At 37.6% G+C, this 57,671-nt stretch carries 58 protein-coding genes and 2 pseudogenes (1 of these 60 cut by a window edge); 47 read left to right on the top strand and 13 right to left on the bottom strand.

The annotated features are described in order from the left end of the window. On the bottom strand, nt 1-254 hold the beginning of the coding sequence (locus tag STRINF_RS09325; protein WP_006532881.1) for an ABC transporter ATP-binding protein. Its footprint begins 532 nt before the window's first position; the window shows 254 of its 786 coding nt (coding positions 1-254); it begins with the start codon at nt 252-254; its stop codon lies beyond the left edge, outside the window. A 194-nt stretch (nt 255-448) separates the two neighbouring features. Here STRINF_RS09325 and STRINF_RS09320 point away from each other — a divergent pair, with 194 nt between their 5' ends. From STRINF_RS09320 to STRINF_RS09290, 7 genes are all read left to right on the top strand, one after another. Further along, nucleotides 449-2,371 carry a PTS sugar transporter subunit IIA gene (locus STRINF_RS09320; protein ID WP_006532880.1) on the top strand — a complete coding sequence of 641 codons (1,923 nt, stop codon included), beginning with the start codon at nt 449-451 and terminating at the stop codon, nt 2,369-2,371. Between the two features lie 180 nt (nt 2,372-2,551). Further along, the gene (locus STRINF_RS09315) at nt 2,552-3,883 is read left to right on the top strand and encodes a hemolysin family protein (protein ID WP_006532879.1); all 1,332 of its coding nucleotides are present in this window, start codon (nt 2,552-2,554) and stop codon (nt 3,881-3,883) included. 165 nt (nt 3,884-4,048) lie between these two features. Further along, the gene (gene pflA, locus STRINF_RS09310) at nt 4,049-4,837 is read left to right on the top strand and encodes a pyruvate formate-lyase-activating protein (protein ID WP_006532878.1); all 789 of its coding nucleotides are present in this window, start codon (nt 4,049-4,051) and stop codon (nt 4,835-4,837) included. 60 nt (nt 4,838-4,897) lie between these two features. Continuing rightward, nucleotides 4,898-5,539 carry a hypothetical protein gene (locus STRINF_RS09305; protein ID WP_006532877.1) on the top strand — a complete coding sequence of 214 codons (642 nt, stop codon included), beginning with the start codon at nt 4,898-4,900 and terminating at the stop codon, nt 5,537-5,539. Nucleotides 5,540-5,688: 149 nt separating this feature from the next. Next, a complete protein-coding gene (locus STRINF_RS09300; RefSeq protein WP_006532876.1) occupies nt 5,689-6,621 on the top strand; it encodes a manganese-dependent inorganic pyrophosphatase in 933 nt (310 codons plus the stop codon). A 290-nt stretch (nt 6,622-6,911) separates the two neighbouring features. Beyond that, nucleotides 6,912-7,892 (top strand): DUF6287 domain-containing protein, encoded by a 981-nt coding sequence (locus STRINF_RS09295; RefSeq protein ID WP_006532875.1) that lies wholly within the window; start codon nt 6,912-6,914, stop codon nt 7,890-7,892. Nucleotides 7,893-7,956: 64 nt separating this feature from the next. Continuing rightward, nucleotides 7,957-8,859 (top strand): DUF6287 domain-containing protein, encoded by a 903-nt coding sequence (locus STRINF_RS09290; RefSeq protein WP_006532874.1) that lies wholly within the window; start codon nt 7,957-7,959, stop codon nt 8,857-8,859. 37 nt (nt 8,860-8,896) lie between these two features. Here STRINF_RS09290 and yaaA read toward each other — a convergent pair whose 3' ends face one another. Beyond that, nucleotides 8,897-9,628 (bottom strand): peroxide stress protein YaaA, encoded by a 732-nt coding sequence (yaaA, locus tag STRINF_RS09285; protein WP_006532873.1) that lies wholly within the window; start codon nt 9,626-9,628, stop codon nt 8,897-8,899. A gap of 100 nt (nt 9,629-9,728) precedes the next feature. On the opposite strand from yaaA, the pseudogene STRINF_RS09280 reads away from it, so the two are divergent. Together STRINF_RS09280 and STRINF_RS09275 are read left to right on the top strand one after the other, a co-directional pair. Further along, nucleotides 9,729-10,244 (top strand): annotated as a pseudogene (locus STRINF_RS09280) (YiiX/YebB-like N1pC/P60 family cysteine hydrolase). After that, nucleotides 10,237-10,890 carry a DUF1803 domain-containing protein gene (locus tag STRINF_RS09275; protein WP_006532871.1) on the top strand — a complete coding sequence of 218 codons (654 nt, stop codon included), beginning with the start codon at nt 10,237-10,239 and terminating at the stop codon, nt 10,888-10,890. Before STRINF_RS09280 ends, STRINF_RS09275 begins: the two are co-directional and overlap by 8 nt. Nucleotides 10,891-10,919: 29 nt before the next feature. Here the strand turns inward: STRINF_RS09275 and STRINF_RS09270 are convergent, their stop codons facing one another. The 5 genes from STRINF_RS09270 to STRINF_RS09250 form a co-directional block, all read right to left on the bottom strand. Next, nucleotides 10,920-11,924: a FecCD family ABC transporter permease gene (locus STRINF_RS09270; RefSeq protein ID WP_006532870.1), complete on the bottom strand. Its 1,005-nt coding sequence runs from the start codon at nt 11,922-11,924 to the stop codon at nt 10,920-10,922. After that, nucleotides 11,921-12,943, bottom strand: coding sequence for a FecCD family ABC transporter permease (locus tag STRINF_RS09265; protein WP_043878453.1), 1,023 nt, complete (start codon nt 12,941-12,943; stop codon nt 11,921-11,923). Before STRINF_RS09265 ends, STRINF_RS09270 begins: the two co-directional genes overlap by 4 nt. Before the next feature lie 35 nt (nt 12,944-12,978). Next, nucleotides 12,979-13,911, bottom strand: a complete 933-nt coding sequence (locus STRINF_RS09260) for an ABC transporter substrate-binding protein (RefSeq protein WP_006532868.1) — start codon at nt 13,909-13,911, stop codon at nt 12,979-12,981. A gap of 19 nt (nt 13,912-13,930) precedes the next feature. Beyond that, nucleotides 13,931-14,713, bottom strand: coding sequence for an ABC transporter ATP-binding protein (locus tag STRINF_RS09255; RefSeq protein WP_006532867.1), 783 nt, complete (start codon nt 14,711-14,713; stop codon nt 13,931-13,933). Between the two features lie 177 nt (nt 14,714-14,890). Continuing rightward, nucleotides 14,891-16,342: a UDP-N-acetylmuramoyl-L-alanyl-D-glutamate--L-lysine ligase gene (locus tag STRINF_RS09250; RefSeq protein WP_006532866.1), complete on the bottom strand. Its 1,452-nt coding sequence runs from the start codon at nt 16,340-16,342 to the stop codon at nt 14,891-14,893. A gap of 96 nt (nt 16,343-16,438) precedes the next feature. Between STRINF_RS09250 and STRINF_RS09245 the strand changes: the two genes are divergently transcribed. From STRINF_RS09245 to upp, 4 genes are all read left to right on the top strand, one after another. Further along, nucleotides 16,439-18,073 carry a putative polysaccharide biosynthesis protein gene (locus STRINF_RS09245; RefSeq protein ID WP_006532865.1) on the top strand — a complete coding sequence of 545 codons (1,635 nt, stop codon included), beginning with the start codon at nt 16,439-16,441 and terminating at the stop codon, nt 18,071-18,073. Between the two features lie 317 nt (nt 18,074-18,390). Continuing rightward, nucleotides 18,391-19,485, top strand: a complete 1,095-nt coding sequence (locus tag STRINF_RS09240) for a cystathionine gamma-synthase (RefSeq protein ID WP_043878452.1) — start codon at nt 18,391-18,393, stop codon at nt 19,483-19,485. Between the two features lies 1 nt (nt 19,486). Then, nucleotides 19,487-20,650: a MalY/PatB family protein gene (locus tag STRINF_RS09235; protein WP_006532861.1), complete on the top strand. Its 1,164-nt coding sequence runs from the start codon at nt 19,487-19,489 to the stop codon at nt 20,648-20,650. 149 nt (nt 20,651-20,799) lie between these two features. Continuing rightward, on the top strand, nt 20,800-21,429 hold the full coding sequence (gene upp / locus STRINF_RS09230) for a uracil phosphoribosyltransferase (protein WP_006532860.1): 630 nt from the start codon (nt 20,800-20,802) through the stop codon (nt 21,427-21,429). A gap of 70 nt (nt 21,430-21,499) precedes the next feature. Here the strand turns inward: upp and STRINF_RS09225 are convergent, their stop codons facing one another. After that, entirely contained in the window at nt 21,500-22,369 is an 870-nt protein-coding gene (locus STRINF_RS09225; protein ID WP_006532859.1) for a LysR family transcriptional regulator, read from the bottom strand. 113 nt (nt 22,370-22,482) lie between these two features. On the opposite strand from STRINF_RS09225, the gene STRINF_RS09220 reads away from it, so the two are divergent. The 17 genes from STRINF_RS09220 to STRINF_RS09140 all read left to right on the top strand — a co-directional run bounded on the left by STRINF_RS09220 (nt 22,483) and on the right by STRINF_RS09140 (nt 35,951). Continuing rightward, nucleotides 22,483-23,376: a DMT family transporter gene (locus STRINF_RS09220; protein WP_006532858.1), complete on the top strand. Its 894-nt coding sequence runs from the start codon at nt 22,483-22,485 to the stop codon at nt 23,374-23,376. 129 nt (nt 23,377-23,505) lie between these two features. Then, nucleotides 23,506-24,096 carry an ATP-dependent Clp protease proteolytic subunit gene (locus tag STRINF_RS09215; protein ID WP_006532857.1) on the top strand — a complete coding sequence of 197 codons (591 nt, stop codon included), beginning with the start codon at nt 23,506-23,508 and terminating at the stop codon, nt 24,094-24,096. A 102-nt stretch (nt 24,097-24,198) separates the two neighbouring features. Next, nucleotides 24,199-24,639 (top strand): YlbF/YmcA family competence regulator, encoded by a 441-nt coding sequence (locus STRINF_RS09210; RefSeq protein ID WP_006532856.1) that lies wholly within the window; start codon nt 24,199-24,201, stop codon nt 24,637-24,639. Next, nucleotides 24,632-24,883, top strand: a complete 252-nt coding sequence (locus STRINF_RS09205) for a DUF2129 domain-containing protein (RefSeq protein WP_006532855.1) — start codon at nt 24,632-24,634, stop codon at nt 24,881-24,883. Before STRINF_RS09210 ends, STRINF_RS09205 begins: the two co-directional genes overlap by 8 nt. Nucleotides 24,884-24,994: 111 nt before the next feature. Beyond that, a complete protein-coding gene (locus STRINF_RS09200) occupies nt 24,995-26,176 on the top strand; it encodes an ABC transporter substrate-binding protein (protein WP_006532854.1) in 1,182 nt (393 codons plus the stop codon). Between the two features lie 52 nt (nt 26,177-26,228). Further along, on the top strand, nt 26,229-27,113 hold the full coding sequence (locus STRINF_RS09195; RefSeq protein ID WP_006532853.1) for a branched-chain amino acid ABC transporter permease: 885 nt from the start codon (nt 26,229-26,231) through the stop codon (nt 27,111-27,113). Between the two features lie 3 nt (nt 27,114-27,116). Next, complete coding sequence (locus STRINF_RS09190) at nt 27,117-28,070, top strand: branched-chain amino acid ABC transporter permease (protein WP_006532852.1); 954 nt, start codon at nt 27,117-27,119, stop codon at nt 28,068-28,070. Next, nucleotides 28,070-28,834, top strand: a complete 765-nt coding sequence (locus tag STRINF_RS09185) for an ABC transporter ATP-binding protein (protein ID WP_006532851.1) — start codon at nt 28,070-28,072, stop codon at nt 28,832-28,834. Before STRINF_RS09190 ends, STRINF_RS09185 begins: the two co-directional genes overlap by 1 nt. Next, nucleotides 28,834-29,544, top strand: coding sequence for an ABC transporter ATP-binding protein (locus STRINF_RS09180; RefSeq protein WP_006532850.1), 711 nt, complete (start codon nt 28,834-28,836; stop codon nt 29,542-29,544). Before STRINF_RS09185 ends, STRINF_RS09180 begins: the two co-directional genes overlap by 1 nt. 133 nt (nt 29,545-29,677) lie before the next feature. Then, complete coding sequence (locus STRINF_RS09175; RefSeq protein WP_006532849.1) at nt 29,678-30,337, top strand: CBS domain-containing protein; 660 nt, start codon at nt 29,678-29,680, stop codon at nt 30,335-30,337. A 92-nt stretch (nt 30,338-30,429) separates the two neighbouring features. Next, a complete protein-coding gene (tmk, locus tag STRINF_RS09170) occupies nt 30,430-31,056 on the top strand; it encodes a dTMP kinase (protein ID WP_006532848.1) in 627 nt (208 codons plus the stop codon). Between the two features lie 19 nt (nt 31,057-31,075). Continuing rightward, complete coding sequence (locus STRINF_RS09165) at nt 31,076-31,951, top strand: DNA polymerase III subunit delta' (protein WP_006532847.1); 876 nt, start codon at nt 31,076-31,078, stop codon at nt 31,949-31,951. Then, a complete protein-coding gene (locus STRINF_RS09160; RefSeq protein ID WP_006532846.1) occupies nt 31,948-32,748 on the top strand; it encodes a PSP1 domain-containing protein in 801 nt (266 codons plus the stop codon). The genes STRINF_RS09165 and STRINF_RS09160 overlap by 4 nt, the downstream gene beginning before the upstream one ends. Then, nucleotides 32,741-33,061 carry a DNA replication initiation control protein YabA gene (yabA, locus tag STRINF_RS09155; protein WP_006532845.1) on the top strand — a complete coding sequence of 107 codons (321 nt, stop codon included), beginning with the start codon at nt 32,741-32,743 and terminating at the stop codon, nt 33,059-33,061. The genes STRINF_RS09160 and yabA overlap by 8 nt, the downstream gene beginning before the upstream one ends. Nucleotides 33,062-33,070: 9 nt before the next feature. Then, entirely contained in the window at nt 33,071-33,937 is an 867-nt protein-coding gene (rsmI, locus tag STRINF_RS09150) for a 16S rRNA (cytidine(1402)-2'-O)-methyltransferase (RefSeq protein ID WP_006532844.1), read from the top strand. 356 nt (nt 33,938-34,293) lie between these two features. Next, complete coding sequence (locus STRINF_RS09145) at nt 34,294-35,529, top strand: ammonium transporter (RefSeq protein ID WP_006532843.1); 1,236 nt, start codon at nt 34,294-34,296, stop codon at nt 35,527-35,529. 80 nt (nt 35,530-35,609) lie between these two features. Then, nucleotides 35,610-35,951 carry a P-II family nitrogen regulator gene (locus tag STRINF_RS09140; RefSeq protein WP_006532842.1) on the top strand — a complete coding sequence of 114 codons (342 nt, stop codon included), beginning with the start codon at nt 35,610-35,612 and terminating at the stop codon, nt 35,949-35,951. A 113-nt stretch (nt 35,952-36,064) separates the two neighbouring features. Here the strand turns inward: STRINF_RS09140 and STRINF_RS09135 are convergent, their stop codons facing one another. Further along, nucleotides 36,065-36,694, bottom strand: a complete 630-nt coding sequence (locus STRINF_RS09135) for a copper homeostasis protein CutC (RefSeq protein WP_006532841.1) — start codon at nt 36,692-36,694, stop codon at nt 36,065-36,067. Nucleotides 36,695-36,828: 134 nt separating this feature from the next. Here STRINF_RS09135 and serC point away from each other — a divergent pair, with 134 nt between their 5' ends. From serC to STRINF_RS09120, 3 genes are all read left to right on the top strand, one after another. Continuing rightward, nucleotides 36,829-37,920 (top strand): 3-phosphoserine/phosphohydroxythreonine transaminase, encoded by a 1,092-nt coding sequence (serC, locus tag STRINF_RS09130; RefSeq protein WP_006532840.1) that lies wholly within the window; start codon nt 36,829-36,831, stop codon nt 37,918-37,920. A gap of 111 nt (nt 37,921-38,031) precedes the next feature. Then, nucleotides 38,032-39,210, top strand: a complete 1,179-nt coding sequence (locus STRINF_RS09125; protein ID WP_006532839.1) for a phosphoglycerate dehydrogenase — start codon at nt 38,032-38,034, stop codon at nt 39,208-39,210. An 89-nt stretch (nt 39,211-39,299) separates the two neighbouring features. Next, nucleotides 39,300-39,656: an arsenate reductase family protein gene (locus tag STRINF_RS09120; protein WP_006532838.1), complete on the top strand. Its 357-nt coding sequence runs from the start codon at nt 39,300-39,302 to the stop codon at nt 39,654-39,656. A 40-nt stretch (nt 39,657-39,696) separates the two neighbouring features. On the opposite strand, the pseudogene STRINF_RS09115 reads toward STRINF_RS09120, so the two are convergent. After that, nucleotides 39,697-40,525: pseudogene (locus STRINF_RS09115) on the bottom strand (exodeoxyribonuclease III). 191 nt (nt 40,526-40,716) lie between these two features. Here STRINF_RS09115 and STRINF_RS09110 point away from each other — a divergent pair. From STRINF_RS09110 to STRINF_RS09050, 13 genes are all read left to right on the top strand, one after another. Continuing rightward, a complete protein-coding gene (locus STRINF_RS09110; protein ID WP_006532835.1) occupies nt 40,717-40,998 on the top strand; it encodes an autorepressor SdpR family transcription factor in 282 nt (93 codons plus the stop codon). Continuing rightward, nucleotides 40,991-41,617 (top strand): SdpI family protein, encoded by a 627-nt coding sequence (locus STRINF_RS09105; RefSeq protein WP_014335154.1) that lies wholly within the window; start codon nt 40,991-40,993, stop codon nt 41,615-41,617. Before STRINF_RS09110 ends, STRINF_RS09105 begins: the two co-directional genes overlap by 8 nt. Nucleotides 41,618-41,698: 81 nt before the next feature. Next, nucleotides 41,699-43,351, top strand: coding sequence for a hypothetical protein (locus STRINF_RS09100; RefSeq protein WP_006532833.1), 1,653 nt, complete (start codon nt 41,699-41,701; stop codon nt 43,349-43,351). Between the two features lie 161 nt (nt 43,352-43,512). Continuing rightward, nucleotides 43,513-45,516, top strand: coding sequence for a methionine--tRNA ligase (gene metG, locus STRINF_RS09095; RefSeq protein ID WP_006532832.1), 2,004 nt, complete (start codon nt 43,513-43,515; stop codon nt 45,514-45,516). Between the two features lie 196 nt (nt 45,517-45,712). Further along, complete coding sequence (locus STRINF_RS09090) at nt 45,713-46,945, top strand: aminoacyltransferase (protein WP_006532831.1); 1,233 nt, start codon at nt 45,713-45,715, stop codon at nt 46,943-46,945. A gap of 64 nt (nt 46,946-47,009) precedes the next feature. Continuing rightward, nucleotides 47,010-47,246, top strand: a complete 237-nt coding sequence (locus tag STRINF_RS09085; protein ID WP_014335150.1) for a DUF2829 domain-containing protein — start codon at nt 47,010-47,012, stop codon at nt 47,244-47,246. After that, a complete protein-coding gene (locus STRINF_RS09080; RefSeq protein ID WP_006532829.1) occupies nt 47,239-47,937 on the top strand; it encodes a 3-oxoacyl-ACP reductase in 699 nt (232 codons plus the stop codon). The genes STRINF_RS09085 and STRINF_RS09080 overlap by 8 nt, the downstream gene beginning before the upstream one ends. Nucleotides 47,938-48,042: 105 nt before the next feature. Further along, nucleotides 48,043-48,486, top strand: coding sequence for an ASCH domain-containing protein (locus tag STRINF_RS09075; RefSeq protein ID WP_006532828.1), 444 nt, complete (start codon nt 48,043-48,045; stop codon nt 48,484-48,486). Nucleotides 48,487-48,568: 82 nt separating this feature from the next. Continuing rightward, nucleotides 48,569-49,531 carry a Gfo/Idh/MocA family protein gene (locus STRINF_RS09070; RefSeq protein ID WP_006532827.1) on the top strand — a complete coding sequence of 321 codons (963 nt, stop codon included), beginning with the start codon at nt 48,569-48,571 and terminating at the stop codon, nt 49,529-49,531. Nucleotides 49,532-49,654: 123 nt separating this feature from the next. Further along, the gene (glmU, locus tag STRINF_RS09065; protein ID WP_006532826.1) at nt 49,655-51,037 is read left to right on the top strand and encodes a bifunctional UDP-N-acetylglucosamine diphosphorylase/glucosamine-1-phosphate N-acetyltransferase GlmU; all 1,383 of its coding nucleotides are present in this window, start codon (nt 49,655-49,657) and stop codon (nt 51,035-51,037) included. Nucleotides 51,038-51,220: 183 nt separating this feature from the next. Next, the gene (locus STRINF_RS09060) at nt 51,221-51,769 is read left to right on the top strand and encodes an NUDIX hydrolase (RefSeq protein WP_006532825.1); all 549 of its coding nucleotides are present in this window, start codon (nt 51,221-51,223) and stop codon (nt 51,767-51,769) included. Between the two features lie 3 nt (nt 51,770-51,772). Next, nucleotides 51,773-52,108, top strand: coding sequence for a cell wall synthase accessory phosphoprotein MacP (gene macP, locus STRINF_RS09055; protein WP_006532824.1), 336 nt, complete (start codon nt 51,773-51,775; stop codon nt 52,106-52,108). A gap of 68 nt (nt 52,109-52,176) precedes the next feature. Continuing rightward, entirely contained in the window at nt 52,177-52,869 is a 693-nt protein-coding gene (locus tag STRINF_RS09050) for a 5'-methylthioadenosine/adenosylhomocysteine nucleosidase (protein WP_006532823.1), read from the top strand. A 47-nt stretch (nt 52,870-52,916) separates the two neighbouring features. Here STRINF_RS09050 and STRINF_RS09045 read toward each other — a convergent pair whose 3' ends face one another. Beyond that, nucleotides 52,917-53,567, bottom strand: a complete 651-nt coding sequence (locus STRINF_RS09045) for a metal-dependent transcriptional regulator (protein ID WP_006532822.1) — start codon at nt 53,565-53,567, stop codon at nt 52,917-52,919. A gap of 134 nt (nt 53,568-53,701) precedes the next feature. After that, nucleotides 53,702-54,526: a peptidylprolyl isomerase gene (locus STRINF_RS09040; RefSeq protein WP_043878450.1), complete on the bottom strand. Its 825-nt coding sequence runs from the start codon at nt 54,524-54,526 to the stop codon at nt 53,702-53,704. A gap of 149 nt (nt 54,527-54,675) precedes the next feature. On the opposite strand from STRINF_RS09040, the gene STRINF_RS09035 reads away from it, so the two are divergent. Further along, nucleotides 54,676-57,081, top strand: a complete 2,406-nt coding sequence (locus STRINF_RS09035; protein ID WP_006532820.1) for a DNA translocase FtsK — start codon at nt 54,676-54,678, stop codon at nt 57,079-57,081. Nucleotides 57,082-57,113: 32 nt separating this feature from the next. On the opposite strand, the gene STRINF_RS09030 is transcribed toward STRINF_RS09035, so the two are convergent. Next, nucleotides 57,114-57,467, bottom strand: a complete 354-nt coding sequence (locus tag STRINF_RS09030) for a DUF3397 domain-containing protein (protein WP_043878449.1) — start codon at nt 57,465-57,467, stop codon at nt 57,114-57,116. Between the last annotated feature and the right edge of the window lie 204 nt (nt 57,468-57,671).

Genomic DNA, 57,671 nt, shown 5'->3' with positions numbered 1-57,671 from the left:
AAAGAGCCAACGATACCAATTTTGGTACGCATATTGCTGATATCTGTGCCGCCAAATTGATTTCCGAGAACTTCCACGCTACCCTGACTAGTCCAATATTCAGCGGTGATGAGTTTTAGAAGGGATGTTTTGCCAGAACCGTTAAGCCCAAGAATTGCCCAGTGTTCGCCCTTGTTGACTTGCCAAGTGACATTATTTAAGAGTTTTTTATTCTGTCGTTCTAGACTAACATTGGTTAAAGAAAGTTGAATCATAGGAGAACCTCCGTCAAGTATTTGATAGTTATTATATCATTTTTCAGAAAATTTAGATATTTTTTTCTGGAATAGTTTGATAAATAAAACTAAAAATTAGTAAAACTTTACTAAAACTTGTTGACTTTATTTAGGAAAGCGCTTACTATAAACATGTAATCAAAAAACAAAGTTGTTAGAAGAAGGAGAGTTCTATGAATCAAATGACTCATGCAAGCAAAGATTTGAAAAAATCTGTAGCTACTTCACGCATTTCATATGCTTTTGGGGCATTTGGTCACGATATTTTTTATGCGACCTTGTCAACATACTTCATCACTTTTATTACCTCACACTTATTTAATACTGGTGATGCAGCACAAAATAATCGCATGGTTTTGTATATCACTCAGATTATCGCAGGTTTGCGTATTGTTGAATTGATTATTGACACTTTTATTGGAAATATGATTGACAATACAAAGACACGCTGGGGAAAATTCAAACCATGGGTAGTAGCTGGTGGTACAATCAGCTCACTTGCTTTATTGATTTTATTTACTGATATGGGTGGACTTAACAAGACAAATCCAGTGCTTTACTTGATTATCTTTGCTTTCATCTATATCACGATGGATATTTTTTATTCTTTTAAAGATATTGGTTTTTGGTCAATGGTTCCAGCACTATCATTTAGCTCTGAAGAACGTGAAAAAACAGCAACTTTTGCTCGTATTGGTTCAACTATTGGTGCTAATATTGTTAGTGTTGTGATTATGCCAATCGTTCTTTTCTTCTCACTTCATCGTAATGGCGGTGCTGGTGATAATCGTGGTTGGTTCTGGTTTGCCTTTATTGTGGCTTTGTTGGGTGTGTTAACTGTTTTGGCTGTAGCCTTTGGTACACATGAAATTGAGTCCGACCTTCGTAAAAATACTGAAAAAACAGGCTTCAAAGATGTTCTTAAAGTTTTAACTAAAAACGACCAATTAATGGCGATTGCTTTGTCATATGTCTTGTATACAACTGGTATTAGCATCTTAAATGCTTCTGAATTGTATTACTTCACTTACATCATGGGACACGCAGCTCAATTTTCAATCTTAGGTACGATTAATACAGTTGTCGGTTTGCTTTCAGTTTCTCTTTTCCCACAATTAGCTGGAAAATTGAATCGTCGTAATTTGTTCTTTGCTTGTATCGCTGTAATGCTTTGCGGTATTGGTCTCTTTTCAGTAGCTGGAACATCACTAGCTCTTGTTTTACTTGCTGCTGAATTATTCTTTATTCCCCAACCTCTTGTTTTCCTTGTGGTCTTGATGATTATCACAGACTGTGTGGAATATGGTCAATGGAAACTTGGTCACCGTGATGAAGCTTTGACCTTGTCAGTTCGTCCTTTGTTGGATAAATTTGGTGGTGCTATTTCAAATCTTGTCATTGGTGCAGCAGCGGTTGCTGCTGGGATGACAACAGGTGCGACAGCTGATTCCATTACAAAAGCAGGAATCATTTCTTTCAAACTTCATGTCTTTGCTTTACCATTTGCTTTGATTATTTTAAGTAGTTTGGTTTTCTTCTTCCGTGTTAAATTAACTGAAGAAAAACACGCTGAAATTGTTGAAGAACTTGAACGTACTTGGGGACACGAATACATCGAAGATGAGGTCGAAACAGATGGTGGTCTGAACATCTCAGCTCCAATTTCAGGTCAACTGATTGCCTTGTCAGATGTAGATGACCCAATCTTTGCAAAAGAAGGACTTGGTAAAGGATTTGCCATTAAACCAAGCGATGGTTGTGTTTATGCGCCGTTTGATGCAATGGTTCGTCAAGTCTTTACCACTCGCCACGCTGTTGGTTTGGTTTCTGAAGATGGTATTGTCTTGTTGATTCACATTGGTATTGGAACCGTGAAACTAAAAGGAACAGGATTTGTTTCTTATGTGGTTGAAGGAGAGCATGTTAAAAAAGGTGATAAATTGATTGAATTCTGGGATCCAGCAATCAAAAAAGCTGGACTTGATGATACGGTTATTGTCACTGTCACAAATTCACATGTCTTTAATGACTTTGTGATGAAAGCTCCTGCTGGTACAAACGTACAAGCTGGTGATGATGTGTTGACCTTGAACTAAGGAAATATGAAAAGGACTCAGTTTATGTAACTGGGTCTTTTATGTAGAAGAAAGATAGTCGATGCTTGCAGTATTTGTTTGGCACTTTAATTCGAAAATATGCTATAATGTAGTCACTGTATTAAGAATAGAATATAGGTGATTGAAACCTATTTGAGATAGAAGAGGAGTAAGATTTATATGGAAGACCCGAGTCAGAATTTAGTATTGCAATTTGTTTTATTGTTAATTTTGACCTTATTAAATGCCTTTTTCTCAGCTTCTGAGATGGCTTTAGTGTCTTTAAATCGTTCACGTGTTGAACAAAAAGCAGAAGAAGGAAATAAAAAATATATCCGTCTTTTGTCTGTCCTAGAAAAACCAAATAACTTTTTATCAACGATTCAAGTTGGGATTACTTTTATCGGACTTTTACAAGGGGCTAGTTTGTCTGCTTCACTTGGTGGTGTGATTTCCTCTTGGTTTGGAAATTATGTCTGGGCAAAAACAGCTGGTAGCGTGATTTCACTTGTCTTTTTGACTTATATTTCAATCGTTCTTGGAGAACTTTATCCAAAACGTATTGCCATGAACCTTAAGGAAAACTTGGCGGTTATTTCAGCTCCAGTCATTATCCTTATTGGGAAATTGGTTAGCCCATTTGTCTGGTTATTATCAGCTTCAACTAATCTTTTGTCACGCATCACACCAATGACATTTGACGATGCCGATGAAAAAATGACACGTGATGAAATTGAATATATGCTGACAAATAGCGAAGAGACTTTGGATACAGAGGAGATTGAAATGCTTCAAGGTGTCTTCTCACTTGATGAATTGATGGCGCGTGAAGTCATGGTACCACGTACAGATGCTTTCATGATTAACATCAATGATGACACGCAAGAAAACATTCAAGAAATTCTGAAAAGACACTTTTCACGTATTCCCGTCTATGATGATGACAAGGATAAGATTATTGGTGTCCTTCACACTAAACGTTTGTTAGCTGCTGGTTTCAACGAAGGTTTTGATAATATTGTTTTGCGTAAAATCTTGCAAGAACCTTTGTTTGTTCCTGAAACGATTTTTGTTGATGATTTGTTGCGTCAATTGCGAAACACTCAAAATCAAATGGCAATCTTGCTTGATGAATACGGTGGTGTTGCAGGAATTGTAACCCTTGAAGATTTGCTTGAAGAAATTGTCGGTGAAATTGATGACGAAACCGATAAAGCAGAACAATATGTTCGTGAAATTGGTGAAGATACTTATATTGTCCTTGGTACAATGACTTTGAATGATTTCAATGATTACTTTGACCTTGATTTAGATAGTGATGATGTCGATACTATTGCTGGATTCTATTTGACAGGGGTTGGTAGCATTCCAAGTCAGGATAGTCGTGAAAGCTTTGAAGTTGATTCAAAAGAAAAACACCTTGTTTTAACAAATGATAAAGTAAAAGATGGTCGTGTGACGAAATTGAAAGTTGTGATTTCTGATATAGAACAGACCCCTGAGGAAGATTAAGCTAAAAGCTTAGTCTTTTTTAGTGGGTTGACGTGATGGCTAAAAGCCTTGATTGACTTAAAAACTGATATATAAGAGCTGTTTTACTGGCTTTTTTATCACCATCCTTTCTCTGGAAAATGATATAATGAAAATTAGAAAAACGGTTACAAAGGATGTTAGAAAATGACTGAAATAGATTACGGAAAAGTGACAGGAATGATTCATTCAACAGAAAGTTTTGGTTCTGTGGATGGTCCTGGTGTTCGCTTCGTCATTTTTATGCAAGGCTGCAAGATGCGTTGCCAATATTGTCACAATCCAGATACTTGGGCATTAGAGACAAATAATTCTCGTGAACGCACTGTTGATGATGTTTTAGCAGAAGCCTTGCGTTATCGACATTTCTGGGGTGAAAATGGTGGGATTACCGTTTCAGGTGGTGAAGCCATGTTGCAAATTGAGTTTGTAACAGCCCTTTTTACCAAGGCTAAAGAATTAGGAATTCATTGCACGCTTGATACGTGTGGTTTTACGTTCCGAGATACGCCTGAATATCACAAAATTGTGGATAAGTTACTAGCTGTGACGGATTTAGTTCTTTTAGATTTAAAAGAAATTAATCCTAAACAACACATTGTTGTAACACGTCAACCCAATACTAATATTCTAGCTTTTGCTCGTTATTTGTCTGATAAGGGTGTTCCAGTCTGGATTCGTCATGTCTTGGTTCCAGGATTGACCGATTTTGATGAAGACTTAATTGAGCTAGGGAAATTTGTTGAAACGTTAAAAAACGTGGATAAATTTGAAATTTTGCCTTATCATACCTTGGGTGAATTCAAGTGGCGTGAATTGGGAATTCCTTACACCCTTGAAGGGGTTAAACCACCAACTAGAGAACGTGTCCAAAATGCTAAAAACCTTATGCATACAGAGTCTTACACAGACTACATGAAACGCATTCATCACTAGACAGGTTGACTATTGACATTGAGATGAATCTTTGATAAGCTCTATCACAAGGTGGACACTATGAACAGTTACAAAGTTTTAAAATTTGACGATCACTTCGTTTATTTGACGCAAGAGGGCAAGATTAAAAAATTAGCGCGTGACTTATTTGATTTTGATATCGCACTAGGGGATAGAGTTGATTATATCCAAGATGGTGATATTGTCTTAGTGATGCCGAGCCAAGGAGAAATGGAAATAAGCAGTGATAAATCTGTTAAGTCTGGGCTTTTACAAGGCATTCTTAATCTTTTCTTGGAAACTTTATCCATTCATAATAACGACTTAGGAAATCTAAAGAAGATTTTTTCACAACTTTTGGTCACACTTTTTATGGCATGGAGTTTACTTGGTGTGGTTGTGATTGAATTATTACTTTTACTAGAATCCTTGATTTCCGTTATCTGGCGCTTACTAGTTAAAGGCATTAAGAATTTGCACATTGTGGATAATAGCCGAAAATATATGGCTTACCGCAAACGCCAAGAAGCTATTCGCAATCAAGAAAATCGTGAGGAAGAAGAACGTCTTTTACGTCTTGCTTTAGAACAGGAAAAGTTAGACAAAAAAGATCATATTTCTGAAAAAGCATCAGAAACTTTTACGACAGTTTCAGAAAAATCTCAGGAAGATTCTGTAAAAGAAACGAAAGAAATAGACTAAAAATGAAAGCATTTTTATCATTAACTACTAGAGCCTGTTGATAAAGGTGCTTTTTTGTTGGAATAATGGCTTAAAAGAGCCTGCTAGCTTTGCTATCTCCTTTAAATTTTGCTAAAATAAGAATAAATAATTATTATGAGGTAAAAAACATGTCTAAAATTTTAGTTTTTGGTCACCAAAATCCAGACTCTGATGCGCTTGGTTCATCAATCGCATACGCATACTTGAAACGTGAACTTGGTGTAGATGCTGAAGCTGTTGCTCTTGGAACTCCAAATGAAGAAACAACTTTTGCATTGAACTACTTTGGTGTAGAAGCACCACGCGTTGTTGAATCAGCAAAAGCTGAAGGTGCTGACCAAGTTATTTTGACAGACCACAATGAATTCCAACAATCAATCTCAGATATTCGTGACGTTGAAGTTGTTGAAGTGATTGACCACCACCGTGTTTCTAACTTTGAAACTGCTAACCCACTTTACATGCGTTTAGAACCAGTTGGTTCAGCTTCATCAATCGTTTACCGTCTCTACAAAGAAAATGGTGTTGCTATTCCTAAAGAAATGGCCGGTTTGCTTTTGTCTGGTTTGATTTCAGATACACTTCTTCTTAAATCACCAACAACTCACGCAACTGACCCAGCTGTTGCTGCTGACTTGGCAGAAATCGCAGGTGTTAACCTTGAAGAATACGGTTTGGCATTGCTTAAAGCTGGTACAAATTTGGCAACAAAATCTGCTGAAGAATTGATTGATATCGATGCAAAATCATTTGAACTTAACGGAAACCAAGTTCGTGTTGCACAAGTTAACACAGTTGACATCAACGAAGTTCTTGAACGTCAATCAGAAATCGAAGCTGCAATGACTGCTGCTATCTCTGCTAACGGATACTCTGACTTTGTTCTTATGATTACTGATATCCTTAACTCAAACTCAGAAATTTTGGCACTTGGTGCTAATATGGATAAAGTTGAAGCTGCCTTCAACTTCAAACTTGAAAACAACCACGCATTCCTTGCTGGCGCTGTTTCACGTAAAAAACAAGTTGTCCCACAATTGACTGAAAGCTTCAACGTTTAACTAATGTCGATAATGATAACACAAAAGGCGATGCAAGTCGCCTTTTTGTATGCTTTGTATATTGAGGAGATAAAAAATTAAAGATATTGATATGAAAAAAATTAATCTTTTTATTTTGTTGTTTTATTTTAGTTGGATGTCATCAGCAATCAAATGGTAGTAAAGTAAAAACAAGCCATGGCACAAGAGAAGTTGTCGAGTCTAAGAATGTAACAAAAGAGAAAAAAGATTATTCTGATTGGTTTTTAAATTATCGTTATTATTATGTTGCATCAAATACTTCAACCTTGATGACATGTGGGATAAGCTTAAATAATGATGGTACTGCAACTTTATGTAGAGCTGGCGCAGAATTGATGGCATTCAATGCTGGAAATCCTTTAAAAGGACAGTACACAATTGAAGATTATGAGGATTCTAATACTGTACAAACTTATGTTACATCAGGTAATATGACTGTAAATGGAGAAGAACCTAGTCGAGTAGAACTTGTTCCAAGTGTTAAAATCACGATAGATATTCCTGAGCAAGAACTTCAACGTGTTAATGGCAACGTTAATTCTGTAAAAGATGAAACCAAGGTAGTGCTTTATGGTTATACTAATGATGATGGTAATAAAGTATTAACAACAGGTGAAGAGGTAAAATCAGCATTACAAGTTTATTTTCATGCTAAACCTGAAAAAGCTAACTACGTTGTTAGTGTAGATGTATTGAATTTACGTTTAAAACCAAGCTTATCAGCTGATGTTGTTACTAAAAAACAAAAGGGTGATATTCTTCAAGTATTAGATTATGTTAGTGGAGAATCAGTTGATAATAACTCAACTTGGTGGGAAGTTAATATTGATGGTCAGAAATGTTATGCTTGGTCTGGTGCTCTTAAAACACAATTAGCTTATGATGCCGAACTAGAATCAGCCAATGATATTAATTTGGAAGAGATAAAGGATGAAAACTACGAATCGCTTGCCGGAACATGGCGTAACGGAAAAGGTGATACTCTTGTTATTCGAGTTGATGGATCTGTTACTAGTACAGTAAGTGGGAACACAGGTGAAGAAAGTTTGCAAGGTGCTTTTAGATATGAAAATGATGGCATTCCTTATATAGGAATGGGGAATGGTTTCACTGGTGGTTTATTGGCGTTATTTAAAGTTGGGTTTGAAAACCCATCGGGAGATAAGTCTGATATTTCTAAACCCCGAATTGTACCAACACAGAATGGTGTTTATCATTTATCTAATGATTACTATTATTATCGTCAATAACATGGAAGGAAATTGTAAATGAAAAAGAGAATTCTATTAATTGTTATTACTTTATTAGTTTTAGGTGCATGTTCTAAAGAAAAATAGTAATCAGAAAGTATCAGGAAATTGGTATACTAGCTCATCTTCATCTACTTCGGCATCTGATAAAAAAGAAGCTAGTGATAATAGTATTTATGATATCGTTTTAGAAAAACTTAGAACTGATACAAGTGATACGCCAGCAACGCATTATGCTTATTATGATATTGATGGTAATGGTCAAGATGAGTTATTTTCTGGTCGCTATTGGGAGTCTACGGGAACAATTGAATTTGCTGCTCTTTATTATGATAATAACGGTGTAGCGGATTTTCTGGCTCAAAGTTATGTCGCGACAGCTGGCGGGTATAGAGAAGCTGCAAATATCTATACAGATGGAACGATTATTACAGCTAAGTGGACGTCAACAGGAACAGAAATGGAAGATACCCAGTATCAATTGAGAGCAGATAATAGTGGTATTGATACTATAAAAAGTGCTACTGTACCGATTGGTAAAGATGTAGAATTAACGGATTACTTTGATGTAAAAGGAAAAAAAGAGTTTGATTTCAGTGTTTTAGATTGGCAACCATTAGTATCTGAACAAGCAAATTCTGATGATTTAGATGTTAATCAGATACTTAATGGAGATTATACATCATTAGCTGGAACATGGGAAAATGGTAGAGGGCAAACTTTTCAATTTAGTGATGAAGGAATGCTTGAAGGAATGAATATTAGTTCGCCACGAGAAAGTTCTTATGGAACAGTTACCTTAGCATGTGGTGCAGCTAACGGTGCCCCCGGTGGATTTGCTATTGAAGTTTACCCTACTGGTGTCAAAAATCCCAAAGAAGATCATTCGGATTCTTCCCAACCAAGGTTGGTTGCAGGACAACAATTTACTGATTTTCCTGCAGAAGCGTATTATTATAGAAAATAGCAAAACAAAAAGCAAACAAGTTTTCTTGTTTGCTTTTTTATTCTCCATCTCGGATAAAGGTGATTATCTTATCATCTGAATGCTCTAATGAAAATGAGAATCCGTCGAAAGCTAATGTCTTTATGTCCTCAAGTGTTTCAATTTGTTTTTCAGCCATGAGTGAGACTAGGCGACCACGTCCTTTTTTAGAAATAGTTGAATGGATTTTAAGTTTACCAGCTCGATTTTCCATAAAGATGATTTTAATCATGCGTTTACGGACATCTGGTGAAAAGACTTGCTCGAATTCTGAGGAAAGTAGTGAAATGATAAGATCATCATTTTGAACGACTTTATCATAGTCTTTTCGCCAGAATTGCTTCAAAGAAGTTTTTCCGATTTTTAAGTTTCCTTGAAAATCAAGGCGGTGCGGCGCAATCAGCTCTGTCGGTTTGATTAGACCGTAAAAAGCTGTTGCGATACGAAGGTGCTCATCGAGGTAGTCTTGTTCAGCTTGGCTGACTTGCTGACGATTCATATAGCGATACATCAGCCCATCATATAAGAGCCAAGCAGGGTAGCTTTTTGCTTCTTTGTCTGATAAGCGGTGCCAGCGCAGCCACTCTTGGTCAGCTTTGCTAGAATTGATTTTATAAAAGTTTGTCAAATCTTTAACAGAAAAATCCGTCAAAATATCAAGTATCGTTTGTGGCTTTTGAGAAAGTTCCTGATAAGAAAAGGCATCTTGATTGGTATTTAATTCTTTGGCGTTAGGGATTAATAGTTTCATACTGGCATTATAGCATACGATAAATCTTAGCTACAATTGATTAGCATTTTAAGATTGTCTTCTTCTAGCAGTCGCTTATGTTTTTTGTTACAATTAACATATGAAACTACGTGAATTGCAGGCTGGAGACTTACTTTTTATGTATGATGTCTCAGAAATGTCACAAGCCATAAAGGATTCGACGGGACAGTAAAGTCACGTTGGTATCTTTTTTGAGCAGATGATTTATCATGCAATGAGAAATCAAGGTGTTGTTAAACAAAGTTTGAGAGAATTTTTGGATACACATGAGCAGCTTGTTTCGGTTTACCGTTATCCAAAAATAGATCCAGACCAAGTTCTGGCAGCTGCAAAGAATCTTCTTGGAAAACCTTATAATGATAGTTTTTATCCTGATAATGATTGTTATTATTGTTCAGAGTATATTACAGAAATCTTACCGATTTTTGAAACTGTTCCTATGAAATTTGGCGATGATGAGCAGGAAATTTCTGAGTTTTGGCAGGACTACTATGACAAACTTGGTCTTGCTGTGCCTTTGAACCAACCAGGCACCAATCCCAGCCAGCTAGCCAATTCAGCGTTTTTACAATATTTAGGAGAATTACATGATTAAAATTTTTAATCCAGATAAATTAACACGACAAGATTTTTTCAAGGATTTGGTTAATTTTCTTTATCAAACTGATGATGTAACTTTGCGTCAAATCAAAGCACAGTTTCAAGACGTCTCAAAGATTGACCGTTTGATTGAAGAATATGTCCAATCAGGGTACATTATCCGTGACAATAAGCGCTATACGATTGGTTTTGACTTGCTTGAATCTCTAGAAAATATTGACTTAGATAGTCAGATTTTTGTGGATGATGAGAGTCTGGTTTACACTAACTTGATGGCAATCACTTTTGAGACACGTTTGGAAAATGAGACTAATGATTTGGTACTCGTTGAAAAGACAAGTATTGCTCGTGATGAATTGACACTTGCTAACTACTTTTTCAAACTAGCTGAGAATTTGCCAATGTCAAAAGAACAAGAAGTTCTGTTTGATTTGCTTGGAGATGTTAATCCGCAATACGCTTTGAAATACATGACAACTTTTCTATTGAAATTTGCAAGAAAAGATGAAGTCGCTCAAAAGCGACCAGATATTTTTGTGGAAGCTTTGGAAAAATTGAATTACATTCGCAAAAATGACCAAGGCAAATACCAATTGAACATGATATTTGATAAAGAGACACTAATTTTTACAAGTAAATAAATTAAAAAAATCTGGGGTATCCCAGATTTTTATGTTGCTGTTTTTATCATGAGATAAAGGAAATAAGGGGCTCCGATAACTGAAATAATCAGTCCTGTTGGAATACCTGTCCCGACAAGTAGGCTTCTGCCGATAGTATCTGCAATTAGCATTAAAATCATACCAATCAGCATGCTAGCAGGTAGGATGATTCGGTGGTCATTTCCAAATAAGCGGCGCGTGATGTGACCAGAAAGCAAGCCGACAAAAGTAATGTTCCCCACCAGCAAAACGCTAAATGCGGCTAAAAATGTAGAGAGTGTAAGAACCCAAAGTCGTTCTTTCTTTAGGTTAAGACCGAGAGCGATGCTCGTTTCTTGGCTAAACATCATCATGTTTAGGCAGTAGCTGCGCCATATAGTCATTCCCCAAATAATCCCTAGAAGAGGTGCCATGATAGCCAGCAATTGCCAGTTTCCGCCACTTACTTTGCCACTTAACCATGAGACAACATAATCGGTTTTTCCGATATCAAGATTGGCAATAACAGAAACCATCACACCAGAAAGTAAACTTGATATTCCCACACCTGAGATGATTAAGCGTGTTGGTTGAATCGGTTGATTTTTACGGTGAGAAACGGCGTAGACAATACTAATTGTTAAGAAACTTCCAAGCATGACAAAGAAAGGCATTAACGTCAGGATGGCAAGGTTAGTGATATCTAGTAGCCCTACCATGACAGCAATAATTAAGCCAGCTCCCGCATTAATTCCCAAAATTCCAGAATCAGCCAGAGGATTTTTAGTTAGGGTTTGCAACAAGACTCCTGACATGGCAAGAGAAGCCCCACCAAGCATACAAGCTAAGATACGAGGAAGCCTGATTTTGAAAACAATCAAAGACATTGTAGTGTCAGCTTGCCCCAAAAAGACTTGAAGGACTTTAATAAAGGAGGTATTAGCGTAGCCAATGGATAAAGAAAGCAGGAAAATAATTAGCGAACTAAGAAGAAGGAGAAGTAATTGACTTGTCCGTTTTGTTTTAGACATCATAGATTTTTCCCCTTTCTGACCAACCAAAGAAAGCAAGGAAGTCCAACGATGCTGATAATGGCGCTAAGAGGTGTTTCGGCTGGAGGATTGATGATTCGACTAAGCAAATCAACCCAAACCATGAAAGTCGCGCCAGCAAATGCCGTAAGTGGAAGAATAATACGATAATCTTTAGCGACAAAGAGTTTTATAAAATGAGGAATAATCAAACCAAGAAATGCAAGACTTCCCACCAAAGCAACAGCAGCAGCTGATAAAATAAGAACAATACTAAGCAGGCCAATAGTAGTAGCCAGCGTTTTTTGCCCCAAAGCTTTAGCGACGGTTTCATCAAGATAGAGAATGGTCAATTGATGAGCCATTAGTTGCGCTAAGACAAGACCGACTAGGATAAAAGGAGCAATGATAGCCAGCATTTTCCAATTGGTCTGAGCGAGTCCACCAGCTTGCCAGCCAATTACAGCTTTAGACAAATCAAAATATAAGCTGAAAGCTTGACCTAAAGATGAAAAGAGGGTCGAAATCATAGCTCCCGCTAAAATGAGTCGGGTTTGCTGATAACCTTTTTGAGGATGGTAACTAATCCCAAAAATCAAGCAAGCTGAAAGACTAGCACCAATCAGACAAAGCAAGAGCGTCATGCTGTAGTGCATGCTGCCAAAAATGGCATAACCAGCAATCAAGGCTAGCCCTGCTCCTGCATTAATTCCAAGAAGTCCAGGGTCAGCAATGGGATTTCTTGTCACCCCTTGGATGATACTGCCAGCTTGAGCCATAGCTGCTCCAACTAAAATAGCAGCAAGGATTCTTGGCAACCGCAAATCAAAAATCACGTCCTGTAGGTTTGAATCAGTTAACGGTGCTCTTAAAACACTAAAGACTTGCTGATTAGTGTAAGCAACCGCCCCAAAACGCAGGCTTAAATAACAGCCCAGAATAAAAAGTATTGCAATGCTGAAAAAAACAAGCCAAGGTCGACTTGGCTTATTTTTCTGAATAAGAAAGTTAGTTTCTTTCATGAGATTTCCTTTTTCAGAGAAGGGAGTCATAATCATCAGCTGTTAGCTTTTTTAATGGCTGCTGTGAAAGTTTCTAATTGTTTATCAAGTGACATTGGGTCAGAGAAGTAGAAGAGATTTTCGTCAACTTCAAGTACTTTTTGATTTTTAACCGCTGGAATATTTTTCCAAACATCACTTTCTTTTAAGGAAGCAGCCGCGTCTTTGGTGTCTTTGCTGACATTGAGCACAAGGTAGTCGCCGACATAATCAGCAAGTACTTCTTGTGAAATGCCAAACCAGCCAGATGAGAAGACATCTTTTTTAACAGTTTCTGGAGCAGAAAAGCCAAGTGAATCGTAAATTAATTCACCTCCGCGCCCCCAGTTATTACCATAGAGGTAGATAGCTTTGTCATAAAAATCCATAACAGTGAAGCTTGTTGAGGCATCAAGGTATGGTGCGAGTTCTTCTTTAGCTTTAGCCGTTTTTGTTTTCCAACTATCAAGCCATTTTTGAGCTTTATCTTCTTTGTCAAAGACTTTTCCAAGATTAGTCATCATTTCAAGATAATCGCTCTTACCATATTCAATAACTAAGACGGGAGCAATATCTTTTAACTCTTTGAGGTGTTCATCAGTTGAAAAAGCAATGATGAGGTCTGGCTCTTGCGCAGCGATTGCTTCGGTATCATCTGAGGTTAATTTCACCGCGTCAGCTAATTCATTTCCAAAAGCAGGACTATTTTTTTCTAAATCTAGTGAATAACTAGACACATTAACGCCTAGTTCAAGAAGGTAGCCAGTGTAAGAGTAGGCAAAGTTAACGACTTTTTTAGGATTTTTAGGAATATCGCCTTGGTAAGAAAATCCTGTTATTTTAGGCATGCTTGATAGCTCAGTGTTATCTGAAGTTGATGCGTTGTTTTGACAAGCAACCAACATAAGCGTTGCTAGAAATGTTGTTAAAGTGACAAAAAACTTTTTCATGTCTAAGGTCTCCTGAAATTTATGTGAGCTGATAAGTCAGCAAAATAGGACAGTTATGAATCGGATCTTGAACGATCTGTGCCTCGATACTAAAAATATCTCTTAAAATATCAGTTGTCATAACCTCTTCAACCTGACCGTGATAGCAAATAGCACCGTTTTTCATGGCAATTAAGTTATCAGAAAAACGCGCTAATAAATTCAAATCGTGCAAAACCATGATGATGGTTTTATGGGCTTCTTGGTTAAGTTTTTTCAGCAATTCCAAAATTTCCAATTGATGATTCATATCTAGGTAAGTTGTCGGTTCATCAAGGAAAATCGTATCGGTGTCTTGCGCTAGCGCCATGGTAATCCAAACGCGTTGGCGTTGTCCACCGGATAAGACATCAATTTTTTCATTAGCAAGGTTAGTGATTTTTGTCATTTCCATTGCCCACTTGATCTTAGCCTTGTCTTCATCGGTTAATTGCCCAAAATAACTTTGGTGAGGAAAACGACCGTAAGACACGAGCTCATAAACGGTAATGCCTTCAGTAGCTTCAAGTACTTGTGGGAGCAAAGCTATTTTTTTAGCAATTTCCTTGGTCGGTAAATCAGCAATAGCTTTACCATCAATCAAAATTTGCCCAGCTTTAACTGCTTGAATCCGTGTCAGGGCTTTTAGCAAAGTGGATTTGCCACAGCCATTAGCACCGATGATTGTAGTGATTTTTCCGTCAGCTATCTTGGTTGATAAATTCTGAATAACCGTTTTATCATCATAAGCGATAGTGATATGTTTAGCACGAATTTCTGACATAGTGGCCTCCTTTCTCGTAAAAAATGAATATGGTTACAAGTCTCAAAAAAATTGAGAATTGTTTTTTCATTGTAACAAGAAAAAAGGCCTCTGAAAAGCCTTTTTCGAAATATTTTTACAAAAATCACATATAACCTTAATTAATTAGGATTATTCTAATTAGTAATTGTAATCGTTTTAGTTAAGGTATTTTTTAGCGATGTTCATATCACCAGCATAAGCTGTGCGTTCACCGTTAACGATTTGGTAAGCGTCAGCTCCTTTACCAGCAATGATAACGGCATCGTCAGCGGTTTGAGTGAGTGACATAGCTTTTGCGATAGCTTTTTCACGGTCGACTTCGATTTCAAGTGGTCGATTGACTTGGCTGGCAATTTCCTCTGCAATAGCTTTAGGGTCTTCGTAGTTAGGGTCGTCAGCAGTTAGGATGACTTGAAGATTTGGGTGAGCGTTAATCACACGAGCAAAGTCAGCGCGGCGACTTTCACCTTTATTACCAGTAGCACCAAGAATGAGGTGAAGGTTTCCAGTTTGATGTTCTTCAACAACAGATAATAATTTTTCAAGGCTATCACCGTTGTGAGCGTAGTCAACGAAAACTTTAGCGCCATTTGCCTGAGTAATGACTTCCATACGACCTGGTACGCTTGTCTCAGCGATTCCTTTTTTGATGTCTTCAGGGCTTGTTCCTAAACGAAGACAAGCAAGACCTGCAGCTAGTGCATTTTCTTGGTTAAAGGAACCAATGAGTTGGATGTCATAGTGTCCAGCCAGTTTTCCTGTCACGTCAAAGTCAAAAGTTCTGCCATTTTCGATAGTATTATCAGAATCCTTACCGTAAAAATCATGTGGAAGGTCAGCCACTTGCTCAGCAACGACTTTAAAATGATCCATACCAGCATTGACAACAACAGCCTTGCTATTTGCCATCAACAGACGTTTGTGATAGAAGTAATCTTCAAATGTTGGGTGTTCAATCGGTCCAATGTGGTCTGGGCTGATATTAAGAAATGCTCCTACATCAAAAGTTAAGCCGTAAACACGATCAACAAGATAAGCTTGGCTAGATACTTCCATGATGAGGTGAGTCATGCCATTATCAACAGCAGTTGCCATCATCTTGAAGAGGTCAAGACTTTCAGGTGTGGTTAATTTTGATTTGGAGAATGTCTTACCATCAAGTGTTGTGTTCATTGTTGAAAACATGGCTGGTTTGTGGCTTTGTTTCAAAATGTTGTAAGCAAAGTAAGCCGCAGTTGTTTTCCCTTTAGTTCCAGTAAAGGCAATGATTTTTAGTTTTTCTTCGGGGTGACCGTAGAATTCCATAGCAATCAGGCTCATGGCTTTTTTGATATCTGTTACGATAATCGCAGGAATATCAAGTTCGTAATCAACTTGGCTGACATAAAAAGGTAAGCCTTTTTGGATAGCTTGTTCAAGGTATTCTTTTTTAAAAGTTGCCCCTTTAGCAAAGAAAAGTGTTGAACTGTCGACATCACGACTGTCAAAACTGATTTTTGAAAAACTAGGATTTTCTTTCCAAGTCAGGCTGTATTGATTGTGGAAGATGATTTCGCGGAAATTATGGTCTTTTTTCAGAATTTCGAGGGTTTTTTCAAGTGTAATCATACACTCTATTTTAAACTTAATGTCTATGTTTTACAAGTCACAAGCAAAAGTTTATAATAAAATGTAACGCTTATTTTTAAAATTAGGAAGAATACTATGTCTGAAAACAAAACAAACGTGACACAGCAACAGCAGATGGTGCGTGGAGCTGCTTGGTTAACAGCTTCAAACTTCATCAGTCGTCTCTTGGGGGCCTTCTACATTATTCCTTGGTATGCTTGGATGGGGACTCATGCTGAACAAGCCAATGCACTTTTTGGAATGGGCTACAATATTTATGCGGTATTCCTACTTATTTCAACAGCAGGGATTCCCGTGGCAATAGCTAAGCAAGTGTCTAAGTATAATACGCTTGGTCAGGAAGAGACAAGCTATTATCTCTTACGTAAAATTTTAAAATTAACCTTGGTACTCGGCTTTATTTTTGCGGCTATTATGTATCTTGGAGCACCAATTCAAGCTGCTTGGAGTGGTGGGGGCGACGATTTGATTCGCGTCATGAAGAGTCTGTCTTGGGCAGTTTTACTTTTTCCAACAATGAGTGTGCTTCGTGGTTTCTTCCAAGGGTTTAATAATTTAAAACCGTATGCCATGAGCCAAATCGCTGAACAAGTCATCCGAGTGATTTGGATGTTATTGACAGCCTTCATGATTATGAAAATTGGTTCTGGAGATTACGTTTCAGCGGTTGTTCAATCAACATTTGCAGCTTTCATTGGAATGATTGCCAGCGTCATGGTTTTGATTTTCTTCCTTTGGAAGGAAGGAAAACTTCAAGCTATTTTAGCGAAGGAAACTGAGGAAATTGACATTGATGCTAATGCCATTATCATTGAAACCGTAAAAGAAGCTATCCCATTTATCATTACGGGTGCAGCCATCCAATTATTCCAATTGGTTGACCAATGGTCTTTCATTAACTCAATGAAACTTTTCACTTCACATAGTTTGAAAGAATTGCAAATCTTGTATGCTTACTTATCAAGTAACCCAAACAAGGTAACAATGATTTTAATCTCGCTTGCGACTGCGATTGGTGGTGCAGGAATTCCGCTTTTGACAGAGAATTTTGTTAATAAAGATAAAAAAGCTGCTGCTCATTTGGTGATTAATAGTTTGCAGATGTTGTGCATGGTGCTTTTGCCGGCAATGATGGGAGCTATTATTTTGGCACAGCCACTTTACACTCTTTTCTATGGTGCACCAAATAACGATGCTCTATGGCTATTTGTTGTAGCTTTGATTCAAGTTATTTTCTTAGCTCTTTATAGTTTGCTTGCGCCAATGCTACAAGCTCTTTTTGAAAATCGCAAAGCCATCAATTATTTTGCTTATGGTTTGGTAGTTAAGATTGTTTTACAAGTGCCATTTATCTTTTTATTTAAAGCCTATGGTCCACTCTTATCAACAGCAATTGGATTGATGATTCCAATTATTTTAATGTTCAATCAAATTCATGCTGTAACACTGTTTAATCGTAAAGCCTTGTGGCGAGGCATTCTATTAGTTTGCATTTTGACGGCTATCATGGGAATTGTTGTTGCACTAGGAACATTTGGACTTCACTTTATCATCAGTCCAACCACTCGTCTTGGTAGTGTGATTTACCTTGCTCTTATGGGAGCACTTGGGGTTGCTGTCTATGGATTCCTAGCCTTAGCAACACACCTTCTTGATAAATTAATTGGCAGTAAAGCAAAAACACTACGTAAAAAATTCCATTTAGAATAAAAAAACAGCCCATTGGGCTGTTTTTTCATGAGCCTGAAAATAGAAAAGCGAATCAAGCCCATTGGGCTGTTTTTTCATGAGCCTGAAAATAGAAAAGCGAATCAAGCCCATTGGGCTGTTTTTTCATGAGCCTGAAAATAGAAAAGCGAATCAAGCCCATTGGGCTGTTTTTAATTTAATAAGATATAGTTTTTTCTTATAGCTAACTATCAGTAATTAGAATAGCAAAAGCACACTAATTTTTGAGAATAAATGTTAGAATATAGTTTATAAATTTTGAATGAACGTTATGTTTTGAGATGAGAAGGGGGACTATTATGACAAGTGACTGTCGATTGGCTACGATTTTAGCCCATGCTGGTATTAAGTCGGATGAAGCAACGGGAGCTCTTGCAGCACCGATTCATTTTTCAACAACCTATCAGCATCCAGAGTTTGGAAAATCAACGGGCTTTGATTACACGAGAACTAAAAATCCGACACGCGCAACCCTTGAAAAGACCCTTGCAGCAATTGAAAAAGCTGATTATGCCTTAGCGACTTCATCAGGCATGAGTGCTATTGTTTTAGCGCTTGAAATTTTTCCTGTTGGAGCAAAGGTGGTTGCTGCGCGTGATTTGTATGGCGGTTCCTTTCGTTGGTTTAATGACAAAGAAAAAGAAGGACGCTTTGTTTTTACTTATGCCAACACACAAGAGAAGCTTCTAGCTGCAATTACTGAAGAGACTGACATTGTCTACCTTGAAACACCAACTAATCCCTTGATGATTGAATTTGACATTGCAAAAGTAGCAGAAGTTACACATAAAAATGGGGCTAAGTTAGTGGTTGATAACACCTTTTATAGTCCGATTTATCAAAATCCGATTGAGCTTGGTGCGGATATCGTGGTGCATTCTGCGACAAAATATTTAGCAGGGCATAACGACGTATTGGCTGGTGTGGTGATTACCAGCGACCAAGTCATTTATGATAAGCTCTTTTATAACCTTAATACGACAGGCCCAACCCTATCTCCTTTTGACTCTTACATGCTGATGCGAGGACTTAAGACGCTCAAACTTCGCATGGAAAAAGCTACTGAGAATGCTCGTGCTATTGTGAAGTATTTGAAAAACTCACCAGCTGTTAAAGAGGTGCTTTATACTGGAAAAGGTGGTATGATTTCTTTTAAAGTAGTTGATGAAGAAAAAATTCCTTATATCATTAATAGCCTTCAAATCATCACTTTTGCAGAAAGTCTTGGTGGTGTGGAAAGTTTGATTACCTACCCAAGAACACAAACCCATGCTGATATTCCAGAAGATGTTCGCTTATCTTATGGCTTGACGAATGATTTGCTGCGCTTGTCAATTGGTATCGAAGATGTTGAGGATTTGATTGACGACTTAAAAAATACCTTGGAGGGATAGTATGGGAAAATACGATTTTACAACCAGACCAAATCGTTTGAAACAATTTACTTACAAATGGCAGAGCTCAGAAAACAATCCCGATTTGCTTCAGTTATGGGTGGCAGATATGGATTTCTTGCCAGTTCCAGAAATCAAACAAGCTATCATTGATTACGGTCAAGAGCATATTTTTGGCTATAATTATTTTAAAGATTCGCTTTACCAAGCTGTCATTGATTGGGAAAAAGAAGAGCACGGCTATGGGATTAAAAAGGAAGAGATTTCTTTTATTGATGGTGTAGTACCTGCCATTTCGGTAGCCATTCAGGCATTTACTGAAAAAGGTGATGCAGTATTGATTAACTCACCTGTCTATTATCCTTTTGCTAGAACTATCCGTCTTAATGACCGTAAGTTGGTTGAAAATTCTTTGCAGATTAAAAATGGGCATTTTGAGATTGATTTTGATCAACTGGAAAAAGACATCGTAGACAATCAAGTTAAACTTTATGTTTTTTGTAGTCCACATAATCCTGGCGGACGCGTTTGGTCAAGTGATGAGTTGCAAAAACTTGGAGACCTCTGTCGCAAACACGGTGTGATTTTAATTTCGGATGAGATTCACCAAGATTTAGCGCTCTTTGGTCACAAGCATCATTCCTTCAATACTGTTGATGACTCTTTCAAAGATTTTGCTATTGTTTTGGCCTCAGCTACAAAAACTTTTAACATTGCTGGAACTAAAAACAGCTTTGCAATTATCCAAAATCCAGACCTTCGTCGAAAATTTCAACGTGTGCAGTTGGCCAATAACCAGCACGAAGTTCCAACCATTGGCATGATTACCACAGAAACAGCTTTTAGATACGGTAAACCTTGGTTAAAAGAACTCAAAAATGTGATTGAAGAAAATGTGGATTATCTGACAGATTACCTAGAAGAACACACTAAAATCAAGGTTATGAAGCCAGAAGGAACATACCTGGTCTGGTTAGATTTCTCCGCTTATGATATTGAGCAACCTGAACTTGGGGAAAAGTTACAAAAAGAAGCTAAAGTGGTTTTAAATGATGGGGCGCATTTTGGTAAAGAAGGCAAGGCTTTTGCACGCTTAAATGTAGCAACTCCTTTTGAAACCATTAAGGAAGCTAGCGAGCGCATTGCTAAGGCCTTTGGAAAATAAGAAAAAGCGGGCTGATGCCTGCTTTTTTGTAATGCTTTTGGCAATTTTTGCTAAAAAATGTGACATTCGTCATAAAATTTTAGCAAATTTCCTTATTTTCTGCTATAATTGGTAAGGTTAAACTAAATTCAGTATAAAGGAGTACTATCATGGGAAAATTCCAAGTTATCTCACATCCGCTAATCCAACACAAATTGTCAATTTTACGTCGTACAACAACTTCAACTAAAGATTTCCGCGAATTGGTTAACGAAATCGCGATGCTTATGGGGTATGAAGTTTCTCGCGACCTTCCTTTGGAAGATGTTGAAATTGAAACACCTATCACAAAAACAACTCAAAAACAATTGACTGGTAAAAAATTGGCAATTGTTCCTATCCTACGTGCTGGTATCGGTATGGTTGATGGTTTCTTGAGCCTTATTCCAGCGGCTAAAGTTGGTCACATCGGTATGTACCGTGACGAAGAAACTTTGCAACCAGTTGAGTATCTTGTAAAATTACCAGAAGATATCGATCAACGTCAAATCTTTGTTGTAGACCCAATGCTTGCAACTGGTGGTTCTGCAATTTTGGCTGTTGACTCACTTAAAAAACGTGGTGCTGCAAATATCAAATTTATTTGTCTTGTTGCTGCTCCAGAAGGTGTTAAAGCTCTTCAAGAAGCTCACCCAGATATCGATATCTGCACAGCTGCTCTTGATGAAAAACTTAACGAAAATGGTTACATCGTACCAGGTCTTGGTGACGCTGGTGACCGTTTGTTCGGTACAAAATAATAAGCTAAAAGCTTAATAAGAAAGGTTTGCGTTCCAGTTTAGGAACACAAGCCTTTTCTTTTTAGTCAAATTAATCGTTCATTTTACTTGAAATGGTTTTAGCGAATTCCTGAGCTGCCAAAGGAAGAGTTTGCCAGTTTTTCCAAGCAAGCACAATAGTCCGAAATGGCTTTTCGCTAATGTGACGAATGGTTAAATCATCAAGTGTCAAGCCATCGAGAAAATTTTCGTAAAGAAGACTAGCTCCTAAATCTTGTCGAATCATCTCCAAAATAGTGTAGTCGTCATAAATTTCGTAAGCGAATGTTGGGGTTATTTTGGCTTTTTCAAAGGCCGCACGTGTCAAACTGTTTTCCCCTTCATCAAGAAGAATTAGTTCAGTTTTAGCTAAGTCAGCAAGAGAAACTTCATTTTGTTTTGCCAATGGGTGCTTACTAGGTAAAACGGCGTAAAGGTAATCCTGGTAAAGGATATGCGACTGAAGTTGTCCAACATAATCAATATGCGTGAATCCTAAATCAACTTGTCCAGTATCTAGCCACTGGTGAATGCTGGTATAATCCCCTTGCTTAAGAACGAAATTGACTGCAGGGTGTTTGGCTTTGAAGTCTTTGATAAAGGGTAAAATAAAATTTCGACTAGCAGAGGTGAAGATGCCAATACGGATTTCAGCTTTATTGAGCCCTTGTAATTCCTCGATTTTTTTGGTTAGCTGCTTTTCCCCCTGAACAATTTGCTGGAAGTAGGGATAGAGAGCTTGGCCGTCTTTGGTTAATTTGACCCCCTCATGACCACGTGTTAATAAGCAAGTCCCAATTTCTTTTTCAAGATTTTTGATGGTCTGGCTGACAGCACTTTGTGAGTAGTTTAGTTGCTCTGCGGTTTTGGTAAATGACCCTAATTCAATAACTGAGCAGAAAATAGCGTATTTTGAAATCATATTGATACCTTTCGATAAGTAAAACTTATATTTCTATTATATACTTTAATTTTACTTATATCCAATATCACCTTATAATAAAACAAGATATTAGGAAGTGAGAGGTAAAATTCATGGTTCAAAAACATGCTAAATTTTTTTCAGTGACCGTTCCTCTTGCGTGGGGGATGTCTTATCTATTTATGGCGCTTGGGGCTTCTGAAATTCCAGCCATTGAATTAGTAGCTCTGCGTTGTGGGTTAGCTTTTTTGGCTTTAGTATTAATTTTTTATCGCCATTTGAAAGAAACATTTTCTTGGAAATTGATGGCTTATAGTGCTTTTGTAGGAATATTATTATTTGCTGTTTTTTATTTTTTGATTGTTGGGGTCATTGATACGTCAGCTTCGACGGCTGGTTTTCTGGCTTCGACGACAGTGGTGATAGTTCCTACCTTACGTGCTATTGTCACTCGAAAAATGCCTGATGCAAAAACGATAATAGCGATTTTGATTGTTTTATCAGGGCTTTATCTTTTAACAGGTGCTGACTTGTCACAATTCAATCTTGGTGCTGTGATGTGCTTGGTATCTGCGACTTTATATGCTGTTTACATTATTCTTTCTAAACACTTTGTCGAGAAGGTAGATCCGATGAGCCTAGGAATTTGGCAATTAGGTTTTTCTAGTTTGTATGCTTTAATAGGAACATTTGCTTTTGAGGCACCTGTTTTGCCACATTCCAATATTGTTTGGTTTTCAGTATTAGGCTTGGCTCTTATTTGTTCAGCGTATGGTTGGGTGATGCAGACAATCGTTCAATCGTATGTCAGCGCTGAGTTTACTAGTATCATGTTTACACTGGAACCTATTTTCACAGCTATTTTTGCTTTTATTTTCTTTGGAGAATGGCTGAGTGGTTTAGCTTTTTTGGGAACGGTTTTGATTTTTGTCGGTGTCCTTTTGACCATTTATCAACCGAAAAAAAGCCGTTCTATTGTTTTACTTCAGGAAAAAGTCGAATATTAAAATTTTTTATTTGACCTTTTTTGACCATTTGACTATAATAGTCTTAGGTTAATATTTAAAACAAGGGCAAGAAAAAGTAGCATCGAGATGTTATGTCTATGTTTTCTAGCCTAGTAAAGGAGAAACGATATGATTCCTGTAGTTATTGAACAAACAAGCCGCGGTGAACGCTCATATGATATTTACTCACGTCTTTTGAAAGATCGTATCATCATGTTGACTGGACCAGTTGATGACAATATGGCAAACTCTATCATTGCTCAACTATTGTTCCTTGATGCACAAGATAATACAAAAGATATTTACCTTTATGTTAATACACCTGGTGGATCAGTTTCAGCTGGTCTTGCTATTGTAGATACAATGAACTTCATTAAATCTGATGTTCAAACTATCGTTATGGGTATGGCAGCATCAATGGGAACAATCATTGCTTCATCAGGTACAAAAGGTAAACGATTCATGTTGCCAAACGCTGAATATATGATTCACCAACCAATGGGTGGTACTGGTGGCGGTACTCAACAAAGCGATATGGCTATTGCTGCTGAACACCTTTTGAAAACACGTCAAAACTTGGAACAAATTTTGGCTGACAACTCAGGTCAAAGTTTGGAAAAAGTTCACGCTGATGCTGAACGTGATAACTGGATGAGCGCTCAAGAAACTCTTGAATATGGCTTCATCGATGAAATTATGGTTAACAACGAATTGAACTAATTTGTTTATAGACAAAGTATAGGCTGAGATAAAAAATCTTGGCCTTTTTTTGTGCAAGCAGATCAGGGATACATTTGCGGCTAATTGTGGTATAATCGATTTATGTTGGCAATTGATGAACACTTATTTGAAATTGATGAGGCAATCGATGAGGTTGCGAAAGCTTTTTTAGCTTTAGACGCTGTTCAGGTATATCTAGAGATTAAAAAGATTTTTTTAGCTGATACGGCTTTACAAGAAAGTATTTCGGAATTTCAGGACTTAAAGCAGTCTTATGAGGAAGTGAAAGATTACGCAGCCTTTCGTTCAGAAGTAAAAGAGATACGTCGTCAGCTATTGCAGAAAAAAAGAGAACTTGATTTGAATCGTACGGTTAGCGTATTAAGACAAAATGAAGTTGCTGTTCAAACGATTCTAGCAGAGTTGACTCAAGAAATTTCATCAGTGATTTCACCAACGATTTTTGTCGATACTGGCTTGCCTTTGGCACCACATAAATCACACCATCAGAATTGTAGTAAGGGAGGAAAGAGAGATGTTTAAAAAGCAGGAACGTCAGGGAATTATCGTTTATTTGTACTATAACCGTGATGCTAGAAAATTAAACAAATACGGCGATGTTCTTTACCATTCACGAAAATTACATTATCAGGTTTTATATGTTAATAAAGAAGAAGAAGCGGATATTGTTGAAGAAATTTCGGCCTTAAAATTTGTGAAAGCCGTTTCTTTATCAGAAATTGATAATATTGATCAAGATTTTGTGGGCAACTTGGCTCATTTTTGATATAATACTATCTTGAATAACTTAGAAGTTGTCAAAGAATAGTTTAAATTTTCAGAAAAATCAGTATTCTTTGAATAAACTTTTTATTATAAAATAAGGAGATAACGTCTTATGCATAAAAAGATTGCGCTAACAGCGCTAACTTTTTTAGCCTCAATCGCTTTAGCGGCTTGCAGTAAGTCTCCAGATGTGACTGCAAATGCTACTGGTACAACAATTGGTGATACGATTAAAGTCGGGGTTAATCTTGAATTGACTGGTACAGTTGCTGCTTATGGTAATGCAGAAAACAACGGGGTTAAACTTGCTGTTCAAGAGATTAATAAAGCTGGCGGAGTTGATGGGAAAAAAATTGAGCTTGTTACAAAAGACAACAAGTCAGAAAATGCAGAAGCTTCAACAGCTGCAACTAACTTAGCTATCCAGAGTCAAGTAAATGCCATGATTGGCCCAGCGACTTCAGGTGCGGTTGCTGCAGCAAGTTTGAATGCCCAAAAAACAGGTGTTCCTTTGTTGACACCAAGTGGAACTCAAGATGACTTAACGCTTGATACGGTTGATGGTGTTAAAAAATATGTTTTCCGTACAACTTTCCAAGATAGTTTCCAAGGTCAGGTTTTAGCTCAGTATGCTTATAGTAATTTGAATGCTAAAAAAGTTGTCCTTTATTATGACAATTCAAGTGATTATGCTAAAGGGATTGCAGAAGAGTTTAAGAAAAAATATCAAGGCGATATTGTCACAACAGCTACGTTTGCTTCAGGAGATAAAGACTTCCAATCTGCTTTAACAAAAATCAAAAACTTGGATTATGATGCTATTGTTATGCCTGGTTATTATACAGAAACTGGTATTATCACAAAACAAGCGCGTGATATGGGAATCAGTGTTCCAATTCTTGGACCTGATGGTTTCAATGATGATAGCTTTGCTGATTTGGCTGGTAAAGCTAATGCTAATAATGTTTACTACGTATCTGGTTATTCAACAAAAACAGCCCTTTCAGGTAAAGCAAATGATTTTATTAAAGCTTATAAAGCAAAATACGGTTCAGAACCAAATATGTTTGCCGCACTTTCTTATGATTCAGTTTATATGATTGCAAAAGCAGCAGAAGGTGCGAAAACTTCAATTGATATTGCTAATAACCTTGCTGAATTAAAGGATTTTGATGGTGTGACTGGTAAGATGACTATCGACAAGAAACACAATCCAATCAAAACAGCTTTGATGGTTATTATGAAAGATGGTGCTGAAGTTTCAGCAGATGCTGTTGAAATTAAGAAAAACTAAGCTCTTTTGTCGTTAGTTTTTTGATCATTTGACTAGAAAGTTTGGTAATTTTATGTTTTTAGAACAACTTCCCCAACAACTGGTTAATGGTATTATTCTAGGTAGTATTTATGCTCTACTTGCTTTAGGTTATACCATGGTTTATGGGATTATTAAATTAATTAATTTTGCGCATGGTGATATCTATATGTTGGGTGCTTTTATCGGCTACTATGCTATTAGTACGCTTCATATGAATTTCTGGCTTGCGCTTATTGTGACAATGGTTGCGACAGCCTTTATCGGAATGGTAATTGAATTCTTAGCTTATCGTCCGTTGCGTCACTCAACTCGTATTGCTGCCTTGATTACAGCTATCGGTGTGTCATTCTTCCTTGAATACGGTATGGTTTTCTTGGTCGGTGCCAATACACGTTCATTCCCGCAAGCAATTGATATTGTTAGCTACAAGCTTGGTCCTGTTACGGTAACAAATATTCAATTGTTGATTTTGGTTGTTTCTCTTGTCTTGATGGTTGCTTTGCAGTTAATTGTTAAAAAGACAAAAATGGGTAAAGCTATGCGTGCCGTTTCTGTTGATAGTGATGCAGCTGAATTGATGGGGATTAATGTTAATTCAACAATCAGTTTTACTTTCGCACTTGGTTCAGCGCTAGCTGGTGCCGCTGGTGTTTTGATTGGACTTTACTACAATTCAATTGAGCCACTTATGGGGATGACTCCTGGTATCAAAGCCTTTGTCGCTGCAGTTCTTGGTGGTATTGGTATTATTCCAGGTGCTGCGCTTGGTGGATTTGTTATTGGTATTTTAGAGACATTATCAATTTCAGTTAACCTCTCAAGCTACCGCGATGCTATTGTTTATGCTGTCTTAATCATTATTCTTTTGATAAGACCAGCTGGTATTCTCGGTAAAAATGTGAAAGAGAAGGTGTAGAAAATGAAAAAGAATCTAAAACTTAACCTTTCTTGGCTTGCGCTTATTGTAGTTCTTTTTGGAATTCTAGAATTATTAGCAAAAACAAATATTTTAAATCTTTACTATATCCAAATTTTAATGGGTATCGGTATTAGTATTTTGATGGGACTTGGTACAAACTTAGTACTTGGTTTCTCAGGTCAGTTTACTCTTGGACAAGCTGGTTTCATGGCTATTGGTGCTTATGCGACAGCTATTATTACACAACAAAATCCAACATATGGTGGGTTCTACTTCTCAATGCTTGTTGGGGTTGTGATTGCTGTTCTTGTAGCTCTTGTCTTTGGTATACCGACTCTTCGTTTAAAAGGCGACTATCTTGCTATTGCAACACTTGGTATGGCTGAAATTATTCGTATCGTCATTGTCAATGGTGGTGAAGTAACTAACGGTGCCGCAGGTTTGACAGGTATTTTGCCATATACATCTTGGCCTGTTATCTTCATTTTTGTGGCTGGTATCACAGTTTTGATTTTGAACTTTTTGCGTTCATCAACTGGTCGTCAGGTAATTGCTGTGCGTGAAGATGAAATTGCTGCAGAAGCTATGGGAGTTAACGTAACGAAAATGAAAGTTATGATTTTCGTTATGGGGGCAATTATTTCTGCTATTGCAGGGTCTCTTTACGTTGGTTATATCGGAACAGTCGTTCCAAAAGATTTTACGATTATGAAATCAATTGATTATTTGATCATTGCTGTTCTTGGTGGCCTTGGATCAATTACAGGTACTATCCTTGCGGCTATTGTCTTAGGTATTTTGAACATGTTCTTGCAAAACGTTTCAAACCTTCGTATGATTATCTACTCACTTGCTTTGATTTTAGTCATGATTTTCCGTCCAGGTGGACTTTTAGGGACAAAAGAATTTACCTTGTCTCGATTCTTTAATAAAGGCAAAGGAGGTAATCACTAATGGCATTGCTTGATGTTAAAAATCTAACTAAAAATTTCGGTGGTTTGACAGCTGTTGGTGATGTGACAATGCACCTTGATAAAGGTGAGTTAGTTGGGCTTATCGGACCAAACGGTGCTGGTAAAACAACGCTTTTCAACCTTTTGACAGGTGTTTACGAACCAAGCGAAGGTTCAGTTTCTCTAGATGGAATATTATTGAACAGTAAGAAACCCTATAAAATTGCATCACTTGGCTTATCACGTACTTTCCAAAATATCCGTCTCTTTAAAGATATGACAGTTTTGGAAAATGTTCTTGTCGGTATGGCTAATCAAAATAATCCACATCTTTTGGCAAGTTTCCTTCGTTTACCAAAATTTTACAGTAGCGAAGAAAAATTGCACCAAAAAGCAATGAAACTACTTGCTATTTTTGACCTTGATGGTGATGCAGAAACTTTGGCTAAAAACCTTCCATACGGACAACAACGTCGTTTGGAAATTGTTCGTGCCCTTGCTACAGAACCTAAAATTCTCTTTTTGGATGAACCTGCTGCTGGTATGAACCCACAAGAAACAGCAGAATTGACACAACTAATCCGTAAAATTAAAGAAGAATTTAATATCACTATCATGCTGATTGAACATGATATGAGCCTTGTTATGGAAGTTACTGAGCGCATTTATGTTCTTGAATATGGACGCCTAATCGCTCATGGTACTCCTGATGAAATTAAAAATAATCAACGCGTAATCGAAGCTTATCTTGGAGGTGAAGGATAATGGCAATGTTAAAAGTTGATAATTTATCAGTACACTACGGCGTTATCCAAGCTGTAAAAGATGTTTCTTTTGAAGTTAATGAAGGGGAAGTTGTGACTCTTATTGGTGCCAATGGTGCTGGTAAAACTTCAATTCTTCGTACAATTTCAGGATTGGTTCGACCAAGTGCTGGTAAAATTGAATTTCTTGGTCAAGAAATTCAAAAAGAACCTGCCCGTCGAATTGTTACTAATGGTTTGTCACAAGTTCCTGAAGGACGTCACGTCTTTCCTGGATTGACTGTTCTTGAAAATCTTGAATTGGGAGCTTTCTTGCGCAACGATCGTGAAAAAAATCAAAAGAACTTGAAGAAAGTCTTTGATCGCTTCCCACGTCTTGAAGAACGTAAAATGCAAGATGCTGCCACACTTTCAGGTGGTGAACAACAAATGCTTGCAATGGGACGTGCTTTGATGAGTCAACCTAAATTGCTCTTGCTCGATGAACCATCAATGGGACTTGCACCAATCTTTATCCAAGAAATTTTTGATATTATTCAAGATATTCAAAAACAAGGAACAACAGTCTTGCTAATTGAACAAAACGCTAATAAAGCGTTGGCGATTGCTGATCGTGGTTACGTGTTAGAAACAGGTAAAGTTGTTCTTTCCGGAACAGGTAAAGAATTATTAGAATCTGAAGAAGTTCGAAAAGCTTATCTTGGTGGATAAGATAGACTTTTATCAGTTTTTTTGAGGAAGGGTAGGCAAATATGTCTACTCCTTTTTATGACTGTTTAGCTTTTTAGGAATCGTTTGCAGTTTGTGATATAATAAATATAAGAAAAATAAGCGGAGATTAATTATGGCAGTTAAAGATTTTATGACGAGAAAAGTTGTCTACGTATCACCAGATACAACGGTCGCTCATACAGCGGATATGATGCGAGAACAAGGATTGCGCCGCTTGCCAGTTATTGAAAATGATCGATTAGTCGGCATTGTTACTGAACGAACAATGGCGGAAGCTAGTCCATCAAAAGCGACTTCTTTGTCAATTTATGAAATGAATTATTTGTTAAATAAAACAAAAATTCGTGACATTATGATTCGAGATGTTATTACAGTATCACCTTATGCTAGTCTTGAGGATGCTGTCTACGCGATGATGAAAAATCATGTCGGAATTTTGCCAGTTGTTGAATCCGGACAAGTTTATGGCGTGATTACAGAAAAAGATGTTTTTAAAGCTTTCCTAGAAGTATCAGGATATGGTGAAGAAGGGATTCGTGTTATCATTACTGCTGAAGATACAGTTGGAACGTTAGCGAAAATTGTTGACACTATTTCAGCAGATAACCTTAACATCAAACGTACAGTAGTTGCAACACGTAAATCAGGTAAAGTAGTTATTGAAATTCAAATTGACGGCAAAGCAGATGTTACCGATTTGCGTGAAAAATTAATCAATCAAGGTATTCAAGTTGATGCAATTGAGTTAACCTCAGCTAAAGTCATTGATTAAAGGAATTATAGAAGCATTGCTAAGATTTGCAGTGCTTTTTTGTATGATTTTTGATAAAATAGAAGTAAAGAAAATAGTATTAAGGAATTTTCATGAAAAACGGTATAATCATTACATTTGAAGGTCCAGACGGTGCTGGAAAAACAACAGTTCTTGAAAAAGTTCTTCCAGTTTTGCAAGAAAAGGGCTACGATATTGTGACCACACGTGAACCAGGTGGTGTTGAAATTGCAGAACGCATTCGCGATGTTATTTTGGATGTTAAGCACGTTGCGATGGACAGTAAGACAGAGTTGTTACTTTATATGGCAGCAAGACGTCAACACTATGTAGAAAAAGTGTTGCCAGCTTTAGAGGCTGGTAAGGTGGTCTTGATTGATCGTTTTATTGATAGTTCGGTAGCTTATCAAGGCGCAGGACGTGGTCTTGATAAAGAAATTATTGCTAAGTTAAATGACTTCTCAACAGATGGTAGAAAGCCTGATTTGACGCTTTATTTTGATGTTGAATCAGAAATTGGCTTAGCCCGAATTGCTAAAAATGCTGACCGAGAAGTGAATCGTCTTGATTTGGAAAAATTGGACATGCACAAGCGTGTTAGACAAGGATATTTAGACTTAGCTCAGACAGAAGAACGTATTGTGACGATTGATGCCTCACGTGAATTGGAACAAGTTGTTGCAGAAGCAACACACGTGATTCTTGAGAAATTAGGCTAAAAAGAGTAAAGGAATTAAAATGGATTTAGAGTGCTTGCAACCCCAACTTTTTAAAGACTTTAATCAGATTTTAAAATCAGATAGGATGAACCACGCCTATCTTTTTTCAGGGGATTTTGCCAGTTTTGATTTTGCGCTCTATCTTGCTAAAAGTCGTTTTTGTGAGAACTTGCAAGAAGGAAGACCTTGTGGAAAATGTCGTGAATGTCAATTGATTGAGGATAATGATTTTTCAGATGTAAAAATCGTCAAGCCAACAGGACAAATCATTAAAACAGATACCATTCGTGAAATGATGCGTGATTTTTCACGTTCAGGATTTGAAGGAAAATCACAGGTTTTCATCATTCAAGATTGTGAAAAGATGCATATCAATGCTGCTAACAGCCTTTTGAAATTCATCGAAGAACCACAAAGCTCATCTTACATGATTTTGCTTACTAGCGATGAAAGCAAGGTCCTTCCAACTATTAAGAGCCGAACACAAGTTTTTCGTTTTCCAAAAAATAAGAAGCTTTTAGTTGAACAAGCTGAAAAAGCTGGCATTCTAAAAACTCAGGCCGATATCTTAGCAGAGTTAGCTAAAACACCAGCTCACTTAGATGAGTTGATGGCTGATAAGAAGGTTTTAGAGCTCCTTCAGACCTGTGAACGCTTTATCTCAATACTATTTAAAGATAAGGCGACAGCTTATCTGGAAACAGGTCGTTTGGTTCAGGCGGCACCTGAAAAGTCTGAGCAAGAACTAGTTTTTCAACTGCTCCCTTTGTTCTTAGCAAAGCAGTTTAATCAAAAAGAGAGTCTAACTTATTTAGAGAAAAGTTATAAGGCACAGCAAATGTGGAGAAGTAATGTTAGCTTTCAAAATGTGCTAGAATATATGGTGATCTCATGACAGAAGTATTGAGTGTAAAGTACGAAGAAACAGGCAAGGTTGTCTATGTTTTGCCAAATCAAAATTATCAAGTTGGTGACTATCTCGTTATCAAAAATAAAAAAGGCTGTCGATTAGCTCAGGCAGTTACAGCCAATGAAGAAATGGATGACGTCAAATTGCCTGCTGAGATGGATAAGGTGCTTCGTCCGGCTAACGAAAAAGATTTTCAAGCTTATCAAGAAAATCTAGAATTAGCCATGAATTCTTTTGATAAGGTGAATGAGTTAACCAAAGCCAATCAACTTAAAATGAAAGTGATTGATATTGTCTTTCCTTTAGAAAGAAGTTATGTCTTAATTACATTTTGTGCAGAAGATCGTGTGGACTTTCGTCAGCTTTTACGTGATTTGGCTGCTCACTTTAAAACACGTATTGAACTTCGTCAGATTAATAGTCGTGAAGAAGCTAAAGTGTACGGTGGTGTGGGGCCTTGTGGCCGTGCCCTTTGCTGTGCTAGCTTTCTGGGAGAGTTTCCACCAGTATCAATCAAAATGGTCAAAAATCAAGGCATGTCACTTAGCACGGGTAAAACAGCAGGTATCTGCGGTCGTTTAATGTGCTGTTTGAGCTTTGAAGATGAGTTTTATAAAACCTCTAAGGAGAAATTCCCTGATTTGGGAGCAGAAATTGAAACGGTTGATGGATTAGGAGTAGTTGTGGGAATCGATGTCTTTTCTGACACAGTTAAGGTAAGATTACCTAAACGACACACTCTTTTAACTTATGCTTTAGAGGAGGTCAAAGTACGTGGATAAAAAAGAATTATTTGATGCCTTTGATGGTTTTTCACAAAATTTAATGATTACCTTGGCTGAAATTGAAGCCATGAAAAAACAAGTACAATCTTTGCTAGAAGAAAATACAGCTCTTCGACTTGAGAACGATAAACTACGTACACGTCTTTCTCAACTTGAACAAGAAACACCTATAAAATCTTCTAAACAAGGTAAAAAATATATTGAAAGTATTTATCACGATGGTTTCCATATCTGTAATGACTATTACGGACAACGTCGTGAAAATGATGAAGAATGCATGTTCTGTATGGAAGTCTTAGATAGGGAGTAATCGTCTGTTATGAAAGTACAAAAAAGTTTCAAGGGGCAGACTGACTATGGAACCTTGTATCTTGTGCCAACACCGATTGGTAATCTGCAAGATATGACATTTCGTGCAGTAGAAACGTTGAAAGCAGTAGATTTTATCTGTGCTGAAGATACTCGAAATACAGGTCTTCTATTGAAGCATTTTGATATTACTGTTAAACAAATTAGCTTTCATGAGCATAATGCTTATGAAAAAATTCCAGAGTTGCTAGAACTTTTGAAGTCTGGAAAAAATTTGGCTCAGGTATCAGATGCTGGAATGCCATCAATTTCAGATCCAGGACATGATTTGGTAAAAGCAGCCATTGCTGAAGATATTACTGTTGTGGCTCTTCCTGGGGCTTCAGCAGGGATTACGGCGTTAATTGCTAGTGGACTTGCACCACAGCCACATATCTTTTATGGGTTCTTACCACGAAAATCAGGACAACAAAAAGACTTTTTTGAGAGTAAAAAAGCCTATCCTGAAACACAAATCTTTTATGAATCACCTTATCGCGTGTCAGATACCTTAGAGAACATGTTAGCTGTCTATGGTGACAGACAAGTTGTTTTGGTTCGTGAATTGACAAAACTTTACGAAGAATATCAACGTGGTTCTATTTCAGAACTCTTGGAGTATATTGCTGAGAATCCCTTAAAAGGTGAGTGTTTGTTAATTGTTTCTGCTCAGGATCAAGCTGTTTTAACTGAAGCTGCTGCAGAAGACTTAAACCCAGCAGAGCTTGTGTCTAGCCTAGTTGAGGCTGGTGAAAAACCAAATCAAGCCATTAAGAAGGTTGCCAAAACGTATGGCTTAAATCGTCAAGAAGTTTATAATGCTTATCATGGTATTTGATATGATTCATTGAAAAAATCAGGCATTTTGTCTGATTTTTAGTTTGTTCACAAGCAGATGTTAGAAAATATAACATTAATGGTTATAATAAAAAATGAGCGAAAGCTAACATCGTATGTTTTCTGAAAATGTTGATAAAAACTTTTAAAATAAGGCTTTTTTTAGCGATTTAGACTAGCATATTTCTCTGACATCACATGTTATAAAATTAAAAAATTCAGAAAATTTATCCAAAAACTCTTTACTTGTCCAAAAAATAGTGTTATATTATCTAACATAAAAATCTAACGCGATGTTAGAGATTTTGAGTTTGGTTTTAAAAATTAAAACCTTAGAAAATAAAAGGAGTTTTTGATATGGATGCAGGAAGTATTGCTTTTATGATTATCTGTGCTGGCCTAGTCTTCTTAATGACACCTGGCTTAGCCTTCTTCTACGGTGGTTTAGGAAGACGTAAAAATGTCATCAACACCATGATGATGTGTGCGATTCCTATTGCGGTTGGTTCTGTAATGTGGATGATTTTTGGCTACTCCCTTTCATTTGGTGGAAGCGGAAGTCTTATTGGTAACTTCTCTCATCTATTTTTCAATGGTGTTAGTGATTCAGCTAGTACACGAGGTCTAGCAATTCCGGATGCTTTGTTTGCTGCTTTCCAAATGATGTTCCCAATCATCACAGTTGCCATTTTAACAGGGGCAGCAGCAGGACGTATGAGATTTACACCACTAGTTATTTTCGTTGTTCTATGGCTTTTGGTAGTCTACTTCCCATTTGCTCATATGGTTTGGGACGAAGGACTTTTGGCTCAATGGGGTACACTCGACTTTGCTGGTGGTGACGTTGTCCACATCACTTCAGGGGTATCTGGTTTAGTTCTAGCTATTCTTCTTGGAAAACGTCGTGATTATGATCGTTTAGAATATCGTCCTCATAATGTTCCGTTTGTTTTCCTTGGTGCAGGACTTCTCTGGTTCGGTTGGTTTGGATTTAACGCAGGTTCAGCTTTAGCAGCTGATGGACTTGCAGTTCATGCCTTTGTAACAACTCATATTTCAGCGGCAGCAGCAATGCTTTCTTGGTTGCTTGTTGAAAAAGTTTTGACTGGTAAATTCTCACTTGTAGGTGCTTCAACTGGTTTGGTTGCAGGACTCGTCGCTATCACACCTGGCGCAGGTTTTGTATCAACATGGAGTTCACTTTTAATTGGTCTTTGTGTAAGCCCAATTTGTTATTTCGCTATTTCAGTTCTTAAGAGCAAATTTGGTTACGACGACGCACTTGATGCTTTTGGTTGTCATGGTATCGGTGGTATCTTTGGTGGATTGGTAACAGGACTCTTCACAACACCAGAACTTGCTCTTAATAAACACAATATAGGTTTGATTTACGGAAATGCACATCTTTTCCTAGTAACAATCGCAGCTATTATTTTCACAATCGTTTGGTCAGCAGTTGCTACATTCATCATTGTTAAGATTATCTCAATCTTTACAAGTATTCGAGTTGAAGAACGTGCCGAAGCTATTGGTCTTGATGACAGCGAACATGAAGAAACAGCTTACCCAACTTTCATGGGATTGGATTCATAAGCAGCAACGTTTGGCTTGTCGAAAATAAAAAACTGAGTTAAACTAAGTTACAATAGAGACGTTTAGAAAGGGTGTACATTATGAAAAAAATCGAGACCATTATTCGTCCAGATCGCTTGGAAGATCTGAAAGATGCCTTATCAAAGGCTGGTTTTACAAAAGGGATGACCATCAACCAAGTTTTAGGGTATGGTAACCAACGAGGTCTTGCAGAATATGTTCGTGGTCAAAAAATTGTTCCAACATTGCTTGCAAAAGTCAAAGTTGAAATCGTTACTCATGATGCAGCGGTTGACGAAATTGTAGATATTATCTGCAAAGCTGTTCACACTGGAGAAGTCGGAGATGGGAAAATCTTCATCCTTCCCATCGAAGAAGTCATCCGTATTCGTACAGGTGAACGTGGAGGAGACGCCGTTTAGGTGACAAAGATATCTCCAAAGTTAACATAAATGTGATGGAAAATCCGAGTTCAATAGAATTCGGATTTTTTGGTGTAAAAAAACACCTTGTTCTTCAAGGTGTTAAATCATTATTAGCAAATTTTAGTGCCATGTGCTGCTTGGGCACCAGTTCTTTCAATTAGTTCTTGATAATTATCAGCTGTAACACCGCCGCCAATCATAATTTCAATGCGTCCGTCGGCGTAATCAACTAATTCTTTAAGATGGTCAACATTTTCAAAAATATCATTATTTTCTGAAGAACCATGAGTTAGGATACGTATAAAACCAAGGTCGACAAGTTGGTCAATAGCTTCTTTTTGATCAGCAAGAGGAATTTGGTCAAATGCCATATGAAAGACTAGTGGCAAGCCTTGAGTTGATGGAAGAAGTTGTTCAATCCCTTCAACATCGATGTGGTTATCTTCAGTTAAAAGCCCAAGAACTAGGTTGTCACTTTCTAATTCTGCTGCACGAAGAATATCATCTTCCATGATTCGAAGTTCGCTATCGTTATAAACAAAGTTACCACCACGTGGACGAATCATTGTAGCGAGTGAGATTTCTTTTTCGTGAAGATAGCGCGCAGCTTCTTTGATGACACCGTATGAAGGAGTTGTTCCACCAACGGCTAAATTGTCACAAAGTTCGACGCGTTTAACAGATGAGTCAAGTTGGCTGAGCAAAGTTGTGTTTTCAGCACAAAATTCTTTGATAATCATTTTTTCTCCTTAATGTTTGTTATTTACTATTATAACATGGTTATTCATAAATATTTTGGATAAAAATCCGTAAAAATCTTTACAAAATTCAGAAAATTGTGATATAATTTATACCATTATACGGAGGTATTTTTATGACAATTTACAATTTCTCTGCAGGTCCTGCAGTGTTACCAAAACCAGTGCTTGAACAAGCACAGCGTGAAATGCTTGACTACCAAGGTAGCGGCATGAGTGTTTTAGAAATGTCCCACCGTTCCAAAGAGTTTGATAATATCATTAAAGAAGCTGAAAAATTATTGCGTGAATTGATGGCAATTCCTGATAATTACAAAGTAATGTTCCTTCAAGGCGGAGCATCTACACAATTCACTATGCTTCCTTTGAACCTAGCTAAGGGACGTAAGGCATATTATCTAGTTGGTGGATCATGGGGTAAAAAAGCTTATGCTGAAGCTGTTAAATTGTCCAAATCCGTTCCTTTTGAACCCTTGCTCCTAGCCTCGTCAGAAGATACTGTATATGATCATATTCCTACATTTGATCCAAAAGATATTGACCCTGAAGCTGCGTACGTTCACATCACAACAAATAACACTATTGAAGGAACTTCTATTTATGACCTTCCAGATACTAATGGTGTACCAATTGTGGCAGATATGTCTTCTAATATTTTAGCGGTTCGCTATAATGTTGAAGATTTTGCACTGATTTATGCGGGCGCTCAAAAAAATATTGGTCCTGCTGGTGTGACTGTTGTTATTGTTCGTGAAGATTTCTTGAATGATGAGCCAACACTTTCTGCAATGCTTGATTATCGTATCCAATCTGAAGCGGGTTCACTTTATAATACACCACCTGCATACAGCATCTACATTGCAAAACTTGTCTTTGAATGGGTGAAAGCTTTCGGTGGTGTTGACAAGATGGAGGCTGCTAACCGTGAAAAATCAGGTCTTTTGTATGACTTCATCGACCAATCAGATTTCTACACAAATCCTGTTAAGAATCCAGCAGAACGTTCAGTAGCGAATATTCCATTCGTGACACCAAGTAAAGAACTTGATACTAAGTTTGTTGCAGAAGCAACACCACTTGGTTTCAAGAATATTAAAGGTCACCGTTCAGTTGGTGGTATGCGTGCAAGTCTTTACAACGCCTTCCCTCGTCAAGGTGTGCTTGATTTGATTGAATTCATGAAAAAATTTGAAGCAGAAAACAAATAAGGCTTTCTGTCAATATTTCTGATTAGGAATAAACAAGATTTTTCTTTTATAGCGATATAAGCCATTTGAGTCTGAGATTTTATCCCAGGCTCTTGGTGTAAAGGGGTAAATATGGTATACAGTGTTAAAACATTTAATAATATTAATCAAGTTGGTCTTAAAGAATTAGGAAATCATTTTCAAGTTGATGGGGATTTAGCAGAAAATCCTGATGCTTTTATTCTTCGTAGTCAAAATCTTCACGGCATTGAATTTCCAGAAAATCTAAAAGCAATTGCCCGCGCTGGTGCGGGTACAAATAATATTCCGATTGCCGATGCAACAGCAGCAGGGATTGTAGTATTCAACACTCCGGGTGCCAATGCTAATGCAGTTAAAGAAGCGGTGCTTGCATCAATTTTGATGTCAGCACGTGATTACATCGCAGCTAACGCTTGGGTCAATACTCTTTCAGGTGATGACGTTCCAAAACAAGTCGAAGCTGGCAAAAAACAATTTGCAGGGAATGAAATTTCTGGTAAAACGCTTGGCGTCATCGGACTTGGTGCTATTGGTGGACGCATTGCCAACTACGCCCAACGTCTAGGGATGAATGTTTTGGGTTACGACCCATATGTTTCTATTGAAATAGCTTGGAATATCTCTCACCATGTCAAACGTGTAGATGATGTCAAAGAAATTTTTGCAAATTGTGATTACATTACTGTTCACGTGCCATTGACAGATGAAACACGCCATACATTTAATAGCGAAGCATTTGGTCTGATGCAAAAAGGAACTGTTGTTATCAACTTTGCGCGTGGTGAGTTGGTTGATAATGCAGCGCTTTTTGAAGCTATCGAAGCAGGTGTTGTCAAACGTTACATTACAGACTTCGGAACTGAAGAATTGCTTAACAAAGATAAAATCACTGTCTTCCCTCACGTGGGTGGTTCAACAGCTGAAGCTGAACTTAATTGTGCTATCATGGCTGGTAAGACGATCCGTCAATTTATGGAAACCGGTGAAATTACAAACTCAGTTAACTTCCCTAATGTTCACCAAGCTTTGACAGCGCCATATCGTATTACATTGATAAACAAAAATGTACCAAATATCGTGGCTAAAATTTCAACAGCTGTCTCTGAATTAGGTATTAATATCGATAACATCATCAACCGATCAAAAGGTGATTATGCTTATACTTTGCTTGATCTTGATGAAACAGACAAAGCTAAAGTTGATCATTTAGTAGCCAACTTTGAAGCAAGCGACAATATCATTCGTGTTCGTTTGATTGCTAAGAAATAATAAAGATGACCTGAGATTAAATCTCGGCTCTTTTTGTCTTTATTTGATATAATGAGAAAAATGATTTCTAGTTAATAAAGGAGCAGAAGATGTTTACTTTTTACGAATACCCAAAATGTAGCACATGCCGTCGTGCTAAGGCAGAATTGAAAGAATTAGGGGCTGATTTTGAAGCAATTGATATCACACTTGATACGCCAAAGGCTGATCAAATTAAATCATGGATGGAAAATTCTTCTTTTACAATCAAAAACTTTTTCAACACTAGTGGTCAAGCTTATCGTGCACTTGGCTTGAAAGACAAAGTTGATGGCTTAACAGTTGATGAAGCTGCTGATTTACTTGCTTCTGATGGTATGTTGATTAAGCGTCCTGTTTTAGTTAAAGATGGAAAAGTTCTTCAACTCGGTCACCGTAAATCATACGAAGAGTTGTTGGGGGAGTAAACAAACCACCTAAGTGTTAAACTTAGGTGGCTTTATGTGTTTATAAATCAATTTCTAAAAGAATTGGTGTGTGGTCTTGGCGTGCACCTGAGTCAATCATTTCTGATTTTGTTACTTTATCTGCAATGCGGTTTGAAGTGAGCCAGTAGTCAATGCGCCAACCAGTGTTATTAATCTTACTTGTCTTACTACGTTGTGCCCACCAGCTGTATACGTTTGGAATGTTACCATGAAGGTGACGGAAAGTATCTGTGAACCCTTTAGCCAGCAAGTTAGTAAAGCCAGCACGTTCTTCATCGGTAAAACCAGCAGAACGGCGGTTTGAATTTGGATTGGCAAGGTCGATTTCTTGGTGGGCAACGTTGTAGTCACCAGTAGCTAGAACAGGTTTCTTTTGGTCAAGTTCAGCTAGGTATTGGGCGTATTTTTCATCCCAAAGTTGACGTTCAGCTAAGCGTTTAAGCCCGTCGCCAGCATTTGGTGTGTAAACTTGAGTGACGTAAAAGTTATCGAATTCAAGCGTGATAATGCGACCTTCACTATCCATAGTATCGGGGGCGACCGATTTCTGGAAAAGAGATTTCTGGTGTTAACCCTTTTTTATAAAGGAACATTGTCCCAGCGTAGCCTTTTCTAGCTGGTTCAACGGAAGAACGCCAAGAAATGTCATAATCTGGGAAGTAGTCATTCAAAATTTGAAGGTGCTTTTTGGTAGGCCCATTTGCTGAGAGTTTTGTTTCTTGGATAGCGATAATGTCAGCGTCTTCAGCTACCAAAGTATTAATGACGGCGCGTGAAAGAACAGCTCTGGCTGAATCACTAGTTAAAGCAGCATTGATTGAGTCAATATTCCATGAAATGAGTTTCATATTCTTATCCCAAAGCCTTGGGTGAACAAAGCTTTTTTTCTTCTTTCTAAAGTTTAATCGTTAGTTTCTATTTTAGCAAAAAATGAACTGGCATGCGATTTTAATGCTTTTTTTTGTGATTGTTTTTTTAAAGGAATATAATCTATTTAGAAAAAAATCTAAATAGTTTTTTAGATAAGTAGAGGATTGTTATGGTATTTGCAGAGACATTCAAGGTACTTTCTCATCCTATTCGCCGAGAGATTTTGACCTTATTAAAGGAAAAATCTTTGACAGCTGGTGAAAATGCTAGTCATTTCGATCTTGCTGGGGCAACTATTTCGCATCATCTGAGGATTTTGAAAAAAGCAGGTTTAGTGGTTGAAAGGCGTGAGAAAAATTTTATTTACTATGAGCTGTGTACTTCTGTTTTAGAAGATATTATGACTTGGCTTGCGGCTTTAAAGGAGAGATCAGGAGATGAAAATGAATAAAAAACAACTTATATTAACAAGTTTTGTGATTGTTTTGCCAGCTTTGATTGGAGCATTTTTCTGGAAAGCTTTGCCAGAGCAAATACCAACTCATTTTGGAATTGATGGGCAAGCTGATGGCTACAGTAGTAAAGTTTTCACCCTTGTTGCTTTCCCGATTTTATTTGTACTTTTTCAAATCATTGCTTTAGCCTCACTTGAAAGGGAGTCTGTGAAAGTAACGGTTCCAGCTAAAATGAGAAAGCTCTATGCTTGGATTGTTCCAGCTTTAAGTTTCATTGTTCAAGGGTCAATTTATGCGAATGCTCTTGGCTGGGTGAAGAGCAGTCCGACTCTTGTGACAGCTTTTTTGGGGATTATTTTTATAATCCTCGGAAATTATTTGCCAAAAACACATCGCAATCATACCATCGGTATTCGCATTCCTTGGACTTTGTCTGATGACAAAAATTGGCATAAGACACACCGCATGGCAGGTAAACTTTGGGTGCTTGGTGGTTTGCTTATCTTGCTTGAGAGTTTTGTTCAGGTGGCTATGCCTTATGTGATGGGAGTAGTCATTGCTATTATGATTATTGCGCCGATGATTTACTCTTTTCTTCTTAGTCGAAAAGCCTAAAAACTGACTTGCCTAGTTTTTTAGCTGTAAAATTGTTTAATTGTGTTATAATGATAGAACAAAATTAAAGGAGATATTGTGATGAAAAAGACGGTATCTTATTGGTTAATTGCTTTATGGTTTTTAGTAATGCTAATCAGCTATTGGATTTTTTTACCGCCCATTAATATTTTTAGCGTAGCTTTTTGGCTTTTTGTTTTAGAGGGCTTGTGTTTAGCCTTTGGAGTCATTGCTTTGTTGTCTCTTGGTGGCAAAGTCCAACAAATAACATTCCAAGTGCCAGGTAGTCGTGCTCGAAAAGTAGTTTCAGCACCGAAACCAGCTTTTGGAAAAGCTTTGTCTGCTATCAGCTTTGCTATTGCAGTGATTTTACTTATTCTTGGCGCGTCAACTTTCCTTAACTCTCGTTTGTTTAGAGCCAAAAGTTATGCCAATGTGATTAAAGTAAAAGAGGCTGATTTTACTTCTGATTTCCCTGAAACTAATATTTCTCATTTGGTTTTATTGGATCGTTCATCAGCTAAGAAAATTGGTGATACTTATCTTGGAACCATTGATAAAGTCTCACAATTTGGTATTTCAGATGATTATCGTCAGGTTACAATTGGTGAGCAACCTTACCGCGTCTCACCTCTAGAATACAAATCATTCTGGAAATGGTTTACCAACCATAAAGAAGGAATCGGCTATTACGTCAAGGTTAATCAGACAACAGGAAAAGCAGAATTAATCAAGCTTGATAAAGGCATGAAATATTCTGATTCTGAATATTTCTTTAGCGATACCCTTCGCTATTTGCGTTTGAAATACCCAACGGTGATTTTTGGAGATCCATCTTTTGAAGTGGATGACAAAGGAAATCCTTATTATGTTGCAACAACATATAAACCTAAGTTTATGTTGAGCTCAAATGACCCAACAGGTGCTATTTTACTTAATGCGGTAACTGGTGAAACCAAACGTTATGATCTTAAAGACATTCCTGACTGGGTTGACCGTGTCTTTTCTGCTGATAATGTGATTAGTCGTGTCGATGATTACTACACTTATCAAAAAGGTTTCTGGAATACAGTCTTTAGCCAAACAGGTGTGAAAAAAACAACGGATAGTTACAACTATATCTCAATTGGTTCAGATATTTACCTCTACACAGGTATCACATCGGCTACTGCTGATTCTTCAAACCTTGGCTTTATTTTGGTTAATATGCGTACTCGTGAAGTGACAAATTATAAATTGGCATCAGCGACTGAAACTGCTGCGCAAGAATCAGCAGAAGGCGAAGTTCAAGAAAAACATTATGAAGCAACAGCTCCGACACTTGTAAAATTAGACGGCAAAGCTTACTATCTTGTTTCTCTTAAAGATGCTGCTGGTTTGGTCAAATCTTACGCTATCGTTGATGCAGAAGATTACCAACAAGTGACCGTTGATAATGACATCGAGACTTTGATTGCTAAGTTCACGGATTCAGATACTTCAGCTTTGTCAGGTGTCGCTGACAATTCTGGCGAATCCAAAAAAGTCAAAGTGATTACTGGAGTGGTGGATAAATTAGCCAGCCAAATGATTTCAGGTTCAACAGTTTACTACATCTCGTCATCAGGAGAGATTTACAAAGTTAAAGCAACGACTGATACAACAGACAAACTTCCTTTCCTTGCTGTTGGGGATGAATTTAAAGGTGAACTTCAAGATGATAATTACTTGACTAAGTTTGAAGTAACTAATTAAAAATAAACAGTGAAGAGTTTGGAATAAAAATTCCAAGCTCTTTTGAATACGATTTTTTCGTATTGCCTGACCATTTAACCTATAATCAGTTATAAATTTATGTTATAATTAGATGTTATCAATAAGGGAGTTTCATTAGCTCCTATTTGAAAGGAAAGAAAATGACTAGTAAACAACCATTTTATATTACAACACCGATTTACTACCCATCTGGTAAGCTTCATATTGGTTCAGCTTATACAACAATCGCTTGTGACGTTTTAGCACGTTACAAACGTATGATGAACTATGATGTCTTTTATTTGACAGGGCTTGACGAACACGGTCAAAAAATCCAACAAAAAGCTGAAGAAGCAGGTATCACACCACAAGCTTACGTTGATGGTATGGCTGCTGATGTTAAAAAACTTTGGAAAATGCTTGATATCTCATATGATAAATTCATCCGTACAACTGATGATTACCACGAAAAAGTTGTTGCCGAAGTTTTTGAAAAATTGTTGGCACAAGATGATATTTATTTAGGTGAGTATTCTGGTTGGTACTCAGTTTCAGATGAAGAATTCTTTACAGAAAGCCAATTGGAAGAAGTTTTCCGTGATGAAAATGGAAAAGTCATCGGCGGGATTGCCCCTTCTGGACACGAAGTAGAATGGGTTTCAGAAGAATCATATTTCTTACGTCTTGGAAAATATGCTGACCGCTTGGTAGAATTTTTCCATGCACACCCTGATTTCATCCAACCTGATGGTCGTATGAACGAAATCATCAAGAACTTCATTGAACCAGGTCTTGAAGATTTGGCTGTCAGCCGTACATCATTTACATGGGGCGTTAAAGTGCCTTCAAATCCAAAACACGTTGTTTACGTGTGGATTGATGCGCTTCTTAACTACGCTACGGCACTTGGTTATGGTCAAGAAGAACACGCAAACTTTGATAATTTCTGGAACGAGGGAACAGTTTTCCATATGGTTGGTAAAGATATCCTACGTTTCCACTCCATTTACTGGCCAATTATGCTCATGATGTTGGACATGAAATTGCCTGACCGCTTGATTGCCCACGGTTGGTTTGTTATGAAAGACGGTAAAATGTCTAAATCTAAAGGTAATGTGGTTTACCCAGAAATGCTTGTCGAACGCTATGGACTTGACCCACTTCGTTATTATCTCATGCGCTCACTTCCAGTAGGTTCAGACGGAACATTTACGCCAGAAGATTACGTTGGACGTATCAATTATGAGTTGGCAAATGACCTTGGAAACCTTCTTAACCGCACAGTTGCCATGATTAATAAATATTTCGGTGGCGATGTTCCAGCTTACGTTAAAAATGTCACAGCATTTGATGCTGACTTGGCAGATGTTGTCGAAGAAAAACTCGCTGAATACCATAAACAAATGAATGCTGTTGACTACCCACGCGCACTTGATGCCGTATGGAGCATCATCTCACGTACAAACAAATACATTGATGAAACAGCTCCTTGGGTTCTTGCTAAAGATGACGCTAAACGTGATGAATTGGCAGCAGTAATGGCTCACTTGGCAGCTAGCCTTCGTGTGGTGGCTCACCTTATTCAACCATTTATGATGACAACATCAAACACTATTATGGAACAACTTGGTCTAGGAAGTGATTTTGACCTTGAAAATCTTACCCTTGCAGGCTTCCCAGAAGGTGTTAAAGTTGTTGCCAAAGGAACACCAATCTTCCCACGTCTTGATATGGAAGCTGAAATTGACTACATCAAAGCGAACATGGGTGCAGGTGCAGTAATTGCTGAAGAAAAAGAATGGGATCCAGCAGAAGTTGAACTTAAAAACGAAAAGAAAGCTATTAAATTTGACGACTTTGACAAAGTAGAAATCCGTGTCGCTGAAGTTAAAGAAGTTTCTAAAGTTGAAGGTTCAGAAAAACTTCTTAAATTCCGTCTTGATGCTGGTGATGGTGAAGACCGTCAAATCCTTTCAGGAATTGCAAAATTCTATCCAAACGAACAAGAACTTGTTGGTAAAAAATTACAAATCGTAGCTAACTTGAAACCACGTAAAATGATGGGACTTCTTAGCCAAGGTATGATTTTATCAGCTGAACATGACGGAAACTTGACTGTTCTTACAGTTGACCCAAGTGTACCAAACGGTAGCCAAATTGGTTAATAGTTGTCACAAAAGATAATGAAAATACTCAGTACCTATAATGGTAACTGGGTATTTAACTTGTCTTTTTATGAAAAGAAATTCGCAAAAAATGAAAATAAATTTCAAAAATGACAATTAATTTTCATTTAAGTTTCCTTTGATAATTTTTAATGGCGAATTTTATTATGGTGAATTAGAATCGAGAAAAACAAACATGACTTTAAAAATCTTATCACGAGAAGATTATGAACAAGTGAGTGCTACATTTAAAGAACGTTCGTTTATGCAATCTGTTGAAATGGCGGATTTGCTTGAAAAACGTGGGTTTGACATTACTTTTCTAGGTTTGGAAGCAGATGGAGCTATCCAAGTGGTGGGTGTTTTGTACAGCATGCCAATGACTGGTGGGCTTCATATGGAAATTAATTCTGGACCAGCTTCAACAGACACCGCTTATCTTTCAGAGTTTTATAGAGAATTAAAGGCTTATGCCAAGGCAAATGGTGCTTTTGAACTTATCGTTAAACCTTATGATACTTATCAAAGTTTTGATAGTCACGGAAAGCCAAATGATGATGAAAGACCAGGATTAATTACTTGTTTGACTGAGCTTGGTTATCATTTTGATGGGCTTCAAACAGGTTATCCTGGTGGTGAGCCTGATTGGCATTATGTGAAGGATTTGACAGGACTAGTACCAGAGACTTTGAAAAAATCCTTTAGTAAAAAAGGTCGTCCGCTAGTCAATAAAACCAATTCATTTGGTATTAAAGTACGACGTTTGAAACGTGATGAGCTTCATATTTTTAAAGCCATTACCGCGTCAACATCTGCTAGACGAGAATACATGGACAAACCTTTAGATTATTATGAAGCTTTTTACGATAGTTTTGGTGAGAATTGTGAATTCATGATTGCAACACTTAATTTCCAAGATTATCTTAAAAATCTTCAGGACAGCTATGATAAGATTGCTGCTGAATTAGCTGTTTTAAATCAAAAAATCGCTGACGGCGTCAACTCAGCCAAAGTCCACAAACAAAAGGCACAATTGGATAAGCAAATTGCAACTTTTGATGTTCGCCTTAAAGAAGCTAAAGAATTGATTCAAAAATATGGTTCAGAAGATGTCGTGTTAGCAGGTAGCCTCTTTGTCTACACACCGCAAGAAGCTGTTTATCTTTTTAGTGGTTCATATACTGAATTTAACAAATTCTATGCCCCAGTTGCTCTGCAAGAACACGTGATGACAGAAGCACTGAAACGTGGCATTAATTTCTATAATTTCCTTGGTATTCAGGGAATTTTTGATGGTAGCGATGGTGTACTTCGTTTCAAACAAAATTTTAATGGTTACATTGTCCGCAAAATGGGAACTTTCCGTTATTACCCACGCCCACTACTTCATAAAGTTGTAGCTTTAATCAAGAAAATCTTAAGACGGTAACCAAAACGAGCCTTAGGGCTCGTTTTTTGGTATACTAGTGGTATTAATTATCAAGGAGAGAGAAATGACTTTTGAAGAAATTTTGCCTGGTTTGAAGGCTAAGAAAAAATATGTGCGTACTGGCTGGGGCGGAGCAGAAAATTATGTTCAACTTTTTGACAGCATCGAGCAAAATGGTGAGGCACTTCCAGTGACACCATACTTCCTCATCAATGTATCAGGTGAGGGCGAAGGCTTTTCAATGTGGTCACCAACACCTTGCGATGTTCTAGCTACTGATTGGGTCGAAGTAAATGACTAAGATACTTATCACAGGTGTCAGCTCAGGAATTGGGCTTGCTCAAGCGCTACTTTTTTTGGAAAATGGCTGCGCGGTATACGGCGTTGATAAGTCGCAAGCGCCTGAGATTCAAAATGAAAACTTTCATTTCCTACAGTTAGATTTGACGACGGATTTAGCTGCGCTCTACGATTTTGTATCTGACGTAGATATCTTGTGTAACACCGCTGGAATTCTCGACGCTTACAAGCCTTTGCTTGAAGTGTCAGATGATGAACTCGAGCGTGTGTTTCAGACAAATTTTTTTGCGACGGTTAAAATCACTCGTTATTATTTAGCTAAAATGGTTGAAAGACAATCAGGTATTATCATTAACATGTGCTCGATTGCTTCATTTATTGCAGGTGGGGGCGGAGCAGCTTACACAGCTAGTAAGCATGCACTTGCAGGTTTCACGCGCCAGCTTGCACTTGACTATGCTAAAGACAAGCTTCAAGTGTTTGGTATCGCACCAGGTGCAGTTAAGACAGCCATGACAGCTAGCGATTTTGAACCAGGAGGCTTGGCTAACTGGGTCGCCCAAGAAACACCAATCGGACGTTGGAGTAGTCCTGAGGAAATCGCTGAGCTGACTGGATTTTTAGCATCAGGAAAAGCCACATCTATGCAAGGGGAAATTGTCAAAATAGACGGCGGCTGGAGTTTGAAGTAGAGGCATAAAAAGGAGGCTTCAAAATGAAGAGGAGAAAACCATAGTGGACATTTCTGTCAAACGGATTGTAAGAAGAAGTAAGACAGAAAAAAATAGGAGATAAACATGAACGCACAAGAACTATGGAATGAATACAAGCAAATCAATCCCTCAATTGGTGATGACATTGATGCTTGGCAGTTTGGAGCACAGCCAGATTTATTAGCGAAATTGGTTTTAGATGGGACAAAAACAGCTACTGCCTCAGCCTATGACTTATATGCAGTTGATAATGATCCGCTACCTGAAGTTGGTTCCTACGATGTAGTATTAGACAGTAAAGACCAAGCAGTTTGCATTATTCAGATTAAAAAAGTTTCTGTGGTAGCTTTTGAAGAAGTTTCTGAGGAACATGCTTTTAAAGAAGGTGAGGGAGATAAAACTCTTGCCTACTGGAGGCAAGTTCATGAAGACTTTTTCAAACCTTATTACAATGAATACGGTCTGACATTTAACGGTGATAGTCAAATTGTTCTTGAAGAATTTGAAGTGGTCTATCCCACACTTTAGTATGACAATTACTTGTTATAGTATCAGTTTGAAAAACGAACATGTGCTAAACTGTGCTTAGACATTAATTAGGAGGAAATCTATGAAATTAGCTATTTTGGGAACAGGAAAAATCGTTGAAGAGGTTTTACCAGTTTTAAAAGAAATTAATGGAATCGAATTATCAGCGATTTTATCAACACCGCGCAGCATTGAAAAGGCTGAAAAGCTAGCTGAGCTTTATGCGATTAGTCAAGCTAGCAGCGACTACGATAGCATTTTGGCAAATCCAGATGTGGATACGGTTTATGTTGCCCTTCCAAATCACTTGCATTATGACTACGCTAAAAAAGCTTTGCTAGCTGGCAAACACGTCATTTGTGAAAAGCCATTTACGTTAACATTAGCGGAATTTGAAGACTTGGCAAAAATTGCAGAGCAAAAAAATCGCATTTTGCTAGAAGCAATCACCAACCAATATCTAGGAAATTTTGCTTCGATTAAGGCGAATCTTGCAAAACTAGGGGATATTAAAATTGTTGAGTGTAACTATTCTCAATATTCTTCACGCTACGATGCCTTTAAACGTGGTGAAATTGCACCAGCTTTTGACCCAGCAAAAGGTGGCGGAGCTCTTCGTGACTTAAATATTTACAATATTCATTTGGTTGTTGGTTTGTTTGGTAAGCCTGAACGAGTGCAATATTTAGCCAATATGGAACGAGGTGTTGACACTTCAGGAATCTTGATTATGGATTATGGCAATTTCAAGGCGGCTTGTATTGGTGCCAAGGATTGCTCTGCGGATATTAAATCAACTATTCAAGGAAATAAAGGGTCGATTGCCGTTCTTGGTCCAACCAACAGTATGCCCGAGTTATCGCTAAGCCTTAACGGTCAAAGCATGACAATGATTAATGAAAATTCACTTAATCACCGCATGCATGACGAATTTGTAGCTTTCCAAGCAATCATCGAACATGAAGATATGACTGCGACTAAACTAGCACTTGATCATAGCCATTTGGTGATGGAAGTTTTGGACCAAGCTGTCAATAGCTTGTAATCTATAAAAATAAGCCTATTACTTATAATTGTGATATAATGGAGTAGCTTGTGTAAGTTGATGAAAAGAGTCTATCTTTGATTAACTTGCAAATCTACTCTATTTTTTTAAGGAATTATAGTCATGTCAAATTATGCAATTATTTTAGCAGCTGGTAAAGGAACACGTATGAAGTCAGACCTTCCTAAGGTCCTTCATAAAGTTTCTGGCATTACCATGTTAGAACACGTTTTCCGTGCGGTATCAGCTTTGAATCCAGAAAAAAATGTGACTGTTATTGGTCATAAAGCCGAAATGGTTCGTGAAGTTTTAGCTGGCAAATCAGAATTTGTCATGCAAACTGAACAACTTGGAACTGGTCATGCTGTCATGATGGCAGAAGTTGAGTTGGCTGGTCTTGAAGGGCAAACACTTGTTATTGCAGGTGACACACCACTTATCACTGGTGAAAGCTTGAAAGAATTGATTGAGTTCCACGTTAGCCACAAAAATGTTGCGACTATTTTAACAGCAACAGCTGAAAATCCATTTGGTTACGGACGTATCATCCGCAACGAAAATGGTGAAGTGCTTAAAATCGTTGAACAAAAAGATGCTTCTGAATTTGAACGCCAAGTTAAAGAAATCAATACAGGAACTTACGTTTTTGATAACAAACGTTTATTTGAAGCTCTTAAAAACATCAACACAAACAACGCTCAAGGTGAGTACTACTTGACAGATGTTATCTCAATTTTCCGTAACGCTGGTGAAAAAGTTGGTGCTTATGTTCTTCATGATTTCGATGAAAGTCTTGGGGTTAATGACCGCGTGGCACTTTCTACTGCAGAAGACATCATGCGTCGTCGAATCAATAAAAAACACATGGTTAACGGTGTTACTTTCCAAAATCCAGCAGCAACTTACATCGATGTTGACGTTGAAATTGCTCCAGATGTGATGATTGAAGCCAACGTTACCCTTAAAGGAAATACAAAAATTGGTGCAGGTTCTGTTTTGACAAATGGAACATACCTTGTTGATTCAACAATCGGTGAAAATGTGGTTATTACAAACTCTATGATTGAAAAATCAGTGGTTAAAGATGGTGTTACCATTGGTCCATTTGCTCACGTGCGTCCTGATTCAACACTTGAAGAAAAAGTTCACGTTGGTAACTTCGTTGAAGTGAAATCATCAACTGTTGGTAAAGGAACAAAAGCAGGTCACTTGACTTACATTGGAAATACAACAATTGGACACGATGTTAACTTCGGAGCTGGTACTATTATTGCTAACTACGACGGACAACACAAATTCAACACAACTATTGGAAATAATGTCTTTGTTGGAAGTAACTCAACAATCATTTCTCCAGTAACTTTGGGTGACAATGCTCTTACAGCAGCTGGTTCAACAATTTACCAAGATGTTGAAAAAGATGCTCTTGCTATTGGACGTGCTCGTCAAGTTAATAAAGCAGGTTATGCTCTTAACAAACCACACCACCCAAATAACAAAAAATAATCATTTTTGCTAAACTTTTTGGCATTTGAAAAGAGGATGACAAGCTCACCCTCTTTTTCTATTTTTTAGAAAAATTAAGTAGATTTCACGGATATTTCAGCAGTTTAAGCGTATTGGAATAGCAATTCTTGGGACTTTGTAGTAAAATTTAATGTGGAAATATTTTAAGGGAGATTGCTTAGTATGGATTTTGAAGAAAAAACGCTCAAGCGAACAGAGATTTTTGATGGGCATGTGATTAAAGTTGTTGTCGATGATGTTGAGTTACCAAATAATCTAGGACAAGCTAAACGTGAATTGATTTTTCACCGCGGAGCAGTTGCTGTTTTAGCTGTAACTGATGAGGATAAAATTATTTTGGTTAAACAATATCGTAAGGCTATTGAAAAAGTTTCTTATGAAATCCCTGCTGGTAAGCTCGAAATTGGTGAAAACGGCTCTGAGAAAGATGCCGCTGCGCGTGAATTAGAAGAGGAAACAGGATACTCTGGCGATTTAAAACAAATTCATGAGTTTTACACTGCCATTGGTTTTTGCAATGAAAAAATTAAGCTTTATCAAGCAACTCATTTGCAAAAAGTGCCAAATCCACGACCACAAGATGATGATGAAGTTTTAGAAATTCTTGAATTAAGCTATCAAGAATGCATGGATTTGGTCAAATCTGGAGCAATCGAAGATGCTAAAACAATCATAGCCCTTCAATATTATGCTCTGCATTTTGGAGGATAAAAAATGGGTAGACCACTTTTAACAGACGAGATAATCGAACGTGCTAACCGTGGTGAAATCTTTTATGATGATAATTACTTAGAAGATGATAAAGAAACGAAGGTCATCCGAACAGACCAGTATGACACCTTGACTAGCTATGATCCTTATGAGGATTATGAAGACTCTCGTGGTGTTTTGGACAAATGGAAAGACCGAAAAAAAGACGATCAGCATGTTTACAAAAGTCGTCGAATCGAAAATGCGAAACGCAGTAAATTTCAACGAAAACTTAACATGATTATGTTTGTAGTTGTTGTTTTATTGATTGCACTCTTTTTCGCAGTATTTAATCTATAAAAATTAGAAGGAGAAGCAGGAGTAATAACTTTGGAAATAACAGTTGGTATTGCTCTTGTATTTTTGAGATGAAAATTGGAATTATTGCCGCAATGGAAGAAGAACTAAAACTTCTTGTTGAAAATCTTAGTGACAAAACAGAACACGATGTTTTGGGAAACACTTACTATGAAGGTAAGCTAGGCAACCATCAAGTTTTCCTTGTTCAATCAGGAATTGGTAAAGTCATGTCAGCTATCTCTGTTGCTATTCTTTCTGACCATTTTGGTGTTGATGCTGTGATTAATACAGGGTCAGCAGGTGCAGTAGCTCCTGGCTTGAAGATTGGTGACGTTGTTGTTGCTGACAAATTAGTCTACCACGACGTTGATGTGACAGCTTTTGGTTATGATTACGGTCAAATGGCTGCGCAACCACTTTATTTTGAATCAGACCAAAATTTTGTTAAAACATTTGAACAAGTGTTAACGGAAGCTAACATTGATAGCAAAATTGGTTTGATTGCGACAGGTGATTCATTTATTGCTGGGCAAGATAAAATCGATGCGATTAAAGCACGCTTCCCAGAAGTTCAAGCTGTTGAAATGGAAGGAGCTGCGATTGCGCAAGCTGCTCACAATTTGCACAAACCATTCATCGTTGTTCGTGCTATGTCAGATACGGCTGCGCATGATGCCAATATTACATTTGATGAATTCATCTTGGAAGCTGGTAAACAATCAGCAAAAATCTTGATGACATTTCTTGAAAAATTAGCTTAAGTCAGAAAAAGCCTGAGGCAAGTACCTCAGGCTTTTAATATGGAATTTTAGTCAACTTTTTGAATATAAATTTGTTCAGCGATTCGTTCAGGAATCACGAGTTGTCGTGATTGATAGGCAAGAGTATGTGTCTTAGCATAGTCATCAACTTTAACCAATTCAACAGTATCGTTAATTGCTAAGCCGTGTTCTTCAAGGTAGTTTAACAAATGAGCTTCGTCGTGAGTACGGCTGATTTGATAAGTGCCAAGTTCTTCAATCTGGCTGAGTGTTTGGTTGTGAACTTCAATCAATAGTTCGCCTTTTTTAGGAATTATCCCACCGTGAGGACAAAATTCAGGATAATTAAGTTTTTCTTCTAGGCGATCGATGAAGATTGTTGAGACCGTGTGTTCAAGGACTTCAGCTTCTTGGTGGATTTCATCGGCATTGTAATGAAGGTGGTTAGCCAAAAAGACTTCGATGAGGCGGTGCTTACGATAGAGTTGTGAGACTAATAATAAGCCTTTTCTAGTCAGGTAGTAGCCAACCTCTTTATCCTTAACGATGAGCCCTTCAGCAATCATTTTTTTGACCATTTCAGTTACAGCTGGTGCTGAAACTTGCATTAAGGCAGCAATTCGTTTATTGGTTATCTTAGTTTTAGTTTCTCCTAGTTCATGGATACATTTTAGATAATCTTCTTTATTTGGTGTCATCTTATCTCGCTTTCTGTTCTTCTATTATAGCAAAAATCTTTTAACCGTGAGGTGGAAAGCTTGTTATTATAGGATTATTTTAGGAAAACAAGCAAAAAATCAAGGCAGGAAGTCCTAGCTTGATTTTTTAGGGATTATTTAAAGTTGTAATCTTTGACAATGTCAATCTTAGTAATGGTAATATCGCTAGTTGGTTTGTCGTTGCTATTAGTATCTACTTTAGAGATAGCATCAACAACATCCATACCATCGATAACTTGTCCAAATACAGTATAGTTTTTATCTAAGCTTGGGTTACCACCTTTGGTATAAGCGTCAATGATTGCTTTTGGATAGCTGTCGCTTGAGAGCTGACTAGATTGGTCAGCTGGATTTTGGTTGATGAAAAATTGACTACCATTGGTATCAGCGCCAGCATTTGCCATGGCTAGTGCACCGCGGATGTTATAGAGGTAAGGTGAGATTTCATTAGCAAAACCATTGCCAGAATCGATTTTCTTGTCTTTACCTTTCCAGATAGACTCTCCCCCTGTGCCATTTCCTTTAGGATCACCAGACTGAATCATAAAATCAGAAATCACGCGGTGAAATAAGAGCCCATCGTAGTAGCCTTTCTTAGCATGAGTTAGGAAATTTTCCACAGCAAGTGGTGCATGTTTTGGAAAGAGTTTAATGGTAATGTCACCTTTAGAGGTATGCATGATGACTTCAGCTTCATTTTGAGCAACCTCTGTTGATAATTGAGGAAAAGCAGATACATCTGCCTGAAGAGCTTTTTTAATCTCTTTTTGGTATGCTTTTGATGATGATGCGCTGGCACTGGCTTGCGCGGCAGAAGAATTTGCTGCTGTTTTAGCATCGACATAATCATTTCCACGAATGGCTCGGGTCATGTTTTTACAACTAGATAAAGTAGCCAAGCAGACGACGGTTAAACCAAGTGACAATAGTTTTTTCATGATACCTCCTTATTGACAAATAGTTGTCATATCAGTAAATCCTTATGGTGACAAAGTGTCAATAAAATTATTGAAGTTATTTAGCTATTTCATTTTATCATAAATCTACGCTAATAACCTAAAAGCTTAAAAAATGCTATAATAAGGATATGGCAAAATCAAAAAGTAGAAGAAAAGGTCGTAAAACACGGCGACCGACAAAAGCAGAAATAAAAAGACAAAAGGCACTGGAACGCTTTATTTTAGCAATTGTGACAACGATTATTTTTTTCTTTGCGATGGCTCGCTTGGGAATCTTTGGGATAACGGTTTACAATCTTGTGAGACTAGCAGTAGGAAGCTTGGCTTACGTTTTGATGGTTGCAGTCCTACTCTATTTTCTTGGATTTAAGTGGTTTCACAAGCAGGCTGGACTTATTGGAGGTTTTGTGGTGACCATGATTGGTCTCTTATTAGAATGGCATGCTTACCTTTTTTCACTATCAGCCTTTCGTGGCAAGGAAATCTTCTCCACAACAGCTAGTTTGATTTTTAGCGATCTGGTCAAGTTCAAAGTCACTAAATTTGTTGGTGGCGGTATGCTTGGTGCTGTTTTATACAAACCAGTTGCTTTTCTTTTTTCAAATGTTGGCACATTTTTGATTGGGGGACTTTTTATCATTCTTGGACTCTTTTTGATGAGTCCTTGGGAAGTTTATGACCTTATTGATTTCTTCAAAGAAAAATCACAAGAGTGGGCTGCCAAACATGAAATCAGAAAGCAAAAACGCTTTGTCAAACGTGAGGAAAAACGTGCACTTGCCGAGCAAAAACGTCAAGAAAAAGCTCAAAAAGCCGAAGAAGAACGTTTGGCTCAGTTGACGGTTGATCAAGAGACTGGTGAGATTTTAGATGGTCCAGAGGACAATGAAGCATCATTATTTGACAATATTCCAGTCGAAAATGCTGCAGTTGAACCTGAAATTTTGGCTTATGAGCATGTACCAGAAGGTTTGGAAGAAACAGCTTCTGAAGAAAATCTTAAACCAGAAGTGACACCAGCTGAGCAAGAAATGATTGATCAAGAAGATGATGGGGAACCATTGGAAGTTGATTTCACATCTAAGGCAAATCTTCTTTATAAGCTTCCTACCATTGATTTATTTGCACCTGATAAGCCGAAGAATCAGTCAAAAGAAAAAAACATTGTCCGTAGAAATATCAAAGTCTTGGAAGATACCTTTAATAGTTTTGGGATTGATGTCAAGGTTGAACGAGCTGAAATCGGTCCGTCAGTTACAAAATACGAAGTCAAGCCAGCCGTTGGTGTGCGTGTTAACCGTATTTCAAACTTGGCTGATGATTTAGCGCTGGCCCTTGCGGCAAAAGACGTTCGTATTGAAGCACCGATTCCAGGTAAATCTTTAGTCGGTATTGAGGTACCAAACTCAGAGATTGCCACAGTTACTTTCCGTGAGCTTTGGGAACAAGCAGACACAGATCCAAATAAACTTCTTGAAGTCCCACTTGGTAAGGCTGTTAATGGAACTGCTCGTACCTTTGACCTCGCTCGTATGCCTCACTTACTTGTGGCAGGTTCTACAGGTTCAGGTAAATCTGTTGCGGTCAACGGTATCATTGCAAGTATTTTGATGAAAGCACGCCCAGACCAAGTCAAGTTTATGATGATTGACCCTAAAATGGTTGAGTTGTCTGTTTATAATGACATTCCACACTTGCTAATTCCTGTGGTAACTAATCCACGAAAAGCAGCGCGTGCGCTTCAAAAAGTGGTTGATGAAATGGAAAATCGTTACGAACTCTTCAGTCATTTTGGTGTGCGAAATATCGCAGGATACAATGCCAAGGTTGAAGAATTTAATGCACAGTCAGAGCAAAAACAAATTCCATTGCCACTTATCGTGGTTATCGTCGATGAACTTGCTGACTTGATGATGGTTGCCAGCAAAGAAGTGGAAGATGCGATTATTCGTTTGGGACAAAAGGCGCGTGCAGCAGGTATTCACATGATTCTTGCGACACAACGTCCATCTGTAGATGTCATCAGCGGTTTGATTAAGGCAAACGTGCCATCACGTGTAGCCTTTGCCGTATCGTCAGGAACTGATAGTCGTACGATTTTAGATGAAAATGGTGCTGAAAAACTTCTTGGACGTGGTGATATGCTCTTTAAACCAATTGATGAAAATCACCCTGTTCGTTTGCAAGGTTCATTTATATCAGATGATGATGTTGAACGTATTGTTGGCTTTATCAAAAATCAAGCTGACGCAGATTACGATGATAGTTTTGATCCAGGTGAAGTGTCTGAATCTGATTTGAAATCAGGTGGAGGCGGTGCTTCGCAAGAAGGTGACCCGCTCTTTGAAGATGCTAAAGCTTTGGTTCTTGAAACTCAAAAGGCAAGCGCCTCAATGCTCCAACGTCGTTTGTCAGTCGGCTTTAATCGCGCAACCCGCTTGATGGATGAACTAGAAGCAGCAGGAGTCATCGGACCAGCAGAAGGAACAAAACCTCGCAAAGTCTTAATGACAAAGCCAACTCCAGAAGCATAATAAAAACGTTAGCCAGAAGGTTAACGTTTTTATTATGCAAGTGTAAAAACTAAAATTAAAACAATAATGTAAAAAATAAATGTGACGATAAAACCTGAACGCCAGAAAAATTTACCAAAACAACGGTAAGAAAATGAGTGATTTCTCTTTAAGAAAAATGCGGTTAAGCCAAGCGCCAGTAAGGATAAACAGATTAAATAGTAAAAGAAAACACTGCTATCTAAAAATTTATTAACGACCAAAGCAATCTCAAACGCAAAAAGTGGAAAAGCAAGGTCAGTAAAGAGAATTCCAAAACGTTTTAAATTGAAAAATTTAACAAGAATATAAGCAAAAATAGGTGTTAAAAAGATAAAAGAAAAGGAAAATAATTTGTACATCATCATGTCTTATATTTTATACTGAAAGTTTGAAGAAGTAAATGATTAGAAGATTTTTCTTGAAAAATACTTTTAAATTTTTGATCAAGCTAGTAAAGGAAATTTAGCTGAATCAAAAAGTTGAAATTGCTTGCTTTTAAAAACTAAGCTAAAACTTGTCACATCAAGCATTTTTTAGGAAATATTTGATGCAAATTCCTTGCTTTTTCC

This window comes from Streptococcus infantarius subsp. infantarius ATCC BAA-102 (assembly GCF_000154985.1).
Lineage (GTDB): Bacteria > Bacillota > Bacilli > Lactobacillales > Streptococcaceae > Streptococcus > Streptococcus infantarius.
Note: the sequence above shows the minus strand (reverse complement) of the source record. Positions and strands in the feature narration are given on the sequence as shown.

Excerpts from the sequence above, each read along its gene's own strand:
- STRINF_RS09205 (WP_006532855.1), top strand. The coding sequence starts at position 24,632 with ATGTTTAAAAAGCAGGAACGTCAGGGAATTATCGTTTATTTGTACTAT.
- STRINF_RS09265 (WP_043878453.1), bottom strand. The coding sequence starts at position 12,943 with ATGAAAGAAACTAACTTTCTTATTCAGAAAAATAAGCCAAGTCGACCT.
- glmU (WP_006532826.1), top strand. The coding sequence starts at position 49,655 with ATGTCAAATTATGCAATTATTTTAGCAGCTGGTAAAGGAACACGTATG.
- STRINF_RS09195 (WP_006532853.1), top strand. The coding sequence starts at position 26,229 with ATGTTTTTAGAACAACTTCCCCAACAACTGGTTAATGGTATTATTCTA.
- STRINF_RS09215 (WP_006532857.1), top strand. The coding sequence starts at position 23,506 with ATGATTCCTGTAGTTATTGAACAAACAAGCCGCGGTGAACGCTCATAT.
- STRINF_RS09255 (WP_006532867.1), bottom strand. The coding sequence starts at position 14,713 with ATGTCAGAAATTCGTGCTAAACATATCACTATCGCTTATGATGATAAA.
- STRINF_RS09050 (WP_006532823.1), top strand. The coding sequence starts at position 52,177 with ATGAAAATTGGAATTATTGCCGCAATGGAAGAAGAACTAAAACTTCTT.
- STRINF_RS09030 (WP_043878449.1), bottom strand. The coding sequence starts at position 57,467 with ATGATGATGTACAAATTATTTTCCTTTTCTTTTATCTTTTTAACACCT.
- yaaA (WP_006532873.1), bottom strand. The coding sequence starts at position 9,628 with ATGAAACTATTAATCCCTAACGCCAAAGAATTAAATACCAATCAAGAT.
- STRINF_RS09090 (WP_006532831.1), top strand. The coding sequence starts at position 45,713 with ATGACTTTAAAAATCTTATCACGAGAAGATTATGAACAAGTGAGTGCT.
- STRINF_RS09300 (WP_006532876.1), top strand. The coding sequence starts at position 5,689 with ATGTCTAAAATTTTAGTTTTTGGTCACCAAAATCCAGACTCTGATGCG.
- STRINF_RS09185 (WP_006532851.1), top strand. The coding sequence starts at position 28,070 with ATGGCATTGCTTGATGTTAAAAATCTAACTAAAAATTTCGGTGGTTTG.
- STRINF_RS09105 (WP_014335154.1), top strand. The coding sequence starts at position 40,991 with ATGAATAAAAAACAACTTATATTAACAAGTTTTGTGATTGTTTTGCCA.
- STRINF_RS09145 (WP_006532843.1), top strand. The coding sequence starts at position 34,294 with ATGGATGCAGGAAGTATTGCTTTTATGATTATCTGTGCTGGCCTAGTC.
- STRINF_RS09060 (WP_006532825.1), top strand. The coding sequence starts at position 51,221 with ATGGATTTTGAAGAAAAAACGCTCAAGCGAACAGAGATTTTTGATGGG.
- STRINF_RS09275 (WP_006532871.1), top strand. The coding sequence starts at position 10,237 with ATGATTAAAATTTTTAATCCAGATAAATTAACACGACAAGATTTTTTC.
- STRINF_RS09110 (WP_006532835.1), top strand. The coding sequence starts at position 40,717 with ATGGTATTTGCAGAGACATTCAAGGTACTTTCTCATCCTATTCGCCGA.
- STRINF_RS09320 (WP_006532880.1), top strand. The coding sequence starts at position 449 with ATGAATCAAATGACTCATGCAAGCAAAGATTTGAAAAAATCTGTAGCT.
- STRINF_RS09075 (WP_006532828.1), top strand. The coding sequence starts at position 48,043 with ATGAACGCACAAGAACTATGGAATGAATACAAGCAAATCAATCCCTCA.
- STRINF_RS09295 (WP_006532875.1), top strand. The coding sequence starts at position 6,912 with ATGACATGTGGGATAAGCTTAAATAATGATGGTACTGCAACTTTATGT.
- STRINF_RS09220 (WP_006532858.1), top strand. The coding sequence starts at position 22,483 with ATGGTTCAAAAACATGCTAAATTTTTTTCAGTGACCGTTCCTCTTGCG.
- STRINF_RS09250 (WP_006532866.1), bottom strand. The coding sequence starts at position 16,342 with ATGATTACACTTGAAAAAACCCTCGAAATTCTGAAAAAAGACCATAAT.
- STRINF_RS09190 (WP_006532852.1), top strand. The coding sequence starts at position 27,117 with ATGAAAAAGAATCTAAAACTTAACCTTTCTTGGCTTGCGCTTATTGTA.
- STRINF_RS09085 (WP_014335150.1), top strand. The coding sequence starts at position 47,010 with ATGACTTTTGAAGAAATTTTGCCTGGTTTGAAGGCTAAGAAAAAATAT.
- STRINF_RS09180 (WP_006532850.1), top strand. The coding sequence starts at position 28,834 with ATGGCAATGTTAAAAGTTGATAATTTATCAGTACACTACGGCGTTATC.
- STRINF_RS09120 (WP_006532838.1), top strand. The coding sequence starts at position 39,300 with ATGTTTACTTTTTACGAATACCCAAAATGTAGCACATGCCGTCGTGCT.
- STRINF_RS09070 (WP_006532827.1), top strand. The coding sequence starts at position 48,569 with ATGAAATTAGCTATTTTGGGAACAGGAAAAATCGTTGAAGAGGTTTTA.
- STRINF_RS09135 (WP_006532841.1), bottom strand. The coding sequence starts at position 36,694 with ATGATTATCAAAGAATTTTGTGCTGAAAACACAACTTTGCTCAGCCAA.
- STRINF_RS09225 (WP_006532859.1), bottom strand. The coding sequence starts at position 22,369 with ATGATTTCAAAATACGCTATTTTCTGCTCAGTTATTGAATTAGGGTCA.
- rsmI (WP_006532844.1), top strand. The coding sequence starts at position 33,071 with ATGAAAGTACAAAAAAGTTTCAAGGGGCAGACTGACTATGGAACCTTG.
- STRINF_RS09165 (WP_006532847.1), top strand. The coding sequence starts at position 31,076 with ATGGATTTAGAGTGCTTGCAACCCCAACTTTTTAAAGACTTTAATCAG.
- STRINF_RS09245 (WP_006532865.1), top strand. The coding sequence starts at position 16,439 with ATGTCTGAAAACAAAACAAACGTGACACAGCAACAGCAGATGGTGCGT.
- STRINF_RS09315 (WP_006532879.1), top strand. The coding sequence starts at position 2,552 with ATGGAAGACCCGAGTCAGAATTTAGTATTGCAATTTGTTTTATTGTTA.
- upp (WP_006532860.1), top strand. The coding sequence starts at position 20,800 with ATGGGAAAATTCCAAGTTATCTCACATCCGCTAATCCAACACAAATTG.
- STRINF_RS09035 (WP_006532820.1), top strand. The coding sequence starts at position 54,676 with ATGGCAAAATCAAAAAGTAGAAGAAAAGGTCGTAAAACACGGCGACCG.
- STRINF_RS09200 (WP_006532854.1), top strand. The coding sequence starts at position 24,995 with ATGCATAAAAAGATTGCGCTAACAGCGCTAACTTTTTTAGCCTCAATC.
- STRINF_RS09040 (WP_043878450.1), bottom strand. The coding sequence starts at position 54,526 with ATGAAAAAACTATTGTCACTTGGTTTAACCGTCGTCTGCTTGGCTACT.
- serC (WP_006532840.1), top strand. The coding sequence starts at position 36,829 with ATGACAATTTACAATTTCTCTGCAGGTCCTGCAGTGTTACCAAAACCA.
- STRINF_RS09100 (WP_006532833.1), top strand. The coding sequence starts at position 41,699 with ATGAAAAAGACGGTATCTTATTGGTTAATTGCTTTATGGTTTTTAGTA.
- STRINF_RS09045 (WP_006532822.1), bottom strand. The coding sequence starts at position 53,567 with ATGACACCAAATAAAGAAGATTATCTAAAATGTATCCATGAACTAGGA.
- pflA (WP_006532878.1), top strand. The coding sequence starts at position 4,049 with ATGACTGAAATAGATTACGGAAAAGTGACAGGAATGATTCATTCAACA.
- metG (WP_006532832.1), top strand. The coding sequence starts at position 43,513 with ATGACTAGTAAACAACCATTTTATATTACAACACCGATTTACTACCCA.
- STRINF_RS09140 (WP_006532842.1), top strand. The coding sequence starts at position 35,610 with ATGAAAAAAATCGAGACCATTATTCGTCCAGATCGCTTGGAAGATCTG.
- STRINF_RS09240 (WP_043878452.1), top strand. The coding sequence starts at position 18,391 with ATGACAAGTGACTGTCGATTGGCTACGATTTTAGCCCATGCTGGTATT.
- STRINF_RS09210 (WP_006532856.1), top strand. The coding sequence starts at position 24,199 with ATGTTGGCAATTGATGAACACTTATTTGAAATTGATGAGGCAATCGAT.
- STRINF_RS09270 (WP_006532870.1), bottom strand. The coding sequence starts at position 11,924 with ATGATGTCTAAAACAAAACGGACAAGTCAATTACTTCTCCTTCTTCTT.
- tmk (WP_006532848.1), top strand. The coding sequence starts at position 30,430 with ATGAAAAACGGTATAATCATTACATTTGAAGGTCCAGACGGTGCTGGA.
- STRINF_RS09305 (WP_006532877.1), top strand. The coding sequence starts at position 4,898 with ATGAACAGTTACAAAGTTTTAAAATTTGACGATCACTTCGTTTATTTG.
- STRINF_RS09080 (WP_006532829.1), top strand. The coding sequence starts at position 47,239 with ATGACTAAGATACTTATCACAGGTGTCAGCTCAGGAATTGGGCTTGCT.
- STRINF_RS09260 (WP_006532868.1), bottom strand. The coding sequence starts at position 13,911 with ATGAAAAAGTTTTTTGTCACTTTAACAACATTTCTAGCAACGCTTATG.
- STRINF_RS09175 (WP_006532849.1), top strand. The coding sequence starts at position 29,678 with ATGGCAGTTAAAGATTTTATGACGAGAAAAGTTGTCTACGTATCACCA.
- STRINF_RS09125 (WP_006532839.1), top strand. The coding sequence starts at position 38,032 with ATGGTATACAGTGTTAAAACATTTAATAATATTAATCAAGTTGGTCTT.
- STRINF_RS09235 (WP_006532861.1), top strand. The coding sequence starts at position 19,487 with ATGGGAAAATACGATTTTACAACCAGACCAAATCGTTTGAAACAATTT.
- STRINF_RS09160 (WP_006532846.1), top strand. The coding sequence starts at position 31,948 with ATGACAGAAGTATTGAGTGTAAAGTACGAAGAAACAGGCAAGGTTGTC.
- macP (WP_006532824.1), top strand. The coding sequence starts at position 51,773 with ATGGGTAGACCACTTTTAACAGACGAGATAATCGAACGTGCTAACCGT.